Source organism: Pseudomonas sp. Pdm06 (assembly GCF_014851795.1).
Classification (GTDB): domain Bacteria; phylum Pseudomonadota; class Gammaproteobacteria; order Pseudomonadales; family Pseudomonadaceae; genus Aquipseudomonas; species Aquipseudomonas fluorescens_AA.
In genome coordinates, this window is sequence record NZ_JACVAH010000005.1 from 1 (window position 1) to 57,671 (window position 57,671).

Annotated in this window: 48 protein-coding genes and 2 pseudogenes (1 of these 50 running past the window's edge); 25 read left to right on the forward strand and 25 right to left on the reverse strand. The window is 61.2% G+C overall.

The genetic code is table 11. The features are described from left to right. Window positions 1-907: 907 nt before the first annotated feature. A complete protein-coding gene (locus IB266_RS09995; protein ID WP_192261097.1) occupies window positions 908-1,414 on the reverse strand; it encodes a L,D-transpeptidase family protein in 507 nt (168 codons plus the stop codon). A 47-nt stretch (window positions 1,415-1,461) separates the two neighbouring features. Further along, window positions 1,462-2,013, reverse strand: a complete 552-nt coding sequence (locus tag IB266_RS10000) for an NUDIX hydrolase (protein WP_092166299.1) — start codon at window positions 2,011-2,013, stop codon at window positions 1,462-1,464. 145 nt (window positions 2,014-2,158) lie between these two features. Between IB266_RS10000 and IB266_RS10005 the strand changes: the two genes are divergently transcribed. From IB266_RS10005 to IB266_RS10015, 3 genes are read left to right on the forward strand one after another with little or no spacing between them, the layout of a single operon-like run. After that, window positions 2,159-2,758 carry a CoA pyrophosphatase gene (locus IB266_RS10005; protein ID WP_060740824.1) on the forward strand — a complete coding sequence of 200 codons (600 nt, stop codon included), beginning with the start codon at window positions 2,159-2,161 and terminating at the stop codon, window positions 2,756-2,758. 16 nt (window positions 2,759-2,774) lie between these two features. Continuing rightward, the gene (locus IB266_RS10010; RefSeq protein WP_060740825.1) at window positions 2,775-3,299 is read left to right on the forward strand and encodes a gamma carbonic anhydrase family protein; all 525 of its coding nucleotides are present in this window, start codon (window positions 2,775-2,777) and stop codon (window positions 3,297-3,299) included. Further along, on the forward strand, window positions 3,296-3,505 hold the full coding sequence (locus tag IB266_RS10015; RefSeq protein WP_024619283.1) for a DUF1289 domain-containing protein: 210 nt from the start codon (window positions 3,296-3,298) through the stop codon (window positions 3,503-3,505). Before IB266_RS10010 ends, IB266_RS10015 begins: the two co-directional genes overlap by 4 nt. Window positions 3,506-3,623: 118 nt before the next feature. On the opposite strand, the gene IB266_RS10020 is transcribed toward IB266_RS10015, so the two are convergent. Both IB266_RS10020 and IB266_RS10025 read right to left on the reverse strand, forming a co-directional pair. Beyond that, window positions 3,624-4,280, reverse strand: coding sequence for a Pr6Pr family membrane protein (locus tag IB266_RS10020; protein ID WP_412548305.1), 657 nt, complete (start codon window positions 4,278-4,280; stop codon window positions 3,624-3,626). Window positions 4,281-4,292: 12 nt separating this feature from the next. After that, the gene (locus IB266_RS10025) at window positions 4,293-4,523 is read right to left on the reverse strand and encodes a VF530 family DNA-binding protein (protein WP_003205228.1); all 231 of its coding nucleotides are present in this window, start codon (window positions 4,521-4,523) and stop codon (window positions 4,293-4,295) included. A 497-nt stretch (window positions 4,524-5,020) separates the two neighbouring features. Between IB266_RS10025 and IB266_RS10030 the strand changes: the two genes are divergently transcribed. Continuing rightward, window positions 5,021-7,435 (forward strand): glucose/quinate/shikimate family membrane-bound PQQ-dependent dehydrogenase, encoded by a 2,415-nt coding sequence (locus IB266_RS10030; RefSeq protein WP_192261099.1) that lies wholly within the window; start codon window positions 5,021-5,023, stop codon window positions 7,433-7,435. Window positions 7,436-7,698: 263 nt separating this feature from the next. Here IB266_RS10030 and purT read toward each other — a convergent pair whose 3' ends face one another. The 4 genes from purT to IB266_RS10050 all read right to left on the reverse strand — a co-directional run bounded on the left by purT (window position 7,699) and on the right by IB266_RS10050 (window position 11,072). After that, window positions 7,699-8,880, reverse strand: a complete 1,182-nt coding sequence (purT, locus tag IB266_RS10035) for a formate-dependent phosphoribosylglycinamide formyltransferase (RefSeq protein ID WP_192261100.1) — start codon at window positions 8,878-8,880, stop codon at window positions 7,699-7,701. A 102-nt stretch (window positions 8,881-8,982) separates the two neighbouring features. Further along, window positions 8,983-9,450: a preQ0 transporter gene (locus IB266_RS10040; RefSeq protein ID WP_192261101.1), complete on the reverse strand. Its 468-nt coding sequence runs from the start codon at window positions 9,448-9,450 to the stop codon at window positions 8,983-8,985. A 262-nt stretch (window positions 9,451-9,712) separates the two neighbouring features. Continuing rightward, complete coding sequence (locus IB266_RS10045; RefSeq protein WP_192261102.1) at window positions 9,713-10,498, reverse strand: siderophore-interacting protein; 786 nt, start codon at window positions 10,496-10,498, stop codon at window positions 9,713-9,715. Continuing rightward, on the reverse strand, window positions 10,491-11,072 hold the full coding sequence (locus IB266_RS10050; RefSeq protein ID WP_192261103.1) for a PadR family transcriptional regulator: 582 nt from the start codon (window positions 11,070-11,072) through the stop codon (window positions 10,491-10,493). Before IB266_RS10050 ends, IB266_RS10045 begins: the two co-directional genes overlap by 8 nt. Window positions 11,073-11,494: 422 nt before the next feature. Between IB266_RS10050 and IB266_RS10055 the strand changes: the two genes are divergently transcribed. The 8 genes from IB266_RS10055 to IB266_RS10090 all read left to right on the forward strand — a co-directional run bounded on the left by IB266_RS10055 (window position 11,495) and on the right by IB266_RS10090 (window position 19,982). After that, complete coding sequence (locus IB266_RS10055) at window positions 11,495-11,980, forward strand: CS1 type fimbrial major subunit (RefSeq protein WP_192261104.1); 486 nt, start codon at window positions 11,495-11,497, stop codon at window positions 11,978-11,980. 125 nt (window positions 11,981-12,105) lie between these two features. Further along, window positions 12,106-14,640 carry a CS1-pili formation C-terminal domain-containing protein gene (locus IB266_RS10060; RefSeq protein ID WP_192261105.1) on the forward strand — a complete coding sequence of 845 codons (2,535 nt, stop codon included), beginning with the start codon at window positions 12,106-12,108 and terminating at the stop codon, window positions 14,638-14,640. A gap of 145 nt (window positions 14,641-14,785) precedes the next feature. Further along, window positions 14,786-16,033 carry a hypothetical protein gene (locus tag IB266_RS10065; RefSeq protein WP_192261106.1) on the forward strand — a complete coding sequence of 416 codons (1,248 nt, stop codon included), beginning with the start codon at window positions 14,786-14,788 and terminating at the stop codon, window positions 16,031-16,033. 60 nt (window positions 16,034-16,093) lie between these two features. Continuing rightward, window positions 16,094-17,326, forward strand: a complete 1,233-nt coding sequence (locus tag IB266_RS10070) for a hypothetical protein (protein ID WP_192261265.1) — start codon at window positions 16,094-16,096, stop codon at window positions 17,324-17,326. 60 nt (window positions 17,327-17,386) lie between these two features. Beyond that, window positions 17,387-18,130: a molecular chaperone gene (locus tag IB266_RS10075; RefSeq protein WP_192261107.1), complete on the forward strand. Its 744-nt coding sequence runs from the start codon at window positions 17,387-17,389 to the stop codon at window positions 18,128-18,130. Between the two features lie 45 nt (window positions 18,131-18,175). Continuing rightward, complete coding sequence (locus IB266_RS10080; protein WP_192261108.1) at window positions 18,176-18,658, forward strand: CS1 type fimbrial major subunit; 483 nt, start codon at window positions 18,176-18,178, stop codon at window positions 18,656-18,658. A gap of 242 nt (window positions 18,659-18,900) precedes the next feature. Then, window positions 18,901-19,410, forward strand: coding sequence for a CS1 type fimbrial major subunit (locus IB266_RS10085; protein ID WP_192261109.1), 510 nt, complete (start codon window positions 18,901-18,903; stop codon window positions 19,408-19,410). Between the two features lie 80 nt (window positions 19,411-19,490). Beyond that, the gene (locus IB266_RS10090) at window positions 19,491-19,982 is read left to right on the forward strand and encodes an adhesin (protein WP_192261110.1); all 492 of its coding nucleotides are present in this window, start codon (window positions 19,491-19,493) and stop codon (window positions 19,980-19,982) included. Window positions 19,983-20,160: 178 nt separating this feature from the next. On the opposite strand, the gene IB266_RS10095 is transcribed toward IB266_RS10090, so the two are convergent. Then, on the reverse strand, window positions 20,161-23,268 hold the full coding sequence (locus IB266_RS10095; RefSeq protein WP_192261111.1) for a transglycosylase domain-containing protein: 3,108 nt from the start codon (window positions 23,266-23,268) through the stop codon (window positions 20,161-20,163). Between the two features lie 233 nt (window positions 23,269-23,501). Between IB266_RS10095 and IB266_RS10100 the strand changes: the two genes are divergently transcribed. The 4 genes from IB266_RS10100 to IB266_RS10115 all read left to right on the forward strand — a co-directional run bounded on the left by IB266_RS10100 (window position 23,502) and on the right by IB266_RS10115 (window position 28,552). After that, entirely contained in the window at window positions 23,502-23,960 is a 459-nt protein-coding gene (locus IB266_RS10100) for an REP-associated tyrosine transposase (protein WP_192261112.1), read from the forward strand. Window positions 23,961-24,554: 594 nt separating this feature from the next. Continuing rightward, on the forward strand, window positions 24,555-25,976 hold the full coding sequence (locus IB266_RS10105) for an amino acid permease (protein WP_060740842.1): 1,422 nt from the start codon (window positions 24,555-24,557) through the stop codon (window positions 25,974-25,976). A 163-nt stretch (window positions 25,977-26,139) separates the two neighbouring features. Beyond that, window positions 26,140-26,514, forward strand: a complete 375-nt coding sequence (locus IB266_RS10110) for a GtrA family protein (protein WP_192261113.1) — start codon at window positions 26,140-26,142, stop codon at window positions 26,512-26,514. A 517-nt stretch (window positions 26,515-27,031) separates the two neighbouring features. Beyond that, window positions 27,032-28,552: a glucosyltransferase domain-containing protein gene (locus tag IB266_RS10115; RefSeq protein ID WP_412548304.1), complete on the forward strand. Its 1,521-nt coding sequence runs from the start codon at window positions 27,032-27,034 to the stop codon at window positions 28,550-28,552. Window positions 28,553-28,623: 71 nt separating this feature from the next. Here IB266_RS10115 and IB266_RS10120 read toward each other — a convergent pair whose 3' ends face one another. The 8 genes and pseudogenes from IB266_RS10120 to IB266_RS10145 form a co-directional block, all read right to left on the reverse strand. Then, window positions 28,624-30,243, reverse strand: a complete 1,620-nt coding sequence (locus tag IB266_RS10120; RefSeq protein ID WP_103308447.1) for an FMN-binding glutamate synthase family protein — start codon at window positions 30,241-30,243, stop codon at window positions 28,624-28,626. 225 nt (window positions 30,244-30,468) lie between these two features. After that, on the reverse strand, window positions 30,469-31,137 hold the full coding sequence (locus IB266_RS31145; RefSeq protein WP_412548306.1) for an ATP-binding protein: 669 nt from the start codon (window positions 31,135-31,137) through the stop codon (window positions 30,469-30,471). Between the two features lie 57 nt (window positions 31,138-31,194). Next, window positions 31,195-31,281 (reverse strand): annotated as a pseudogene (locus tag IB266_RS31150) (hypothetical protein); the annotation flags it as partial. Window positions 31,282-31,437: 156 nt separating this feature from the next. After that, window positions 31,438-31,875: pseudogene (locus IB266_RS31155) on the reverse strand (response regulator); the annotation flags it as partial. Beyond that, entirely contained in the window at window positions 31,872-33,674 is a 1,803-nt protein-coding gene (locus IB266_RS10130) for a DAHL domain-containing protein (protein WP_192261116.1), read from the reverse strand. The gene IB266_RS10130 and the pseudogene IB266_RS31155, both read right to left, overlap by 4 nt. Further along, window positions 33,671-34,630, reverse strand: a complete 960-nt coding sequence (locus tag IB266_RS10135) for a cytochrome-c peroxidase (protein ID WP_192261117.1) — start codon at window positions 34,628-34,630, stop codon at window positions 33,671-33,673. The genes IB266_RS10130 and IB266_RS10135 overlap by 4 nt, the downstream gene beginning before the upstream one ends. Before the next feature lie 42 nt (window positions 34,631-34,672). After that, on the reverse strand, window positions 34,673-36,547 hold the full coding sequence (locus tag IB266_RS10140) for an EAL domain-containing protein (protein WP_192261118.1): 1,875 nt from the start codon (window positions 36,545-36,547) through the stop codon (window positions 34,673-34,675). Beyond that, window positions 36,544-38,835, reverse strand: coding sequence for an EAL domain-containing protein (locus IB266_RS10145; protein ID WP_192261119.1), 2,292 nt, complete (start codon window positions 38,833-38,835; stop codon window positions 36,544-36,546). The genes IB266_RS10140 and IB266_RS10145 overlap by 4 nt, the downstream gene beginning before the upstream one ends. A 227-nt stretch (window positions 38,836-39,062) precedes the next feature. Here IB266_RS10145 and IB266_RS10150 point away from each other — a divergent pair, with 227 nt between their 5' ends. The 4 genes from IB266_RS10150 to IB266_RS10165 all read left to right on the forward strand — a co-directional run bounded on the left by IB266_RS10150 (window position 39,063) and on the right by IB266_RS10165 (window position 42,223). Next, a complete protein-coding gene (locus IB266_RS10150) occupies window positions 39,063-40,430 on the forward strand; it encodes an HD domain-containing phosphohydrolase (RefSeq protein ID WP_192261120.1) in 1,368 nt (455 codons plus the stop codon). A 219-nt stretch (window positions 40,431-40,649) separates the two neighbouring features. Then, a complete protein-coding gene (locus tag IB266_RS10155) occupies window positions 40,650-41,066 on the forward strand; it encodes an NUDIX hydrolase (protein WP_192261121.1) in 417 nt (138 codons plus the stop codon). 24 nt (window positions 41,067-41,090) lie between these two features. Then, entirely contained in the window at window positions 41,091-41,729 is a 639-nt protein-coding gene (locus tag IB266_RS10160; RefSeq protein ID WP_053124734.1) for a LysE family translocator, read from the forward strand. Beyond that, window positions 41,726-42,223, forward strand: coding sequence for a GNAT family N-acetyltransferase (locus IB266_RS10165; RefSeq protein WP_192261122.1), 498 nt, complete (start codon window positions 41,726-41,728; stop codon window positions 42,221-42,223). The genes IB266_RS10160 and IB266_RS10165 overlap by 4 nt, the downstream gene beginning before the upstream one ends. Window positions 42,224-42,330: 107 nt before the next feature. Here IB266_RS10165 and metR read toward each other — a convergent pair whose 3' ends face one another. Further along, the gene (gene metR / locus IB266_RS10170; RefSeq protein ID WP_060740854.1) at window positions 42,331-43,248 is read right to left on the reverse strand and encodes a transcriptional regulator MetR; all 918 of its coding nucleotides are present in this window, start codon (window positions 43,246-43,248) and stop codon (window positions 42,331-42,333) included. A 109-nt stretch (window positions 43,249-43,357) separates the two neighbouring features. Between metR and metE the strand changes: the two genes are divergently transcribed. Together metE and IB266_RS10180 are read left to right on the forward strand one after the other, a co-directional pair. Beyond that, on the forward strand, window positions 43,358-45,670 hold the full coding sequence (gene metE, locus IB266_RS10175) for a 5-methyltetrahydropteroyltriglutamate--homocysteine S-methyltransferase (protein ID WP_192261123.1): 2,313 nt from the start codon (window positions 43,358-43,360) through the stop codon (window positions 45,668-45,670). Window positions 45,671-45,968: 298 nt separating this feature from the next. Next, a complete protein-coding gene (locus IB266_RS10180) occupies window positions 45,969-46,988 on the forward strand; it encodes an alpha/beta fold hydrolase (protein ID WP_060740856.1) in 1,020 nt (339 codons plus the stop codon). 142 nt (window positions 46,989-47,130) lie between these two features. Here IB266_RS10180 and IB266_RS10185 read toward each other — a convergent pair whose 3' ends face one another. Continuing rightward, window positions 47,131-48,012 (reverse strand): LysR substrate-binding domain-containing protein, encoded by an 882-nt coding sequence (locus IB266_RS10185; RefSeq protein ID WP_192261124.1) that lies wholly within the window; start codon window positions 48,010-48,012, stop codon window positions 47,131-47,133. Window positions 48,013-48,169: 157 nt separating this feature from the next. On the opposite strand from IB266_RS10185, the gene IB266_RS10190 reads away from it, so the two are divergent. Then, window positions 48,170-49,801 (forward strand): 5-guanidino-2-oxopentanoate decarboxylase, encoded by a 1,632-nt coding sequence (locus tag IB266_RS10190; RefSeq protein ID WP_192261266.1) that lies wholly within the window; start codon window positions 48,170-48,172, stop codon window positions 49,799-49,801. A gap of 141 nt (window positions 49,802-49,942) precedes the next feature. On the opposite strand, the gene IB266_RS10195 is transcribed toward IB266_RS10190, so the two are convergent. After that, entirely contained in the window at window positions 49,943-50,872 is a 930-nt protein-coding gene (locus tag IB266_RS10195) for an AraC family transcriptional regulator (protein ID WP_192261125.1), read from the reverse strand. A gap of 327 nt (window positions 50,873-51,199) precedes the next feature. On the opposite strand from IB266_RS10195, the gene IB266_RS10200 reads away from it, so the two are divergent. Together IB266_RS10200 and IB266_RS10205 are read left to right on the forward strand one after the other, a co-directional pair. Next, complete coding sequence (locus tag IB266_RS10200; protein ID WP_122567112.1) at window positions 51,200-51,553, forward strand: putative quinol monooxygenase; 354 nt, start codon at window positions 51,200-51,202, stop codon at window positions 51,551-51,553. Window positions 51,554-51,596: 43 nt separating this feature from the next. Continuing rightward, entirely contained in the window at window positions 51,597-51,842 is a 246-nt protein-coding gene (locus IB266_RS10205) for a hypothetical protein (RefSeq protein ID WP_192261267.1), read from the forward strand. Window positions 51,843-52,063: 221 nt separating this feature from the next. Here the strand turns inward: IB266_RS10205 and IB266_RS10210 are convergent, their stop codons facing one another. The 5 genes from IB266_RS10210 to IB266_RS10230 all read right to left on the reverse strand — a co-directional run. Further along, on the reverse strand, window positions 52,064-52,684 hold the full coding sequence (locus IB266_RS10210) for a flavin reductase family protein (RefSeq protein ID WP_092205129.1): 621 nt from the start codon (window positions 52,682-52,684) through the stop codon (window positions 52,064-52,066). Between the two features lie 169 nt (window positions 52,685-52,853). Then, a complete protein-coding gene (locus IB266_RS10215; protein ID WP_192261126.1) occupies window positions 52,854-53,171 on the reverse strand; it encodes a hypothetical protein in 318 nt (105 codons plus the stop codon). 448 nt (window positions 53,172-53,619) lie between these two features. Continuing rightward, complete coding sequence (locus tag IB266_RS10220) at window positions 53,620-54,939, reverse strand: MFS transporter (RefSeq protein ID WP_060740863.1); 1,320 nt, start codon at window positions 54,937-54,939, stop codon at window positions 53,620-53,622. Between the two features lie 318 nt (window positions 54,940-55,257). Beyond that, window positions 55,258-56,583, reverse strand: a complete 1,326-nt coding sequence (locus IB266_RS10225) for a sigma-54-dependent transcriptional regulator (RefSeq protein WP_192261127.1) — start codon at window positions 56,581-56,583, stop codon at window positions 55,258-55,260. Continuing rightward, window positions 56,576-57,671 carry the 3' portion of a sensor histidine kinase gene (locus IB266_RS10230; RefSeq protein ID WP_192261268.1) on the reverse strand. Its footprint extends 671 nt past the window's final position, so only the last 1,096 of its 1,767 coding nucleotides appear in the window; the start codon falls outside the window, past its right edge; it ends in the stop codon at window positions 56,576-56,578. The genes IB266_RS10225 and IB266_RS10230 overlap by 8 nt, the downstream gene beginning before the upstream one ends.

Consider the following 57,671-nt stretch of genomic DNA (forward strand, 5'->3'; position numbering starts at 1 on the left):
GATAAGGCCAGATCATGCAACGAAGATTTGATGCCGGGTCAGAGGGCTTTTGTGGCGAGGGAGCTTGCTCCCGCTAGGGCGCGAAGCGGCCTCAAAACCTGACAACCCGGTGTGTCAGGCAAGTGGAGTTGTCTGCTTGGGTCTGCTTCGCAGCCCAGCGGGAGCAAGCTCCCTCGCCACAGAGGGCTACGCAGGTGATTGAGTGGGGGCATTGTTGGCGAACAAGGCCTTGGACCGGGTAGAGCTTCGGACTTGATGCAGTAAGTGCCGGCCTCATCGCGAGTTCGCTCACACAGGGGCTGGTGTCGATCCCAAGTTTTATGCACAACACAAAACTACTGTGGGAGCGAGCTTGCTCGCGATAAGGCCAGATCATGCAACGAAGATTTGATGCCGGGTCAGAGGGCTTTTGTGGCGAGGGAGCTTGCTCCCGCTAGGGCGCGAAGCGGCCTCAAAACCTGACAACCCGGTGTGTCAGGCAAGTGGAGTTGCCTGCTTGGGTCTGCTTCGCAGCCCAGCGGGAGCAAGCTCCCTCGCCACAGAGGGCTACGCAGGTGATTGAGTGGAGGCATTGTTGGCGAACAAGGCCTTGGACTGGGTAGAGCTTCGGACTTGATGCAGTAAGTGCCGGCCTCATCGCGAGTTCGCTCCCACAGGGGCGGGTGTCGATCCCAAGTTTTATGCACAACACAAAACTACTGTGGGAGCGAGCTTGCTCGCGATAAGGCCAGATCATGCAACGAAGATTTGATGCCGGGCCAGAGGGCTTTTGTGGCGAGGGAGCTTGCTCCCGCTAGGGCGCGAAGCGGTCTCAAAACCTGACAACCCGGTGTGTCAGGCAAGTGGAGTTGCCTGCTTGGGTCTGCTTCGCAGCCCAGCGGGAGCAAGCTCCCTTGCCACAGAGGGGCTACGGACGAATTTCGATCATCGTGCCATCCGGCACCAGGTTCCAGACTTCGCGCATGTCCACGTTGCGCATGGCAATGCAGCCATCGGTCCAGTCCAGCGTATGGAACAGCTGTTCAGGGTTTTCCTCGCTGTCCGGGGTGCCGTGGATCATGATCATGCCCCCCGGCTCCACGCCTTCACGGCGGGCGCGGGCGGCGTCGCTGATGTTGGGGTAGGAAATGTGCATCGACAGGTAGAACCGGTCACTGGTCTTGCGCCAGTCCAGCCAATAAAAACCTTCGGGGGTGCGTTTGTCGCCCTCGATCAGCTTGGGGCCTTTCTTGGCGCCCTTGCCCAGGGAAATGCGATAGGTCTTGAGCGGCTTGCCGTCGTTGATCAATTGCAATTGATGGGCGGACTTGAGCACCAGCACTTTTTCGATGACCTTGCCGTTGTAGGTTCCCACCGCGGCGGCCTGGGACACAACGGTGAACGACAAGCAGAACAGGACAAGCAACCAGCGCATTGAAACGATATCCCTAGAGGTGTCGCGGCTATATTCGATTGGTTTTTTCAGGTGTTGGCCGGCTGAGCCAGCGGCGGGATCGATTCGGATCGCACCGGGTAATCCTCCGCCCGGCGGTCGGCATAGAAATATTCCAGGGTGCGGCCCACCGTACGGAAAGCCAGTTCGTCCCAGGGAATGTCCGCTTCTTCGAACAACTTCACTTCCAGGCTCTCGGGCCCGGCGGCGAAATCCTCGTCCACCAGTTCGGCGCGGAAGAATACATGTACCTGGCTGATATGCGGTACGTCAATCAGCGTATAGATGCTCAAGTTTCGCACCCGGGCGCAAGCCTCTTCGGCGGTTTCCCGCACGGCGGCCTGTTCGATGGTCTCGCCGTTCTCCATGAAACCTGCAGGCAGCGTCCAGTAGCCGCGTCGCGGTTCGATGGCGCGTCGGCACAACAACACCTTGCTGCCCCAGGTCGGCACGCAACCGGCCACGATGTTGGGGTTCTGGTAGTGGATGGTGTGGCAGGTGTCGCAAACGAAGCGCAGGCGCGAGTCGCCTTCGGGTATGCGCTGGGTCACCGGGTTACCGCACTGGCTGCAGAATTTCATGCTTGGGTTCCTGAATGCTGCGCCTATCTTGGCGTGCGCGGCAGGTGTCGGCAAGTTGTCGTTTCGCGACACGACGCGGTGCGGGGGTTGGGCCGCTTGAATGATTGGTGCATGATGCAAGGTAGCGAATAAATCGAGAAGTCTCATGCTGGACGAGCTACTGCATCGAGTAAGCAACCACACCCCACACGACCTGCAGGCCGACCGACGTTTCCCTGAAGCCGCGGTGCTGGTGCCGATCACCCGCAGTGACGAACCGGAACTGGTACTGACCCTGCGCGCCAGCGGGCTATCGACCCATGGCGGCGAAGTGGCGTTCCCCGGCGGGCGTCGCGACCCGGAAGACCCGGACCTGATCTTCACCGCCCTGCGCGAAGCCGAAGAAGAAATCGGCCTGCCCCCTGGCCTGGTGGAAGTGATCGGCCCCCTCAGCCCGCTGATCTCGCTGCATGGCATCAAGGTCACGCCGTATGTCGGGGTGATTCCAGACTACGTCGAATACCAGGCCAACGATGCCGAGATCGCGGCGGTATTCAGCGTGCCGCTGGAGTTTTTCCGCAAGGATCCGCGCGAACACACGCACCGGATCGACTACCAGGGTCGCAGTTGGTATGTGCCCAGCTATCGGTTTGGCGAGTACAAGATCTGGGGGCTGACGGCGATCATGATCGTCGAACTGGTCAACCTGCTGTACGACGCCGAGATCGACCTGCACACCCCGCCAAAGAGTTTCATCAATACCTGATGCCCCGAGGATTCCCATGAAATACCGCCTGGGCGATGCCCGTGTCGAAACCCACCCACAGAGCTGGGTCGCACCCAACGCCACGCTGGTGGGCAAGGTCCGCCTCGAAGAGGGCGCCAATGTCTGGTTCAACGCCGTGCTGCGTGGCGACAACGAGCTGATCCTGATCGGCAAGGACAGCAACGTGCAGGACGGCACGGTGATGCACACCGACATGGGTTATCCACTGACCATCGGTACCGGCGTGACCATCGGCCACAATGCCATGCTCCATGGCTGTACGGTGGGCGACTACAGCCTCATCGGCATCAACGCAGTGATCCTCAACGGCGCGAAGATTGGCAAGCACTGCATCATCGGCGCCAATGCGCTGATCGGCGAAAACAAGGAGATTCCCGACGGCTCGCTGGTGATGGGCTCGCCCGGCAAGGTGGTGCGTGAATTGACCGAAGCCCAGAAGAACATGCTCGTGGCCAGCGCAGCGCACTATGTGCACAACTCGCAGCGCTATGCCCGCGACCTGGCCGAGCAGGAACCATGAGCGCCCCTGAACGCCCGGTGCCTTCGCCCTGCGTGAACATCTGCGCGCTGGACGATGACGACATCTGCACCGGCTGCCAGCGCACCGTGGCGGAAATTACCCGGTGGAGCCGGATGGACAACGACGAACGCCGCGGGGTCTTGGCGTTGTGTCATGAACGGGCCAAGGCCAGTGGGTTGGTGTGGATGTTGCCGGCGAGGCGGTGATGTCGGAGATGGAACACAACCCCTTGTGGGAGCGAGCTTGCTCGCGATGACGGAGGTACATTCAACAGTGTCTCGCGCTGACCACCGCTATCGCGAGCAAGCTCGCTCCCACAGGGGATCATGGTGTTTCCTTGAGTCCCGTCCACCGACCCAACCCCACCACCCCCAACGCAATCCCGACAAATCCCGCCAGTATCCCCCCGGCATTGATGAACACCTGTGGATAACCCAGATTCGCCACGTCGATGAAAGGGTAGGGGTAGGCCGCCAGTAAATCCCCCCGCAGCAGGACATAGGCGAAATAGACCAAGGGATAGATCATCCACAGCCCGATGTGGCCCAGGCGCAAGCTGCCTTTGGGCACCCACCGCCACCAATAGGCGATGTAGAGCAAGGGCACCACGTCATGCAGTAGTTCGTCGGCCACGAACTGCCAGCCTTCGGGTTGCCAGAGGTGGCGCAGCAGCAGGTTGTAGGCCAGGCTGACCAGGGCGATGCTCACGGCGACGCCGCTGCGTACGCTGGGCTGCAGGAACCAGCGGCGGGCCGGGGCTGGGCGAGGGGTCAGCTCCCAGGTCAGGACCACCGCCACCCACAGGTTGGTCAGTACTGTGAAGAAACTGAAGAAACTCACCAACCCGCCCAGCAGGCTCGCCCCCAGTTCCCAGCGACCCAGCAGGATCAGATACAACTGGATGCTCAACCCCGACCAGGCCAGCAGCGCCGTGACCGACACGAAGCGCTGGCGCAGGGTGAGGCGAGGACCTCTATCAATCTCCACGGCGGCTCAGACCGGCCGTTTGGTGCGCATCAACTTGATGTACAAGCGCTCGACTTTCTCCCGCGCCCAGGGGGTCTTGCGCAAGAAGGTCAGGCTCGACTTGATGCTCGGGTCGCTTTTGAAGCAGCGGATATCGATGCGTTCAGCCAGGCCCGACCATTCGTAGTGCTGCACGAGGGCGTTGAGGATCTGCTCCAGCGTCACGCCGTGCAGCGGGTTGTTGTTGGGTTCGGTCATGGGAGGCCTTCGCGCAAAAAAGGGTAAAGCCGCGCACCTTAGCCGAGGTGCCCTTGTGGTGGAAGCATAGCCTTCATCGTGGGGCTCCCGGGCCAGGCGCACTGTTACCAAATCCGAGATGATCCATGTCAACAAAAGCCCTTTCTCTATCGAGAACAGGACATTATCCTTGCGCCGCCTGCTGAAACGCTTCTTCTGTTGTGCCGAAGCCTCTGCGTCCAGCTCATTCCTGCTGAAAGATCTGATGAATGCCCAATGTCCCGATCCTGAAAGACAGCGCTGTCTTGGTGAATTCCTGCGGGAGCGAGCTTGCTCGCGATAACGCTTGCACATCCAACATTGAAGCCGACTGACACGCCGCCATCGCGAGCAAGCTCGCTCCCACAGGGATCGCGGCAGCCAATTTGCTTTTTTCAACTGAACCATGCCCCCTCAAGATCGTCATCTACAGTGACTACTTGCGCGGGCCTCCTTAAAACATCACGGAGAATCACACTATGAGCACTGAGGGTGCTTTGAGTCGAAGCCGTCTGCTACCGAGCCTGCTCGGCATTCTGCTTCTATTGATGGGCCTGGCCCTGCTGGCTGGGGGAGTCAAGCTGAGCACGCTGGGCGGCTCGTGGTATTACCTGCTGGCCGGGATCGGCCTGGCGCTGACCGGCGTGCTGCTGATCATGGCCCGTCGCGCGGCCCTGGGCCTGTACGCACTGGTGCTGTTCGCCAGCACCGTATGGGCGCTGTGGGAAGTGGGCCTGGATTGGTGGCAACTGGTGCCGCGCCTGGCGCTGCTGTTTGCCCTGGGCATCGTCATGTTGCTGCCGTGGTTCCGTCGCCCGTTGTTGACTGCCGATGCCTCGGCCATGGGCACCCGTGCATTGGGCGCCGCCGTAGTCATCGCTGGTGTCGCGGCGCTCGCCAGCCAGTTCACCAACCCGGGTGAAATCAAAGGTCAATTGGACCGTGACGCCGTGCCGGGCATGACCAACACCGCTCCGGCCATGCCGGACGGCGACTGGAACTCCTACGGGCGCAGCGCCCACGGCGACCGCTATTCGCCGCTGGTGCAGATCACCCCCGAGAACGTCAGCAAGCTGAAAGAAGCCTGGAGCTACCGCACTGGCGACCTGCCAGGGCCGAACGATCCGGGTGAAACCACCGCCGAAAACACTCCGCTGAAGGTCAACGGCATGCTCTACGTGTGCACGCCTCACAGCCAGGTGATTGCCCTGGAGCCTGAAACCGGCAAGGAAATCTGGCGTTTCGATCCGAAGCTTTCCACGCAAAAAGCGGAAAACTTCAAGGGTTGGGCCCACATGACCTGCCGTGGCGTGACCTACCACGATGACGCTGCTTACGCTTCCGCCGAGCAGAGTCCCACCGGCAGCGCCAGCACCACGCCGGCCAGCACCGTGTGCCCGCGGCGGATCTTCCTGCCGACCGCCGACACCCGCCTGATTGCCCTCAACGCCGACACTGGCAAGATGTGTGAAGACTTCGGCGACAAAGGCCAGGTCGACCTCACCGCCAACATCGGCGGCTTCACGGCCGGCGGTTACTACTCCACCTCGCCACCGGCGGTCACCCAGAACCTGGTAGTGATCGGCGGCCACGTCACCGACAACGTCTCCACCGACGAGCCGAGTGGTGTGATCCGCGCCTACGACGTACACACCGGCAAGTTGGTGTGGAACTGGGACAGCGGCAACCCGGACGACACCACGCCGATTGCCGAAGGCCAGACCTACACCCGCAACTCGCCGAACATGTGGTCCATGTTCAGCGTCGATGAAAAACTCGGCATGCTCTACCTGCCGATGGGCAACCAGACCCCCGACCAGTTCGGTGGCATGCGTACCCCGGAATCGGAAAAATACGCCGCCGGCCTGACCGCCCTGGACATCGCCACCGGCAAGGTGCGCTGGTACTTCCAGTTCACCCACCACGACCTGTGGGACATGGACGTCGGCGGTCAACCGACGCTGATGGACATGAAGACCGCCGATGGCGTGAAACCCGCCGTCCTGGCGTCGACCAAGCAGGGCAGCATCTACGTGCTGGACCGCAGCAATGGCCAGCCGATCGTGCCGATCAAGGAAATCCCGGTGCCGCAAGGCGCGGTAGAGGGCGACCACACCTCGCCGACCCAACCGATGTCCGACCTGAACTTCGTGCCGCCGGTCCTCAAGGAACGCGACATGTGGGGCGTGACCCCGTTCGACCAGATGTTGTGCCGGATCGACTTCAAGTCGCTGCGCTATGACGGCATGTTCACCCCGCCGTCGCTGCAAGGCTCGATCGTCTACCCGGGCAACTTCGGCGTATTCGACTGGGGCGGCATTTCGGTGGACCCGGTGCGCCAGATCGCCTTCGTCAACCCGAGCTACATGGCGTTCAAGTCGAAGCTGGTGCCAGCGGCGGAAGTGGCCGGTGGTCCGGGTCGCAAGAGCGAAACCGAAGGCGTGCAGCCGAACAAAGGCGCACCGTATGGCGTGATCCTCGAAGCGCTGCTCTCGCCGATGGGCCTGCCTTGCCAGGCGCCGGCGTGGGGTTATGTCGCGGCGGTGGACCTGACCAACAACAAGACCCTGTGGAAACACAAGAACGGCACCGTGCGCGACAGCTCGCCGGTACCGATTCCGCTGAGCATGGGGGTTCCGAGCCTGGGTGGCACGTTCACCACTGGCAGCGGCCTGGCGTTCCTCAGTGGTACGCTGGACCAGTACCTGCGTGCCTATGACGTGAAAAACGGCAAGCAGCTGTGGGAAGGCCGCCTGCCCGCCGGTGCCCAGACCACGCCGATGACCTACACCGGTAAAGACGGCAAGCAATACGTGCTGGTCGTTGCGGGTGGTCATGGCTCCCTGGGGACCAAGCAGGGTGATTATGTGATTGCCTACAAACTGCCGGATTAAGCAAAACCGGCGCCCATGAAAAAGGCGACACCCTTGCGGGTGTCGCCTTTTTATTTATCCAGCAATGTAGAAAGGCTTGGTGTGGCAAAGCTTGTGGGAGTAGTTCAGCCTGTAGGGAGCAAAGCTTGCTGTGGGGAGCAAGGTCTGTGGGAGCAAGGCTTGCCCGCGATGAACACAACACGGTCTTTGAAACCGAGTCGCCTGTATCGCGAGCAAGCTTTGCTCCCACAGGCTTGCACCCATAGGCCTTGTTCCTGCAAGCCTTACAGTTCGATCTTCACCGCTTGCGAAGCCCGGGTCGCCTTGGCACGGGCCGCTTCGATGGATTCGTCGCGGGCCAGGGCCACGCCCAGGCGGCGCTGGCCGTTGACTTCCGGTTTGCCGAACAGGCGCAGGGCGGTGTCCGGTTCGCTCAGGGCCACGCCCAGGTTGGCGAACGCGGTCTGGGTCGATTGGCCTTCCACCAGGATCACCGACGACGCCGAGGGGCCGAACTGGCGGATCAGCGGGATCGGCAGGCCGAGAATGGCGCGGGCGTGCAAGGCGAACTGCGACAGGTCCTGGGAAATCAGCGTCACCAGACCCGTGTCATGCGGGCGTGGCGAGACTTCGCTGAACCACACCTGGTCGCCCTTGATGAACAGCTCGACGCCAAACAGGCCACGACCGCCCAGGGCCTCGGTCACGGCCTTGGCCACGCGCTCGGATTCGGCCAGGGCCGCCGGGCTCATGGCCTGGGGCTGCCAGGATTCCTGGTAGTCGCCTTTCTCCTGACGGTGGCCGACCGGTGCGCAGAAGGTAGTGCCGCCCACGTGACGTACGGTAAGCAAGGTGATTTCGTAGTCGAAATCGATAAAGCCTTCGATGATCACCCGGCCCTTGCCGGCACGGCCGCCTTCCTGGGCGTAGTCCCAGGCTTTTTGCACGTCATCGGCGCTGCGCAACAGGCTCTGGCCCTTGCCCGAGGAACTCATCACCGGCTTGACCACGCAGGGGAAGCCCAGGGTTTCCACGGCCTTGCGGTAGCCTTCGACGGTGTCGGCGAAGAAATACGGCGACGTCGGCAGGCCCAGCTCTTCGGCGGCCAGGCGACGGATGCCTTCACGGTTCATGGTCAACTGCGCGGCGCGGGCGGTGGGGATCACGGTAAAGCCTTCGGCTTCCAGTTCCACCAGGGTGGCGGTGGCGATGGCTTCGATTTCCGGCACGATGAAGTGCGGTTTCTCGGCCTCGATCACCGCACGCAGGGCGGCGCCGTCGAGCATGTTGATCACATGGCTGCGGTGGGCCACTTGCATGGCCGGCGCGTTGGCGTAGCGATCCACGGCAATCACCTCGACGCCCAGGCGCTGCAGCTCGATTACCACTTCCTTGCCCAGCTCACCGCTGCCACACAACAAAACGCGGGTCGCGGTGGGCGACAATGGAGTTCCGATACGGGTCATCTGAAGGTCCTCAAACAGGAGCGGATCATCGCGGGTTGCGCGCCGGGCGAGCTTCCCATGGGGAGAAAGCGCGGCATTTTACATGAACAGCGGGGTTTGGCTTCAGGTGGCGACGGTTTGCTTGCGCAAACGCCAGGCCATGATCAGCCAGACGACCGTGACCCCGGCGAATTTCGAGGCCAGGGCGGTGATCACCACGCCTGGCGTCAGGGCATCGATCAGGCCGAAGAAAATGAAGGTGTCGAGGGGAATGCTCAGGGCCGAACTGATCCACAGCCGATCATGGAGCGGGCGCTTGGTGATCGTGAACACCAGCCAGTCGATGCACTCGGACACGGCGAATGCCGTGGCGCTGGCCAGGGCGATGGTCGGATCCGAAGTGACGTAGGACAACACCAGCGCCACCAGCATCGCCACGATGGCGCCATGGCCGAAACGGGTCTGGACCATGTCCCGCAGGATGAACACCAGCCCGCCCCAGGCCGACCAGATGATGTCCAGGTGCGGCGCGGCGGAAAACGCGAAGTTGATCAGCACGACGCTGGCGATGTAAGCGATCAGGAAGAGCATGGGGTACCTGGTGAAATGTCTTGCGAATCATTAAGAACAGCGATATCCCCGTGGCGAGGGAGCTTGCTCCCGCTGGGCTCTGTAGGAGCTGCCGAAGGCTGCGATCTTTTGATCTTTCGCTTGGGACTCAAGTGTTTGGGGAAAGATCGCAGCCTCGTTGCACTCGACAGCTCCTACAATGCATTCCAGCGGGAGCAAGCTCCCTCGCCACGGGGTTCTGTGTTGTGCAGAGGGACAGGGTAGTTCAGCCGCCGCCAGTACCTCAATCTTCCTCACTACCCTCCGCCTTCCAATACCCCACGGCCTTGACCAAATCCTGGTCCAACCCTTTCTCCTCCAGCAACACCTTGCGAATCTGCCGCGACACCTTGCTCTCGGTCGCGACCCAGGCGTACAGCTTGCCGCCGGGCATTTCCAGCTGTTGCACGGTTCGCAGCAGGTTGTCCTGGCGGCCTTCGCGCAATACCCAGATCACCTGGACCTGCGCCGGGCTCTGGAGGATCTGCTGTTCGGCGCCGTTTTCCACTTCAACCACCACCAGGGCCCGTCGGTTCGGCGCCAGGCCTTCGAGGCGGCGGGCGATGGCGGGCAGGGCGGTTTCGTCGCCGACCAGCAGGTAGCTGTCGAAGATGTCCGGCACGATCATCGAGCCCCGGGGCCCGGCGATATTGAGGTATTGCCCGGGTTCGGCCTGGGCCGCCCAGGTCGAGGCCGGGCCGTCGCCGTGGAGCACGAAATCGATGTCCAGCTCCAAGGTGTCCAGGTCATAGCGGCGTGGCGTGTAGTCGCGCATCTCGGGCATCGGGCCCTGGGCCTTGCCCGCGCTGGGGTTGAAGTTATCCAGGGCGGCCTGTTCCTCGGCGTTCTGCGGGAACAGCAATTTCACATGGTCATCCGTGCCCAGGCTGGCGAACCCGGCCAGTTCCGGCCCGCCGAGGGTGATGCGGCGCATGCGTGGGGTCAGGTCCACCACCCGCAACACTTGCAGGCGGCGACGCTTGATCTCGTGGCTGACGCGGTGAATGGTGTTTGGATCGTATTCAGTCATTGCTTGACTCCGAAACTGAGGGACGGGCAGGGCCGTCGACGATGGCTTTGACGGTGTCGTTAAGCAGGCCGCTTACCCGCAGGATTTCTTCCGGGCTCCAGCGGCCTTGATGCATCTGTAGCGCATCACGCAGGTGACCCACCGCTTCGTGGATCTCGGCAGGCCGATCCTGGTCACGCAGGGTGCGCTTGCTGGTTTCGATGCGCATCCGCACGCCGTCCAGCGCTTCGGCCTGGTCTTGAAGGAATAGACGTCCGGCATCGGTCGCGCTGTAACACTTTTTTCCACCCTCGGCGTCGCCGCTGATCATCTTACCCATTTCAAGGTGGGTCAGGGTCGGGTAGATCACGCCGGGGCTGGGGCTGTAGGCACCGTCGAACATGGACTCGATCTGCCGGATCAGCTCGTAGCCGTGGCAAGGTTTCTCGGCAATCAGGGCCAGCAACAGCAATTTCAAGTCACCGGCGACGAAAACCCGTGGGCCGCGACTGCCGCGCTCGCGACCGGGCGAACGTCGTTCGAAGCCATCCTGACGACCCTGTTCATGAGTGGAAGGGGAATAAAGGACTGTCATGTTTTTGCTCTCTGTTGCGCATAAATAGAACCGAGATATATCTTTGACTTCAGATATATCTTCGCTTATATAGATATATCTTGAAATGAAGATATATCTTGGTTTGGTCCTACAAGAAGTGAAGTATGACCTTACCTGAATCCCTTAAGTTTGCGGGACGAAACTGGGTGGGTATCAGGAAGTATTAACCGTAACTAGTGGGAATGTGGGAATGCTCTTACATTAAAAGTTACGTTTTATCGAAAATTGCGTATTTTTCTCTGTGTTGTATGTTCGCTTTACTACAAGCCTATGCGAACTTTCCTGCTTATTTTTAATTAAAGAGCGACGATCATGCACCGGCGTTGAAAGGGGCACGCCAAGCTGTATTTGGCCTGCAACTTCAGCCCTTCCCTCTTTATTGCTATGAACAGGTGTCAACAATGCTCATGAAAATCGTAACCGCAGCTTCCCTGACCGCCGCGGCCCTGAGTTCTTCGCTGGCTTTCGCTGCTGACGACGCACGTTCGTCCATCCATATCACCGCAAATATCCCGACCGATCAGTTCCACGTGCAGCCAACTGACGCGAATTGGGGTAAGAACGAGACCATGACGTACAACACGGTCAACGGCACCCTGACTTCGCTGCGCCAGACCTACAACGTGAAAAACACCGTCGGTTCGGTCAATGCCTACATCGAAAACGGCCCGGCTGCGCTGTACAACGGCAGGGATGCCATCGACCTGACCACCACTTTCAACGGCGTCACCCTGACCGCCATGTCCCAGGAAGTGGTTGACGATGCAACCTCCACCCCAGGGACCCAGGCCGAGATGGTCATCCTCCCGGCCAAGCCTCTCAACACCCAGAATGGTGTGTACACCGCCGACATGACCGTCATCTTCGACGCCGTGCCACGCCCGTAATGCCATTCGCTGCCCGGTGAGTCTCACCTTCCCCCCGGGTCTGGCAGCAGGCCGACCGGTTCTCCCCGACCGGTCGGCCCGCATCTGAAATACCCCCATAGCTCGCTGATTATGAGAGTCCGTTGATGTTACCGATGACACCCATCGCGGGTGCGCTCGCGCTGTTGCTGTGCGCCAGCGCATTGGCCGCGCCGACTGCCCCCGGTACAACGCCGAAGAGCCTGCTGTCCCAGGCCAAGGGGCTGCCGGCGGAGTTTGAGTCCCACTTCTTCGATGTGCCCATCGCCGTTCGTATTGAACTCAATCAACAGTATCTCGGTGAAGCCATGGTGGTCCTGACGCGCGATGATCGCATTACCTTGCTTGAATTCACCGACACCCAAGAGAGTTCGATCAAGGCTGTCGAACGCGAGCAATGGGAACAACGCCTCAAGCAGGGCATCACGCTCGGCGCCTGTGAAACCAATTGTTCGGCGGGGTTGTTGGCCGTGCATTACAGCCTCGAGAATTCCTTGGTGTCGATCCTGACCCAAGACGTCGAGCGCTCGACCGAGCCCCGGCGTTTTTACGACCAGCCCAAAGAGGGCAGCTTCGGTCTTATCTTCAATAACCAACTCAATCTCAATGGTGGCCAGGAACAGGACACGGGGGGGCGCTATGGCCTCAACGCCAGTTCCAGCGTGGGCAACTGGAGCCAGTCCCTGGACCTTCAGCTCTCGCGTCTTGGCGGGCCGGACGACAAGATTTACCACGCCGTCCACGAGCTCTATACCCAACGAGAGTTGGAAGGACAATTTTTCCGCCTGGGTTATTTCACGCCCAGCTCCGATGGCCTGAACCGTCAGATCCGTTCGTTCGGCGCCAACCCGGACACTGCGCTGGGGGTGATGTTCGGCAGTTCCGACAGCCTGGTCGTCGACAATCCCAAGCCCAGCGTCTATCCCATTTATGTCACCGCCAGCCGCCAGGCGTCGGTGGAGATTTATCGCAGCGGCCTGTTGATCAACACCCAGGCCGTCAGCGCCGGCTTGCAGAGCCTGGACACCCGACCATTGCCTGGCGGTATCTACGAAGTGGAAGTCCGGCTGATCGAGGACGGGCAAACCACCGCCACCAGCCAGGAACTGGTCTACAAACCCAGCAATTGGAGCAGCACGGAAGATCGCTGGCGCTACAACCTGTTCGCTGGGCGCGAAACCCGGTTGTGGAGCAACTGGGACGACCAGCCCTCGGGTTTCACCACGGCGGGCCTCGGCGTCAATTACCTGCTGCACCCACGGGTGATCCTGGGGGGCTCTATGCGCCAGGTGCAGGACAAACTGCAAGTGGGCACTTCGGTGGACTGGACGCTGGCCAGCAGTACCAGCTTGTACGCCAATGTCTACCAGACCGAACAGTACGGCAATGGCATGGACTTGCAGGGCATGTACAGCTACGGCAGTGGCAGCGTCGTGGCCAGCCACAACCGCAGCTGGCTGGACACCCGCAACACCTACGAGACCCTGCCGGACGGCACCCGTATCCGCCAGCGCAACGTGTACGTCGGCCACACCAGCAACTCGTCGCTGTCGGTCAATCATCGCTTGAGCAACAAGACCTCCATCAACGGGCGGCTGGCCTACAGCGAAGGCAATATCCAGGGCACGGGCCTGGACCTGGGCTGGACCCAGCGCGCCAAGCTGCGTGGCAGCGATGCCAACTGGCGGTTGTCGGTGTTCGACCGCCCCGGCTCTTCGAGCACCAACGACCGGCGTAATCGCGGTGTGGACCTGAGCCTCAGCGTGGCCTTGGGTGGCCCGGGCGAATACTGGTCGGGCAGCATTGGCACCCGCACCTCCCGCGAAGGCGACCGGGACAACAATGCCTCGCTGACCTATCGCCGCGACCTCCAGGACCACGTGTTGCAAAGCGTCTCCGCCACGGCGCTGGCCGATACCTATGGCGTGGGCCTGTCCGGCCTCGCCAGCTTCAGTACCGACTCGCTCTACGGCGATGGTTTCATCCAGCGCTCGTCCTACAACGACAACCTCACCGGCGGCCTGAACCTGAGCAGCACGGTGGCCGTGGGCGGCCGCAAAGCCGCCTTCACCGGGGTGCCGCAAGGTCGCGGCGCAGGGATGATCGTCGACGTGGAGACCGACCTGGACAACATCGTCCTGCGCGCCGACGACCTGACTGGCGGCAGCACCACGTTGCATCCGGGCCGTAACTTCGTGCCGATCACCGCTTATAAAAACAGCATGGTCACCTTCGACTTCGAGGGCGTCCATCCGCCAGCGGCGAGCATCGAGCCGGCCCGCACCCGCTATCACTTGAACAAGGGCGGCGTGGACTACCGCAAGGTCAGCGTGATGAAAACCGTGACCGTGCTCGGCCGCCTGCTGGACGAACAGGGCCAGCCGCTCAAGGGCCATCACGTGATCAACCACGCCAGCCGCGGCGTCAGCGAGGTGGACGGGTTCTTCTCCATGGAGATGAATGCCGCGTCCCCGACCCTGGAAGTGCGCTACGGCAACGAGTTGTTCTGCCGCTTCCGCCTCGACCCGGAAACCGCCAGTGAGGAAGGCGACGTGTTGATGATCGGCGACCTGCGCTGCACCCCGGACAGCCTGGCCGATAGCACGTTGGCCGCGGCTGACCCGGCGAAGCAGCGTTCATGAGCTGTAGGAGCAAGGCTTGCCCGCGATGAACGATAACACCAACTCACCAGGAGAGCGGGGTGCCTGCATCGCGGGCAAGCCTTGCTCCCACGGTGAAGTTTTCCCCAACTTGCAAGGATTCGCATTGATGTATGAGGTTGTATAGATGAAACCTTTTTCGGTAGCCGTGCGCAGCGTGGTTTCGGTGTTGTTGTTTGCCTGCGTGCCGGTGGCCAATGCTGTGAGTCGGGATATCAGCGCGATATTCAGGCCTGATGCTTCGAAGCCCCAGGAGAATACGTTCCTCAATACCACGCCGGTCAGTGGTTATTGCGCAACGCGTCCGGATGACTGCCTGAAGTCCAAGATGTTCAGTCTTCGACTACCCGTTACTTCTAGTTCGGCTGCCCCTATTCAAGCCAGTCATGGTGACGTCCGGCAAGGTGCAATGTTCAAGGTGCCTGTTGACTGGCGCCCAGTACAGGTCACTCATAGCGTAACGGGTGAAACTGAAGTGGTTGAAATGCGCTTTTCCGGAATCGGCTCCAGGTACCGGATTCCAGGTGGGGCGGTCAATCTGGTAGGTGGCGGGGTGAACCCTCTTACCGCCCACCAGCGGTTATGGCGAGGCTCCTCTTGGGTGAATGCCCCCTCGCCATGTGGAAACACTGGTGTTGGCCTCGTCAGCGATCCGGATTACGAATTTTTTTGGAAAACTCCGCGCGAAGGGATCTGTGCCAAGCAGGCCCTTTATTCGATTCCTGACATGCGTTACACCCACCTGGATTTCGCCTACGAGCTGCGAACTCCTAATCCATTGAAAATGTCGTCTGGTCAATACACCGGGTCGCTGACGTATGGCATCGGGCCGGGCCAGGATCTCGACCTGGGCGATGTCATGATCCCTAATGATTCAGTGATTACCTTCAACTTCAAACTCGACGTCGAGCACACCCTCAAGGTTGAAGTCCCTCCCGGCGGCAACCGCGTGGAACTGGTCCCCCAGGACGGTTGGCAAGCATGGCTAAACAGCGGGCGCAAGCCGACACGGCTGTTCCGCGACCAGCGCTTCCATATCTCCGCCTCTTCCCGTTTCAAGATGGGGCTGGAATGCCAGCACATCAGCGGCAATACCTGCGCGATTACCGAGACCGGCACCGGCCATGCCGTACCGGTGGACGTCAGCGTGACGCTACCGGATGGCTTGACGGACGCCAGCGGGCAACCGGTCAACCGTCGCCGGCTGTTGCGCGACGGCAGTGGCACCGAGTTGTTCCAGCCCGGCTTATATGTCGACCGCAGGCCGGGAATGCTGCACTTCGAGGTCGGCCGTAGCAGCGTCGAAGAGATGCTGGACGGCGGCGCCACGCGCTATAGCGGCGACGTCACGGTGATCTGGGATTCGGAAGTTTAAGGGCATGGATTGTCCAGCCTGAGGCGAAAGGACGGTGAGGTATCGATGAAACATTTACCGATGGCAGTGCGGAGTGTGGTTTCAGGGGTGTTGTTGGCGTGCGCCTCGACGGCCAGTGCCGCGAGCAAGGATATCACTGCAGTCTACAGGCCGGATCCTTCGAAGCCCAATGACAACACCTTCCTCAACACTACGCCACCCTCGGGGTATTGCCAGCTTTATGCAGCGCTCTGTGAAAGGGAGAAAATCTACAGTGTGCAATTCCTGCTCAAGGCCCACTCGAACGCACCCATCCAGCCGGGACACAGCGATTCCCGGCAGGGGGCGATGTTCCACGTGCCTGCCACCTGGCGTCCGGCGCAGGTGATCAATATGGGGACCGGTGAAACGGAAATCGTCCAAGTACGCATAGCCGGCATAGGCTCGTACTACCAGCTCCCTATCAGCGTAATCGACCTGGTCGGTGGGGGTGTGGATATGGGAACCGCCCATTCGAAGCTTTGGGGCGGTTCTCCCTGGAAGTATGCCCCTTCGCCCTGTCAATCCTCGGGCCACTCGGGTCTGAATACCCTCGTCTACATATTCTTCTGGAAGACTCCGGTCGAAGGGGTGTGTACCAAAAGGGCCAGTTACCTGATTCCCAGCATGACTTACCACGGCTTGAACTTTGCCTATGAGCTGCGCACACCCAATCCATTGAAAATGTCGTCCGGTCAATACATCGGTTCTGTGTCCTATGGCGTTGGCCCGGGGCAAGACCTGGACATGGGCGACGTCATGATCCCCGATGACTCGGTGCTCACACTCAATTTCAAACTGGATGTGGAGCATGCCCTCAAGGTGGAAGTACCCCCTGGCGGTAACCGGGTCGAGCTGGTGCCCCCGGAAGGCTGGCAGGCCTGGCTGAACAGCGGGAGCAAACCGACGCGGCTGTTTCGTGACCAGAGGTTCCATATCTCAACGTCCTCGCGTTTCAAGATGGCAATCGAATGCCAGGCTGTCAGCGGCAATACCTGTGCGATTTCTGAAGCCGGCACCGGCCACGCTGTCCCGGTGAACGTCAGCGTCACCCTGCCCGAGGGGCTGACGGATGCCGGCGGACAACCTGTCAACCGTCGCCCATTGTTGCGCGATGGCAGCGGCACCGAGCTGTTCCAACCGGGTTTTTACCTCGACCGCAAAGCCGGAACGCTGCACTTCGAGGTCGGCCGGAGCAGCGTCGAGGAGATGCTGGATTCGGGTGCAAAAGCCTACAGCGGCAACGTCACGGTGGTCTGGGATTCGGAAGTTTAAACGGCCTGTCGGCCAGGATTTTTTAGTGAGTTGCGTGAAATGCATGAGGTTGGAAAAGCGATGAAACATCTATTGGCATGGGTTGGACTCTATCTGTTTTGCGGCGTGGCCCAGGCCGGTCCGCAGATCGGCGTCGGGGTGGTCTACGACTACCTGGACGGCAACAAGACCACCTACATGAAGCGGATATTCAACGGCGGCACGTCCACGGCGTTCGTCAAGGTCAACATCCTGGAGATTATCTATAACGAGGACGGCAGCTACCAGGAAGTGCCGTTGCAGAACCAGACCAGTGCCCAAGCCAAGGACGGGTTGATGGCCAGCCCGGCGCGGCTGATCGTGCCGGCCAACGGGGTGCAGGGCACGCGCTTGCTGTTCATGGGCAACCGCGACAAGGAACGGTACTTCCGCGTGCGTTTCGTGCCGGTGGTGCCGGAGGCCGAAGACGAGTTCGCCATCAGCAAGGAGGAGCGCGAGGAGTACAAGAAGGAGCGCGTCGGGGCGGGGGTCAAGGTACTGGCGGGCTACGGCACGGTGTTCTTCGTACGGCCCAAGGACACCCGCTTCGAGACCGTGATCGATGACAGCGCCAATCGCTACCAGATACGCAATAACGGCAACAGCGTGCTGGTGATCGATGAGTTCAAGGACTGCGAAGCGAAGAAAGAGAACGAGTGCCGGCCCACCACCAAGCACCACATCATGGCCGGCCGGACGTTCTCGTTCGACAAGGAGGCGGGGCGCGAATATCGCTTCACGCTGATCGAAGGCAGCGAGCAGAAAAACGTCGAGATCAAAGGTTGACGGTCGCCGTCGCCGAACCGTCGTTGACGCCACAGGTAATCAAATATGTTCAAGACACTGGTACGCCCCCTCGCACTGAGCGCCCTTATGTTGCCCTGGGTCCAGGCCTGGGGCGCGGTCGAACGGGAAACCTTCGAGGTCTACGTGACCATCCCCACCGCCGACTTTCATGTGGTGCCCCTCGACCCGCAACTGGTCCAGCGCGAACAGCGCCTGCCCTTCAGCACCATCACCGGCGAGCTCAGCCCGTTGCGGGCCACCTACGAGGTGAAGAACAGCAACGGTGCCATCGGTGCCCGCCTGGGGGAAGAAGCGTACCTGTCCAATGGACGTGAGCGCATCGATCTGCGGGTGACCTTCAACGGTGTCGCACTGACCCTGGATTCGGCCCCGGTGGTCACGGCCACCGAAGCCCGGCCCGGACGCCAGGTGCCGCTGGAAATTGCCGCCATCAGGCCCGATGACGATTACAAGCCGGGGGATTACTACGGCACGGTGCACATGGTGTTCGACGCCACCGCGCCGTAGCAATCGCGAACCCTGCGGCAAAGATCATTTGAACCAGCACTCCTGTGGCGAGGGAGCTTGCTCCCGCTCGGCTGCGCAGCAGACGCAACCAATCCAGAGGCCGACAGTGTTTCAGGGAAGAGCGGGGGCGGCTGCGCCACCCAGCGGGAGCAAGCTCCCTCGCCACGGGGGGGGTGTTGGGTCAGTGACGGTGGGGGCAAGTTTGCTCCTGCGCTTTTTATTACTACAAAAAGGTATCAAGCATGTTCAAGAAAGTTTTATCCGTTATTGCTCTAGGGGCGGCAGCTCTGAATTCTTCACTGGTGTTCGGGGCCGATGACGCACGTTCATCGATCCATATCGAGGCGAACATTCCGACCCAGCAGTTCCACGTGCAGCCACGGGATCCGGAGTTTGGCAAGGATGAATACATGTATTACAACCCGGTGACCTACCAGCTCACCTCTTTGCGCCATACCTATGATGTGAAGAACACCGACGGTTCGGTCCACGCCTACCTCGAGAATGCCAACCAGACAGGTGCCATCCATCTGAGCAACGGTGTGGATCATGTGACCCTGAGGGCGATATTCAACGGCGTGCCTCTGGACAGCCGACCCCAGGAAGTCGTGGACGATGCCACGTCCACACCGGGTACCCAGGCTGAGATGCGTGTCGTCGTTGCGAGCCAGCCCACTCGCCCACTCTCTCCAGGCGTGTACAACGCTGACTTCACCGTGATTTTTGACGCGGTGCCTCGGGTCAACCCCTGATTTTGTGGTGTGTGTTGCCTGTAACAGCGGGACGCAGGCAGCACTCCCGCATTTCCATAACCATAAAAAGAATTTCAACCATGTTCGAAAAAATTGTATCCATCGCTGCCCTGGGCATTGTAGCCCTGGGTTCTTCGCTGGCGTGGGCTGGCGATGACGCGCGTTCATCGATCCATATCAGCGCGAACATCCCGAACAAGCAGTTTCATGTACAGCCACGCAATCCAGACTTCGGTAAGGACGAAGTCATGCATTTCAATCCTGTGAACAGAAAGTTGTCCCCAGTCCGCCAGATCTTCGATGTGAAGAACACCGACGGTTCGGTCCATGCCTACCTTGAAGGGAATTCCTGGTTATTCAACGGTACTTATGGGATCAACACTGTCGTCATGTTCAATAACGTTCACTTGGAAAAAGTGCCTAAGGAAGTGGTGGATGACGCTACATCCACGCCAGGCATGACGGCTGAGATGCTCATCTTCGTCCCCATGCCGGTTTCTTCCATGTTGTCCGGTTTGTTCACGGGGCATATCACCGTGATCTTCGACGCGGTGCCTCGGGTCAATCTCTGACCTGAGGGCAACCCCTGATCTTTGTGGCGAGGGGATTTATCCCCGTTGGGCTGCGCAGCAGCCCTGAAAGCCGACACCACGGTGGATCAGGTTAATGGCGTGCTTTTTTAGGGGCTGCTGCGCAGCCCAGCGGGGATAAATCCCCTCGCCACAGGTACCTGCCCCTTGTTGTCGTGACTCATTGGCGCGCCACCAACGGTTTGCACTGGGTATGGCTCCCCGGCTGCAGGTAGGGCGAGAGAAACGGCGCCATGCCCTTGAGTACTTGTACCGGCAAGGCCGAGGTGAACTTGAAGTTCTGCGCCGACGCGCCCGGTACATAGGCGGTGAGGGTGCCGAAATGACTGTCGCCGATGTAGAACACGAAGGTGGCGGTGCGGTTGATCGATTTGGAACTGATTACTCGTCCGCCGGAGCCGACCGCTTCGATGCGGTTGTCGCCGGTGCCGGTCTTGCCGCCCATGGCCAGCGGCGTGCCGTCGGCCAGTTTGAAACTGCCGGCCACGCGTTTCGCGGTGCCGGCATCCACCACCTGGGACAGCGCACCGCGCAAGGCCTGGGCCACTTCTACCGGCATCACGCGCTTGCCGTTGTCCGGGTCGTTCAGCAGCCGTGTCTCGTAAGGCGTGCCGACGGCAAAGTCGAGGCTGTCCACCCGCAGCGCCGGTTGGCGGATGCCATCGTTGAGGATAGTGCCCACCAGTTCGGCAAGCGCAGCCGGGCGGTCACCGGAGCTGCCAATGGCGGTTGCCAGCGACGGTACCAGGTGATCGAACGGGTAGCCGACTTTCTGCCAGCGCTGGTGGATATCCAAAAAGGCCTCGATCTCCAGCATGGTACGGATGCGACTGTCGCGGGCACTCTTGTGCCGGCTCTTGAACAGCCAGCTGTAGACTTCCTGGCGCTCGAACTGGCTGGCCTTGACGATCTGGCTGAACTTGGCGTCGGGGTTGTTCAGCAGGTAACCCATCAACCACAGGTCCAATGGGTGGACCTTGGCGATGAAGCCCTGGTCCGGCAGGTCATAGGCACCGGGGCCATAGCTTTGGTAGAGCCGTTCGAGGCGTTCGTCGGTGAGTTTTTCGGCGCTCTTGGCCGACTTCAAGTGGGCGCGCACGAAGCGGTTGAAGCTCTCCTGGCTGTCGTTGGGAAAGAAATAGCGGTGCACGGCGGCCAGGCGGATAGCGGTAGGGCGCATGCCGTCGAGGAACGTTTCCAGGCGCTGGCCGGTGTCCTTTTTCTGGTATTTCTTCCAGAACCTGAGCAGGAACGAGGTGCCTTCGCGGTCGGCGAATTGGGCCAGGTATTCCTGGCGGCGCGGGTCCTTGTCGTCCTTGAGCAGTTCGGAACTGTTGTTGGGCCCGGCATAGGTGGCGTAGCGCACCAGGTCGCGCATCAGGCGGATGAACGGCAGGTTGATCGACTCCCGCAGGGCGTCGCGCAACGTCGGGTTGCGACCGTCGTCTTCCCTGCGGAAGTTGTGGAAGGTGTGCAGCCCGCCGCCGGTAAAAAAGGCTTCGCCGGGGCTGGCTGAATAGGTCCGGTCCAGCGCGGCCTCGAGCATCTTCGGCAGGCTGCGGTCGGTGTTCTGGATCAGGTAGTCGACGGCCCAGCGGGAGAGGCGGTCCTGCTCGGCGATTTCGGTTTTCTTCAACGCCGCCGGGGTCTGCTGGGCATAACGCTCGTGCAGCTCGGCGATGATCTGCAGGTAGGTGGTGAGCACCCGCAACTTGGCGGTGGAGCCCAGTTCCAGCTTGCTGCCTTCGTTGATGTCGAAAGGCTGGTCGGTGCTGTCGGTCTGCACCCGCACGCGCGAGCCATCGGGGGTCAGTTCCAGCAGGGTGAAGCTGTAGCGCACCTGGGTGGTGCTGGTGGGGGTCAGCAGGCGTTCTCCCATCAGGCCGATCTCGGTGGCGAAGGCCGGGTCGGCCAAGCGCTTGAGGTAGTCGGTGGCCTGGGCCTGCAAATCGCTTTGCAAGGTGCTGGTGGCGGACAGGTCGAGGCGATCGAGGTCGTACAGCGGGCGGTTGAGCAGCGCGGCGAGGCGACTGCGGGCGGCGCTGATGCCTTTGTTGGTTTCGTTGGGCTGGACAGTCGGGTCCTGGACCCAGTCGCGATAGCTGACCTTGCTCGCCAGGGCTGCGTCGGCCAGGGCCGTGTCGATCACGCCGTTCTGTGCCAGCAGGCGGATGTGGCTGTCGGTCAGGCGCGCCAGTTCATCATGACCCTTGGACAGGTAATGGGACGGCCGGCGCTGGGCGATCATCAACGACAGCATTTCCCGCAGGGCCAGGCCTTTTTCCGCCAGGCTCTGGGGATCGGTCGCGGTGCTGGCCAAGCGTTCATTGGCCCGATTGAAGTCGGCGCCGTACCAGACTCGCAAGCCTTCGGCCATGCCGTGGACTTCACCATGCCCCGGCACGGCGGAGAGCGGCACGCTGTTGAGGTAGTCGCGGATGATCCGCTGCCGCGCCTCGAGGGTTTGCGGGCCGCCCTGGTAAGCGCGCACGCTGGCGGAAATCATCTGGCGGATTTTCTCCGCGCCGGACACAGTCAGGCCCTCAGGCGAGTGACGGTACTTCTCCAGTTGTGTGGCCAAGGTGCTGCCCCCGGCGGATTGCCCCGGCAGGCTCAACAGCTTGGCGACTTGCGACCAGGCCGCCATGCCGAAGCGCGGCCAGTCCACGGCCGGGTTGGCCAAGGGTTGCTTGGGGTCGAGCAGAAAACGGTTCTCGATGAACAACAGGCTCTGCACCACCACGGGCGGGATCGCTTCGAAGTTCGCATACAGCTGCTGCGGGTACTTGAACTGATAGACCGGTGCGGCGCGGCAGTCGGTGATGGTCAATCCAGCCTGGATCTTTTCCGCGTAGGGCACGAACAGGCCTTTTTCGACGTAGCCCATCAACGCCGGCGAAAACCGCGCCTGGGCCTGGATCACATAGTCACGCTTGAGCAGGCGTGGCAGGAATTCCCCCAGCGCGCTGTAGCCCAAGCGCCGGTCGAACGGGCCTGCGCCAGGGTAGACGATGGCATCGCTGGGCCCCGGCTGCACCGAGTAGCTCAGGGACTCGGCATACTTGCTGAGCTCCCGGGCCTGAAACCGCGACGTGCGCATTTCCTTGGCCACCGCCAGGCCGACCACCACGACGATAATCAGCAGCAACAACCAGAATGCCCGCCAGCCATGCCGTGCGCGGCGTTTTTTTTGAGGTAAAGGCGCTTCTTCCATACGTTCAGTCGGGACCACAGGTTCATTCGAATCGGTTTGCCACAAAGCGCCCATAGTCGACTGATCCATTAAGCAGATTGATCGGACTTGCTTGAAGCTTAGACGGTGGTTGGCGTGGGGGGAGGGGAAATTGTGGGTACCGGTCTGTCATGACTCCCACTAGCCACAGATAAGTCCCTACATCACAAGTACTACATAAGCTTCGGAGTATTCGCTCGACCTTCTCAGCGTCGATCAAACAACAGCATGGCTACGCTGCATCCAAACCCTCTCAAAGGAAGCAAGGAATGCATCCACGCCCCAACTCACATCGCTTGCGTCGAGGACGTTATTCGGAGCAAGGACGCGCCTACCTGGTGACGGCCGTTACTCATCAGCGCCGTCCTGTTTTTGCCAACTGGAAGGTTGGAAGATTGTTGGTTGCAGAATTCAAATGCGCCCATGATTCTGGCCTGGTGAACTCTTTAGCCTGGGTGGTGATGCCGGATCATTTTCACTGGTTGCTGCAACTCCACGACGGCCATCTGAGTCGTGTCATCGGTGCCACCAAAGCTCGATGCACCCATCACGTCAATAACATGACCAAAACCTCTGGCCCGCTTTGGCAAAGCGGCTTCCATGATCGCGCGATTCGTGACAACGAGGAGCTGCGGCCCTCCGCCGACTACATCATTGATAATCCGCTGCGGGCTGGGCTGGTGGAATGTATCGGCGATTACCCTCTCTGGGATACTGCATGGCTTTGAAGTGACTCATGCTCCCTGTCTGGCCCGAGGAACATGGATTCCCTGTAGTGAGGAGATTTATCTGCGGTTGGATTTCTCTGTGGCGAGGGGATTTATCCCCGCTGGGCTGCGAAGCAGCCCCAATACAGGCAACTCGATTGTCCAGAAATACCCGGGCTGCGGTTGAGGGGCTGCTGCGCAGCCCAACGGGGATAAATCCCCTCGCCACAAATAAATCCCCTGCCACAGATAATCCCCATCATAACGGGCAGTGGTGTCCGGAAAACCCTGCGCTAGAGCCATCGCCCCATGCCAAAACATGACGCTGCACCATCACTGTGCAATACTCCGCGGTGTTTCCGAATGACCTGAATCCCAGACAACACCTCTCTAAAAGCTGATTCTGGCGCAGGCTTATCCCTGAAATTTCCAGGTTTTACAGTGAATCTCTCTATCCCTGGCTTTTTATACTGCACGACCCGCTGATCCTGAGGTTGTCGTTCCACAGGACGGTCTGCCCACAAGACAGACCCGGTTTCGGCAAGGCGGCAGGCTTACCGGCCTGTGGCTTTGGACACTCGGTGGCTAATCCAATAACAAGACGAGGTTACCCCTATGCCTGTCGGCAATCATCTGCCCCATGGCGAGACCGCCCAGGGCGGTCCGCTCAAACGTGAACTCGGCGAGCGACATATCCGCCTGATGGCGCTTGGCGCCTGCATCGGTGTCGGGCTGTTCCTCGGTTCGGCCAAGGCCATCGAAATGGCCGGCCCGGCGATCATGCTGTCCTACATCATTGGCGGCCTGGCGATCCTGGTGATCATGCGCGCCCTCGGTGAGATGGCCGTGCACAACCCGGTGGCCGGTTCGTTCAGCCGCTATGCCCAGGATTACCTCGGCCCACTGGCAGGTTTCCTGACCGGTTGGAACTACTGGTTCCTGTGGCTGGTGACCTGCGTGGCGGAGATCACCGCCGTGGCGGTGTACATGGGCATCTGGTTCCCCGACGTGCCCCGCTGGATCTGGGCCTTGGCGGCACTGGTCAGCATGGGCTCGATCAACCTGATCGCGGTCAAGGCCTTCGGCGAATTCGAATTCTGGTTCGCCCTGATCAAGATCGTCACCATCATCGCCATGGTCATCGGCGGCGTCGGCATCATCGCCTTTGGCTTCGGCAACGACGGTGTGGCCCTGGGCATTTCCAACCTCTGGGCCCACGGCGGCTTCATGCCCAACGGCGTGTCCGGCGTGTTGATGTCCCTGCAAATGGTCATGTTCGCCTACCTGGGCGTGGAGATGATCGGCCTGACCGCCGGTGAAGCGAAGAACCCACAGAAAACCATCCCCAACGCCATCGGGTCGGTGTTCTGGCGGATCCTGCTGTTCTATGTCGGCGCGCTGTTTGTGATCCTGTCGATCTACCCGTGGAACGAGATCGGCACCCAGGGCAGCCCGTTCGTGATGACCTTCGAGCGCCTGGGCATCAAGACCGCCGCCGGCATCATCAACTTCGTGGTGATCACCGCCGCACTCTCGTCCTGCAACGGCGGCATCTTCAGCACCGGGCGGATGCTCTACAGCCTGGCGCAGAACGGCCAGGCCCCGGCTGGTTTCGCCAAGACCTCGACCAACGGCGTGCCGCGTCGCGCATTGCTGCTGTCCATCGCCGCGCTGCTGCTGGGCGTGTTGCTCAATTACCTGGTGCCGGAGAAGGTCTTCGTCTGGGTGACCTCCATCGCCACCTTCGGCGCGATCTGGACCTGGGTGATGATCCTGCTGGCCCAGCTCAAATTCCGTAAAAGCCTGAGCGCTTCGGAACGCGCGGCCCTCAAGTACCGCATGTGGCTGTACCCGGTCAGTTCCTACCTGGCACTGGCGTTCCTGGTGCTGGTGGTGGGCCTGATGGCGTACTTCCCCGATACGCGCGTGGCCTTGTACGTTGGTCCGGCGTTCCTGGTACTGCTGACGGTGTTGTTTTACACCTTCAAGTTGCAACCGACCGGTGATGTGCAGAGGGCGGTGCGTTCAGCTTCGTAAGTTGACGGCGATGTAGAAGAGAGCCCCGGTCGGATGATCGGGGCTTTTTTTGTGCGCCACAGCCAGCTGAACTACAGGACACCTGTTAGTTCTTACAGTAGACCGAGTATCGACAGAACCCTAGATTGAATAGCCTTACGAACCGTCCCGGTCGGGGGCATCCATGAAAACGTTATGGAAAGGCTTTTTCAGTTACGCCCTGATTGGGCTGGCCAATACGCTGATCCATTGGCAAGTGTTTTTCGTGCTGCGGGTGGCGTTCGGCCTCAATCAAGCGTTGAGTAACTTCACTGCCTTTTGCGTGGCGGCCTCGTTCTCTTTTTATGTCAATGCGCTCTACACATTCGAGGCCAAGACCTCAGTGTTGGGCTATGTTCTTTTCTTATGTGTCATGGGGACCCTCAGTTTCATCGTGGGTTACTTGGGTGATCGCTGGCATGTCCATGGCCTGCTGACTGTCGCGGTATTTTCGCTGTTGAGCCTGGTGATCGGTTTCCTGTTGTCCCGATTTGTGGTGTTTCGTGGACATCGCCAATGAACGTTTCGTTGATCGTTCAGCTTTGGCGGCTGTGCTAGCTCTTGCGCTCGTGGTACGTTTTCACGGAATCACGGCTCCCGCTATCTGGTATGACGAGGCTTTCAGGGTGCTGCTTACCAGGCACGAGCCTTGGCAGATTTGGTCCATTACGGCACGAGACGTTCATCCACCACCGTATTACCTCATGTCAGGCCTCTATTTGATAAAAATTGGAAACCAATCCTTGTCTTGACCAAGGGGAAGATGACTGCTTCCCTGTTCATTCCTAAAGCGACACCCGCGTCAACTGAGGCAGGCGATCAAGTCACTATTACGCGGCTACCCGCTCCTGCGGTTCAAAACTGTCCGCCCGCGCCATCGGCTGCATCCGCGACGCTGTTTCTAGGCAGGATGCAATGGGTCGGCGCTGGAGTACTGGGTGAGTACGTCGGACGGATCTGAAGACCAGGCACCGACTCCGATATGTCATCAAGGAAATGATCCGGAAAAGCAGGCTGAGATCCCTGGATGAATCATGATGAGCGACTTTTTCTATCGTGAGCTCAATCGTCGTCAGGTCGCGCTGTTTTTTTTAACGGCGACCTTGTTTTACGCCCTGCCGTTGATCCTCGTTGATTTTCGCTATATCGACGATAACGGGCGGGCGCTGGAAGCTGGAATGGCCTGGACTGGCCAAGGGCGCTGGTTCTCTGACCTGATGTATCAAGTGCTGTCGTTCACCCGCGCTGCGCCGGATATTTTCCCGCTGCCGTTGTTGCTCGCCGCATTGGCCATGTCCCTGGCTTTGACTCGCCTGATCTTTCATTACTTCCCTCAGCCGACCCTGCTCTGTTGTTTGGTCCCGTTGCCCCTCTGGTACAACCCCTTCCTGCTGCAGAACCTGTCGTATCAATACGACGGCCCCGCTATGGCACTGAGTCTGGTCGCTGTCATTTACGCAATGACCTTTCAGGGGACTTCGCGAATACGTCAGTGGTGGGTGCCAGCCGGTTTGTTGGTGCTGGCATTCGGGCTCTATCAAGTCAGCTTCAATGTGTTCCTGGGCCTGTGTTGCTTGGAGTTGCTCACAGCGGCATACAAACGTGAACCGTACTCACAGTGGCTGGAAATGTTGGGTTGGAAGCTGGCTCAACTGGGCTTGGCCGTTCTGATTTATTCTGCCTGCGCCGTCTTGCTCATGGGAACGGAGCGGACGGCATTGCTGAATTGGAAAGCCGATCCGCTGCTGCAGATCGGCATCAATATTGAACGAGTGGCGGAGAAGGTTGCGCTACTGTTTCACGGTGGATACGCCTGGCTATTGGCCGCGCTGATCTTGTGCGCATTTATTGGTGTCATGCGGTTGGGCTGCCGAATCCTGGACCGTGAAGAACAACGTTGGAAAACTGTCGTGACGATCCTGGGGTGTTTGCTGACCTTGCCCTTGTTGATTCTGCTGGTACCTGGCATCACGCTGTTTTTTCGTGATTTCAACGAAGGCGCTCGCACCTTGATGGGCTTCGGTGTGTTGCTGATGGTGTTGTTTTATCTCGCTTATCTGGCCCTTGCACCGATCCACCCTCGTCTGCCGCTGCTGCTGATCATTCCGCTTTTGGCAACGCTTTCACTGTCCTTCGCTTATGGCCGGGTGCTGACCTCCCAAAAAATCTTCAGCAACGGTGCGCTTTACAATCTGGGGTATGACATCACTTCGCACCGGGAACTGTACGAAGCCAAGCGGATTTATCTATCGGTCACTTATTCTGACTACTGGCTGGTAAGCGCTTGCGGTTCGTTCCAACAGCTGCCCGTTTTGCCTTATCTGCTAAACATCGATTACTTCGTGCTCTCGAAAAACTTGCCATCAATGGGCATCACCAACGTGGCGGTGGAACGTGAGCGGCGCAATGCGACCCATGTGGGCTATCTAGGTTATGTGCCTGTCGTGGACAACCAGTATTACCGGATTTATCTGTTGGGTGACTACGGTTTCATCGTTATGAAAGAGCCTGCGCGGATCGATCGCCGTGTTGTTGACTGCGGTGACTTGGCTCGATAGCCATGTGACCGCCTGTCCTTACGGTTGCTTTGAAATTGCGCAGCGTCGAAACGGTTCGCTGCGCGATTGGTTCACGCCGCCACCACCTCCATCGGCTCAAAACTGTCCGCCCGCGCCATCTGCCACATCCGCGAATAAAACGCCCCATTGACCTCGCCGGTCAGCAATTCCCCCGGCTTCAGAAACACATGCAACTGGGAGAACAACTTGACCTCGGTGGCCGACATCCGCCGCACCAGGTGCTTGGGCTGCAATTGCGACGGGTGCTCGAGCCCGGCGGCGGCGAGCATTTCGGCCAGGGCCTTGAGGGTGTTGCGGTGGAAGTTGTAGACCCGCTGGGCCTTGTCCGGGACGACCAGGGCGCGCTGGCGCAGGGTGTCCTGGGTGGCGACGCCGGTGGGGCATTTGTTGGTGTGGCAGCTTTGGGACTGGATGCAGCCGATGGCGAACATGAAGCCGCGCGCGGCGTTGGCCCAGTCGGCGCCGATGGCCAGGACGCTGGCGATGTCGAAGGCGCTGACGATCTTGCCACTGGCGCCGAGCTTGATCTTGTCCCGCAGGTTCAGGCCCACCAGGGTGTTGTGCACGAACAGCAGGCCCTCGCGCAGCGGCACGCCGATGTGATCGGTGAACTCCACTGGCGCCGCGCCCGTACCGCCTTCCTTGCCGTCCACCACGATGAAGTCGGGCAGGATCCCGGTTTCCAGCATGGCCTTGGCGATGCCCATGAATTCCCAGGGATGGCCCAGGCAGAATTTGAAGCCCACCGGTTTGCCGCCGGACAGCTCACGCAGTTGCTGGACGAATTGCATCAGTTCGATGGGGGTGGAAAACGCGCTGTGGCATGACGGCGAAATACAATCCTCGCCCATGAGGATGCCACGGGTCTCGGCGATTTCCCGGGTGACCTTGTGCTTGGGCAGGATCCCGCCGTGGCCGGGTTTGGCGCCCTGGCTCATCTTGATTTCGATCATCCGCACCTGCGGGTTCTGTGCCTGGGCGGCGAAGCGCTCGGGGTCGAAGCGTCCGTCGCTGGTGCGACAGCCAAAATAGCCGCTGCCCAGTTCCCAGGTCAGGTCGCCACCGTGTTCGCGGTGGTAGGGGCTGATACTGCCTTCACCGGTGTCATGGGCGAAGTTGCCCAGCTTCGCGCCTTGGTTCAACGCCCGGATGGCGTTGGCGCTCAGGGAGCCGAAGCTCATGGCCGAGATGTTGAACACCGATGCTGAGTACGGCTGCGTGCACTGCGGGCCGCCGACGGTCACGCGAAAACCGCTGGGGTCGCTCAGCGGGGCCGGGCGCATGGAATGGCCGATGAATTCGAAGCCGGTCTGGTACACATCGATCAAGGTGCCGAACGGTTTGTCGGCGCTTTCGTTCTTGGCCCGGGAGTACACCAGCGAGCGTTGGGCCCGGGAGAAGGGCAGGGCATCGCTGTCGGATTCGAGCAGGTACTGACGGATCTCCGGGCGGATGCCTTCGACCAGATAGCGGATATTGCCCAGGATCGGGTAGTTGCGCCGTACGGCATGACGGCTTTGCAGCAGGTCGAACACCCCCAACAGGCTCAACAGCCCGGTCACCAGCGCAATGGGCCAGAGCCAGTCGTGTTGCAGGAATGGCAGGCTGGCGAGGGTGAAAATGACACAGCCAGCAAAGAAGGCGTAACGACTCAGCAGAGACAGGCTCATACGGTTTCCTTGGGGGGGGCGATTGGCGAGACATTAGCTTGGAATTCAGCTTGTGGCGAGGGAGCTTGCTCGCGCTGGGCTGCGCCCTGTAGCAACTGTGTAGGAGCTGTGTAGGAGCTGTCGAGTGCAACGAGGCTGCGATCTTTCCCCAGACACTTGAATCTCAAGCGAAAGAAAGCGAAAGATCAAAAGATCGCAGCCTTCGGCAGCTCCTACAGGGGTGGCTCAGCTCGCCTGTTTCATCTGCCGCAGCGGTAATTCCACACGGAAGGTGGTGCCCACGCCGACTTCGCTGCGTACGGTGATCTCGCCGTTGTGTTTTTTCACGATGCCGTAGGACAACGACAGCCCGAGCCCTGTGCCCTGGCCGATGGGTTTGGTGGTGAAGAACGGGTCGAAGATTTTCTGCAGGGTCTCGGGGGGAATGCCCGAGCCGTTGTCCGCCACTTCGATCCAGACGGTTTCGTCACCGACCCCGTTGCGCAGGGTGATGGTGCCGCGTTCGGGGCCGATGGCCTGGGCGGCGTTGACGATCAGGTTCATGATCACCTGGTTGATCTGCGATGGCAGGCATTCCACCTCAGGCAATGGTGTGTATTCCTTGACCACATCGGCCTTGTACTTGATTTCATTGGCGACGATGTTCAACGTCGAATCCATGCCCTGCTGCAAATTGGCCATCTGCCATTCCTGGCTGGAATCAACGCGGGAGAAGTCTTTCAGGTCCTTGACGATCTGCCCGACCCGGCCAATGCCATCCTTGGATTCCTTGATCAGCAGGGGGATGTCCTCGACCAGGAAATCCAGCTCCACCTGTTCGCGCAGCTTTCTCAAGTTCACCACCAGCTCCGGCGAGGCGATGGCCTCCTCGGCGCTGCCGTAGGCGGTGAGCATTTCCTGGAGTTTGCCGAAGTAGCCGTCCAGCGCCCCCAGGTTGGAAGAAATGAAGCCGATCGGGTTGTTGATCTCGTGGGCCACCCCGGCCGCCAACTGGCCCAGCGAGGCGAGCTTTTCCGATTGCACCAACTGGGTTTCCAACATCTTGCGTTCGTCGATCTCCATCTGCAGCAGTTCGCTGGCCTGTCGGAAGGCCTGGGTGCGTTGTTCTACCAGGTCTTCGAGCTTGTTCATTTTCAATTGCGCGCGAGAGGTCATTTCCCATTTGGTGGTCAGGGTGTTGGCCATCTGCTGGACTTCGATGTTGTCGAACGGCTTCTTCAGGATCAGCAAGCGGTCGTGGCCGTTCAGACGGTCGAGCAATTCATCCCAGGAATAATCCGAATAGGCGGTGCAAACCACCACTTGCAACTGCGGGTCGCGCTTCCAGAGTTCTTCGATGGTCTTGGCGCCGTCCCAGCCTTCGGGCATGCGCATGTCGACAAAGGCCAGGGCATAGGGACGCTCCTTGGCCATGGCCTCCAGCAATTTGTTCAGGCCTTCCTGCCCACCGTAGGCCGAGTCGAGTTCGAACACGGTGGCGGCAGGTTTCGGCGCTTCGCCAAACAGCGCGCTTTCCATGTCCTGCAAATCCGTGTTGCTTTCATCTTCCGGGGTGAGGATCTTGCGGAAATCTTCATGAATGGCGGGTGTATCGTCGATCAACAGGATGCGGCGGTTACTCATGCTGTTCATGGTTCACCTTCTGCAAGTTTCAGGGGCACTTGCAATTGGAATGTCGCCCCTTTGCCTGGCCCCTCACTGTGGGCGGTGAGGTGGCCGTTCATTTCGATGGCGGCCAATGCGCAGCTGTGCAGGCCAAAGCCGTGGCCTTCCTTACGCGTGGTAAAACCATGGGCGAAGATGCGCGTCATGTTTTCCTCCGGGATGCCTTCGCCTTCGTCCTTGACGCTGATTTGCAGGGTCTGGCCATCGACGACGGCGGCCTTGAGGGTCATGTTCCGCGCATCGTTGGACACCCCGGCCATGGCGTACTTGGCATTGCTGATCAGGTTGATCAGGATCAGCAGCAAGCGGTGCTTGTCGCCCATGATCCGCGGCACGTCGCCGTATTCCTTGATCACCGTAACATGATGGCGGGTCAGGGCGCCGGAGTTCATGCGCAAAGCGTCTTCGAGCAGTTCGCTGACCACCAAAGGTTCCAGCAGGCTGCTGGCCCCGGCATAGGATTGCTGGGTGGAGACGATATCCTTGATGTGGTCCACGCTCTTGCTCAACTGGGCCAGTTCTTCGGTCAGGCTCTGCTGCTCCGATGCGATGGCCTCGACCAGTTGGTTGAGGTAGCCGGGCAGCAGCTTGCCCTTGGCGTCCTCGGTGAGGAAGTGCCCGAGGTCATCGGTGTGTTCGTTGATCAGTTGCATCGCCTTGCCCAGCCCCAGGGCCTTGCTGCTGCGCAGTTTGCGACTGACCAGGTCGGCGGAGATGTTCACGCTGTTGAGGACGTTGCCGACATTGTGCAGCACGTTGGTGGCGATTTCCGCCATACCGGCCTGGCGGGCGGTGTCCATCAACTCGCTCTGGGTGTCCTTGAGCTGGCGGGTACGCTCCTCGACCCGTTGTTCCAGCTCATCGTTGGCGGTTTGCAGGGCGTTGTTGACCCGATTGATTTCGGCGAAGCTGCGTATCAACCGGACCGCCAGCCAGACCAGTATCAAGACCAGGAACGTGGCGAACACCAGCAGGTAAATGTGGTTGCGCTGGTATTTGGCAGCGGCTTTTTCCTGGTCCTTCTCGAGCAGATGGCTGATGGTGTCCAGGCGATCGGCCACGGGGATCGCTCCGATTCCCAGCAGTAACTCATTCACCTTGGGTTGTTCGCGCAGGATCACCCCGATGTGCCGGCGCAGGACTTCAATGGAGTTGAGCAACCCCTCAGGCAGACGCTCCTTGTTGACATCCAACTGGTTCAAGCCCAGCAGCACCTCGGCTGCGATCTCCGAGGAACTGACCTGGGCGAACTCCATGCTGCTGAGCAACAGGTCGTAAGTGTCGATGGCAACGTTCTGCAACTCCAGTTTGTAGGTGTCGGGCAGCCGGGCGAACTGGCCCTGGATGTCGTCCTCGCCGGTGGGCAGGAAGGCCAGGGAGTTGCGCAACACCGCGTTATGGGATTTGAACTGTTCCACCAGACGGGTCTTTTCCTTGACCAGCTTGAGGTATTCGTCGCGCTGGGCCTCCCAGAGCGACGGCCCGTGGCGCCCCGGTTCCGATTCGATGGCGTCCAGACGCTGCCACAGGCGTGCCATTTCGTGCAGGGGAGAGACCAGCGGGTCGTAGTTGTGGGTCAGGGCGATCCGTGACTTGAGGACTTCGTTGTCCCAGATGGCGTCCTGTTGCTTGAGCAGGCGAATCAGGTCACGGGATTCAATGTACGAGGCGGCCTGCTGGGCCCCCGAATTGACGTACATGAACAGCAGGATCGAAGCCAGCAGCAGGCCGATGAAGGCAAGACCGAGGCGGCGCAGAGCGGTCATAGGGGCTTGCCCTCCGATTCACCCGTCAGGGTCTTGAGGAACTCGACGATCAGTGTCGTATCGTTCTTGAGGGGCTCACGACCCAGTTGGTACTTGAACATCACCTCCACCGCGTGCTCCAGTGTCGTCGCCGACCCGTCATGGAAATACGGCGCGGTGACGGCCACATTGCGCAGGCTGGGTACCTTGAAGACCTGGCGGTCCGCTTCATCGCCGGTGATGTTGAAACGTCCTTCGTCGGCCCGGGTCGGGTTGCCCCGGTCGCCGACGTAGTCACCCATGACGCCGAATTTCTGGAACATGTTGCCGCCGATGTTCACGCCCTGGTGGCAAGCGATGCAGCCGTACTCCTTGAACCGCTGGTAACCGAACTTTTCCCGGGGCGTGAGGGCGTCGGTATTGCCCAGCAGGTACTGGTCGAAACGCGAATTGGGTGTTTGCAAAGTGCGTTCGTAGTCGGCCAGGGCGCTCTGGATATTGGGCTTGGTCACGCCGTCGGAGTAGGCGTCCTTGAAGTCCTTGGCGTAGCCGGGATCATCGGCGATACGCTTGACCACCGACTCCCAGGTGCTGCCCATTTCCACCGGGCTGGTCACGACCTCGTGGACCTGTTCTTCCAGTGTATCGACGCGGCCATCCCAGAACTGGTGGAAGTTCAGGCCGGCGTTGAACACCGTAGGCGTATTGACCTCCACCGGCTTGCCATCGAAGCCCAGGGAAAACGGCTTGTCGTCGGCGCCGCCCTTGTCCAGGCGATGGCAACTGGCGCAGGACAGGGTGTTGTTGACCGACAGCCGTGGGTCATTGAACAGCCGCAGCCCCAGCCGGACGCGCTTGGGGTCCAGGGCCGGCACCGGTGGCAGGGGCTTGAGGGGTTCGTCCAAAGGCGCGGCGTGAGCGGTTACGCTTGCTCCCACGAGCAGGCCGAGCGCCAGAATCAGTCCATGTAACGCCATGGGATGCTTTCCTTGAAACTTTGGTTGAGGACACTCAGGTGTTCACGAAAACGGGTTCTGGCGTTTTTCCCACTCGGTCATCCAATCGGCAAAGGCCTGCGGTTCGACGGCCTTGCTGAAGTAATAACCCTGGACTTCCTCGCAGTGGTGCTTCTTGAGAAATTCAAGCTGCTCAAGGGTTTCCACCCCCTCGGCGATGATGTGCAGGTTCAGGCTCTTGCCCAGGCTGATGATGGTGCTCACCAGCTTGGCGTCATTGCTGTCGATGCTCAGGTCACCGACGAACGACTGGTCGATCTTCAACACATCCACCGGAAATTTCTGCAAGTAGCTCAGGCTCGAATAGCCGGTGCCGAAATCATCGATGGCCAGGCGTATCCCCTGTTGCTTGATGGCCTTGAGGATGGCGACCGTGGTATCGATGTTCTGCATCAGTACGCTTTCGGTGATCTCCAGTTCTAACTGTGTCGGGTCCAGGCCGGTTTCCTTGAGGGTGCGGGTGATGCCTTCGACGAAGCCGCGCTGGCGAAAATCGATGGCCGAGATGTTCACCGACAGGCACAGCGGCCGCATGCCCTGGGCTTGCCAGCGGCAGGCCTGCTGGCAGGCTTCCTGAAGCACCCATTGGCTCAGCGGAACGATCAAGCCGCTGTCCTCGGCCACCGGAATGAAATCCCCCGGGTAGACCAGGCCATGTTCCGGCCTGTTCCAGCGTACCAACGCCTCGACCCCGACCACCTTGCCGCTCCCGAGGTCGAGCTTGGGTTGGTAATGCAGCACGAATTCCTTGCGTTGCAGGGCCAGGCGCAGGCCCGATTCGATGGTCTGCTGTTGCCGTGCCCGGCGGTTCATGTCTTCGGTGAAGAAACGGTAGTCGTTGGGGCCGGTCTCCTTGACGTTGCGCATCGCCGTCTCGGCTTTCTTGATCAGCGCCACGGCGTCGAAACCGTCGGTCGGGTACACGCTGATGCCCAAACTCGCGGTGACGCTCAGGTCATGGCCGTCGATGGGTTGCGGGGAGCTGATGGCCGCCAGCAGTTTTTCGGCCACGCCTTTGGTTTGCTGCGCCTCGGCGATGTCCCCCGCTATCACCACGAATTCATCGGAACCGTAGCGGAACACCGAATCGGACTCACGCACCACGGTGGCCAGCGCCCTGGCCACGCGCTTGAGCATTTCGTCGCCCACCGGATGGCCCAGCGCGTTGTTGATGCGCTTGAAGCGGTCCAGGCCGATGAACATCACCGCCAGTTGCCGGTCGTGCCGACGGCACTGCGCCATGGCCTGGGTCAGGCGATCGCCGAGCAACATGCTATTGGGCAGCTCGGTGAGCACGTCGTATTGCAACAGGTGGGACACCTTGAGCAATTCCTGGACGCGCTCTTCGATCGTACGTTCCAGGCTGCGCATTTTTCTCGCCGCGTCCTGGGCCAGCTGCCATTTCCAGGTCATGGCGCTGGCCATCTGGCGGATTTCCAAGGTGTCGAACGGTTTCTTGAGAATCAGCAACTGATCGTCGAACTCGATCCGTTCGGACATGGTTTCCCAGGAGTAATCCGAGAAGGCCGTGCACAGGGCGATTTGCAGGCGCGGGTCGGCTTTCCACAGTTGTTCGATGGTTTGCAGGCCATCCCAGCCCGGTGGCATGCGCATGTCGGCGAACACCAGCGCATAGGGCTGGCCTTCGGCCTGGGCGCGCTTGACCAGTTCCAGCGCCTCCTCGCCCTGGTAGGCCGAGTCGATCTGGAATTGCAGCCGGCTGACCTGCGGGGTGCCGAACAGCAGGCTTTCGGTGTCGTCCAGCGAGTCATCGCTGCCGCCGCTGGGGCTGAGGATCTTGCGAAAGTCCTGGTGGATCGCCGGCGTGTCGTCCACCACCAGGATCCGCCGGTTGGCAGGCACCGACATGGGGTTCATGGATTGCTCTCCGATAGCTGGCTCGCTGGTCGGGTCCAGTGGTCTGTCGCGGGAATGATGGTGCCGGCCTTGAGCAGTTCGGCGGCCTGGCCGCTGTCGACCACGGTGCTGAAGTAATGCCCCTGGGCCTGCATCGCGCCGCCGCTGGACATCAGTGTGGTGCGTTGTTCCTGGGTCTCGACGCCCTCGGCAATGATCCCGATGCCCACGTCCCGGGCGAAGTTGATGATCGCCCGTAACGTCGTGGCGTTCTCGGGGTCGGCGTTGGCGCTGTCGAGAAAGCGCTGGGCGAGCTTGAGGTGATTGACCCGGTAGGTCTTGAGGTAATCGAACGAGGAATATTCGGTGCCGAAGTCATCGATGGCGATCTGCACGCCCAATTCGCAGAGGCGCGGCAGCACGTCGTTGTGGGTCCACTTGGTCTGGGCCAGGGTGGCTTCGGTGACGTCGAAACGCAGGTCCCAGGGTGCCAGTTCCCAGCGCGCGGTGGTGCGCAGCACGTCGTAGATCAGTTCCGGGCCGGTCTTGAGCTGGGTCAGGGACAGGTCGATGGCGATTACCGGCGGCGCCATGCCCTGGTCGCGCCATTGGCGCATCTGTTGGCAGGCCTGGTCCAGCACCCAATGCCCCAGGCCAATGATGATCCCGGTCTTCTCGGCCGCTGGCATGAAGGCCGCGGGCTCCAGCCAGCCCCGTTGGGGGTGGTTCCAGCGCACCTGCACGCCCATGCCGAGGATCTTGCCGGTGCCGAGGTCGACTTCGGGCAGATAGTGCAGGTGCAGTTCCTGGTTTTCGATGGCTTGGCGCAGATCGTTGGCCAGGGCGACCCGGTCGGTGACTTCCTGGTTAATTTCCTCGTTGTGGAAGTGATACTGGTTGCGTCCCTTTTCCTTGGAGCGGTACAGGGCCATGTCGGATTGCGCCATCAGGCTGTCGGCACTCAGGCTTTGCGGGGTGTACAGGGCGATGCCGATGCTCACCGAGATCCGCACGTCGTTGCCGTCCAGGGAATACGGTGCCACCAGCGCATCACGGATCTTGCCCGCCAGCGCGGCGCAGTGGGTCGCTTCATGGACGTCCAGTTGCAGCAGGGCGAATTCGTCGCCGCCCAGGCGCGCCACCACATCGTTTTCCCGGGTACAGGACTTGATGCGGGCGGCGACTTCCTGCAACAGCAGGTCACCGATGGGATGGCCCAAGGTGTCGTTGATGCGTTTGAAGTGGTCCAGGTCCAGGTAGAACATGGCGAACGGCGCCGCTCCCCGACGAGCGGCGGCGAAAGCCTGGTGCAGGCGCTCGATCATGGTGGCGCGGTTGGCCAGCCCGGTCAGGCCGTCGGTGCGGGCGAGCAGGGCGATCTTCTCTTCGGCCAGCTTGCGCTCGGTGATGTCGAGGATGATGCCTTCCACTTCCAGCAACAGGCCCTGGTCGTTGCGCACCGGGATGTAGCGGTTCTCCACCCAACGGAACGTGTCGTCGCCAGTGCGCATGCGAAACTCGATGGAGGCCCCGGCAGTGTCACGGTCGAGGACGCGGACCATGGCCTCCTGGACTTTGTCCTGGTCGTCGGGGTGGATCAGGGTTTGCGCCCAGTCCGGCGCGTTGATCAGTTGCGCCGCGGAATGACCGAACTTGGTGATGTTATGGGAGATGTACATCAACGCGAACGGCGGCTCACCCCGCAGGCGATAGAGAATGGTCGGGCTGTTCTGCACGATGATGTTGGCATCGGCCAACTCGCGGGTGCGTTCCTCGACCGCCCGTTCGAGCATGTCCATTTTCAGCGCCGCGTCTTCGGTCATCTGCCATTTGACGGTCAAGGCGCTGGCCATCTGGCGGATCTCGATGGCGTCGAAGGGTTTTTTCAGGATGAGCAGGCGGTCGCCCAGTTCGAGGCGCTCGGAAATATCTTCCCAGGAATAATCCGAGTAAGCGGTGCACAGGGCCACTTGCAGCTTGGGGTCGGCACGCCACAGCCGTTCGATGGTTTCCAGGCCGTCCCAGCCCGGCGGCATGCGCATGTCGATGAACGCCATGGCGAAGGGCTGCCCTTGGGCCAGCGCCTTCTCGACCTTGTTCAAGGCTTCCATGCCCTGGAACGCCGAATCGAGCACGAAACTCATGGCGGCAACGGCCACCGGCGCGCCGAACAAAGCCTCTTCGGCGCTGCTCAGGTTGTCTTCGGCGTTCATCTGGGGGCTGAGGATCTTGCGAAAATCCTCATGGATGGTCGGGGTGTCGTCGACGATCAGGATCCGCCGATTGGTTTTATCCAAAGGCAGGCTCATGGCCGTGCACCACTTTGATGCTGACTATAGAACCCTGGAAACATCTGATATCCCTTTCGCTGGCATGAGTATTCGGCCTGTACATGGCCCTTCATGGGGTAGAGCATAGTCGCCTCATCGCGATGCGCTCGGCCACTGATGGCAAATGTGTCTAAATTTTCGCAATCTACTAGCCTGTATTTTGGGGCTAAGGTAGAACGGTTGCCGTGAACAGGAGGGGGTTTCAAATGGAAGATCAATCGCCGGACGTTCCGGTAAAGAAGCCGGTGGTGCTGCTGGTCGATGACGAAGAGTCGATTCTCAATAGCCTGCGTCGGCTATTGCGCAGCCAGCCGTACGAGATCCTGCTGGCCGACAGTGGCGCCAAGGCCCTGGAGATTCTCAAGGAGCGGCCGGTCGACCTGGTGATGACCGACGCGCGCATGCCGAACATGGATGGCGCCACGCTGTTGGCCGAGATCCGCAAGCTGTACCCATCGACGTTGCGCATCCTGCTCACCGGTTATGCCGATGTGGACATGATGACCAAGGCCATCAACGAGGGGCAGCTCTATCGCTACCTCAGCAAACCCTGGAACGATGACGAACTGGTGCAGGCCTTGCGCCAGGCCCTGGCCCACCAGCATTCCGAAAGCGAGCGCCAGCGTCTCGAAGCACTGAACCGCGAGCAGAACCAGCAACTCAAGACCCTGAACGCCACCCTGGAAAAACGCGTGGCGTCGCGCACCTCCGAGCTGCAGCAGACCGCCGACATGCTTGACCTGGCCTATGACGAGCTCAAGCGCAGTTATGTGACCAGCACCGAGGTGTTTTCGCTGATCGCCAACCTGCGCCTGCCCAAGGCCAAGCAGACCAACCGGCAGATCATCGAGTTGATCAGGGTCTACAGCCGACTGCATTTCCTCGATGAGTCCACCGACCGCGACCTGACCATGGCCGCGGCGCTCTACAACATCGGCAAGCTGAGCTGGACCGACAATATGATGGTCACGCCCGCCGACTTGCTGCACCACAATGAACTCGATCTCTATCGGGCCTATCCGAAGCAGAGCGAATCGCTGCTGATGACCCTGGACCCGATGAAGGACGCGGCACGGATCATCCGTCATCACCAGGAGCGTTGGGACGGCAGCGGTTTCCCCGAGCACCTCAAGGGCGAGGCCATTCCCTTCGGCTCGCGGCTGTTGAAACTGGCGGTGGATTTCATCGAACTGCAGCGCGGGTTGATCCTCGAACGACAGATGAACAGTGACGAAGCGCTGGTCTACATCCGCAAGTACGCTGGCAAGCTCTACGACCCGGACATGATCGAGGACTTCATCAAGGCCTGCGGCGAGTACCTGGACGACGTGACCCTGTCCGACCCGACGGTCAAGGTCATGAACACCCGCGAACTGGTGGCCGGCATGATCCTGGCGCGCAACCTCAACGCCGACAACGGCATGCTGCTGCTCAACGCCGGCAAGGTCCTGAGCGGCCCGCTGGTGGAAAAGCTCATCGCCTTCGAGTCGATGGAAGGGGCCCGGTACAGCGTGTTCGTCAAGATCCCCGAAGAACTGGCCGACCCTTTGGCGCCGAAGCCGATTTTGGGGTGATGTGGATCGGACAGACGGCGCAGTTCAACCTGTGGGAGCGGGCTTGCTCGCGAAAGCGATGTATCAGGCGACATTGGCTGTGACTGATACGCCGCCTTCGCGAGCAAGCCCGCTCCCACATGGGTATGTCTGGATTCTGAAACCAGCGCCAGGCTTTGCTCCCTGCGGCTGTGGTCTGTAATCTCCCCAGCATTTTTCTGCCCAAGGCTTTGACTCATCATGACCACCTGCCTCATCCGCATCGCCGCCGCCCTCTTGATCGGGCCGGACGGGCGAACCCTGCTGGTGCGCAAGCGCGGCACCCGGGCCTTCATGCAGCCGGGGGGCAAGATCGAGGCCCATGAACAACCGGTGCAGGCGCTGGCCCGGGAGCTGGAAGAAGAGCTTGGGTTGCGGATCGACCCGGCCCAGGCCTGCCACCTGGGTGTGTTCAGCGCGCCGGCGGCCAACGAACCGGGGTTTATCGTGCAGGCCGAGGTGTTTTTGCTGAACATCGACGCCCCGGTTTCGCCAGCCGCCGAAATCGAAGAGGTGTGCTGGATCGACCCGGCCGGCGACAGCGATCTTGTGCTCGCACCGTTGACAGGCGAGGTGATCCTGCCGTTTTATCGAGCGACACACCTCGCTACTTGCTGATTCATGCCTCAAGGACTGACGCCCATGATTCCATTGCCGGACCTGTTGATTTTCGCCGCCGCCGCGTTACTGATGGTACTGACGCCCGGCCCGAACATGATCTACCTGATCTCCCGTTCGATCTGCCAGGGCCGCAAGGCCGGCGTCACGTCGCTGTTGGGCGTGGTGGCGGGGTTCTTCGTGCACATGTTCGCCGCCGCCGCGGGGCTGACGGCGGTGTTCCTGGCGGTGCCCATGGCCTATGAAGTGTTGAAGTGGGCCGGCGCGCTGTACCTTTTGTGGCTGGCCTGGCAGGCGGTGAAACCGGGCGCGCGTTCGCCCTTCGAGGCCCAGCAGTTGCCGGCGGACTCGACACGCAAGCTGATCACCATGGGTTTTCTCACCAGTGCGTTGAACCCCAAGATCGCGGTGTTCTATCTGTCGGTGTTCCCGCAGTTCATCAGCCCGGAACACGGTTCGCTGTTCACCCAGAGCATCATCCTCGGGCTGACCCAGATCAGCGTCAGTTTCAGCGTCAACCTGCTGATCGCCCTGTTCGCCGCCGGCATTGCCTCCTGGTTTGTCCACAACCCGAGCTGGCTGGCAGTGCAGCGCTACTTCATGGGGTTTGTCCTCGGTGCCCTGGCGCTGCGCCTGATGCTCGAGCAACGGCGTTCGGCGTGAACATTCGACGCCTGCGGGCCGGCGATGCCCTGGTGTATCGCGAGCTGATGCTCCAGGCGTATGCCTTGCACCCCCAGGCCTTCACCTCCAGCGTCGGCGAGCGGGCGAAGTTGCCCATCACCTGGTGGGAGTCACGCCTGGGCAGCCGGCTCGATGTGCTGTTGGGGGCGTTTGTCGAGCAAGAACTGGTCGGCATCGTCGGCCTGGCCCTGGAACCCCGGGAAAAAGCCCGGCACAAGGCGCTGCTGTTCGGCATGTACGTCGCCGCCGCACATCGCCATCGGGGCCTCGGCTACCAACTGGTACAGGCGGCCCTCGACGAAGCCCGGCGCCACACCTTCCTGCGCCTGGTGCAACTGACCGTCACCGCGGGCAACGACCCGGCGCTCAAGCTCTACCAGCGCTGCGGCTTCGTCCTGTATGGCCTTGAACCGATGGCGATCCGTGTGGGCGACGAGTACCTCGACAAAATCCACATGTGGCTCGAGCTCTAAAACCACCACCATTCCCTGCTGTGTGTGTTTTTTGTGGGAGCAAGGCTTGCCCGCGATGGCGTTTTCGCAATCGCCATCGCGGGCAAGCCTTGCTCCCACAGAAGCTATCACCGAACGGCACTGACACCGTCGAGTGTGGAAAACGACGTGTCCTTGGCCGTCAGCAAAAAATCGCGCATGTACGGCGCGTCGAGCATGTCGGTGCGCACCGCCGCGTACAGCGTGGCGAACAAACCTTTCTCCCCCAGCCGCTTGGCCTTCACGTAGCCCCGCGAGCTGTATTCATGCAGCGCCCAGTGCGGCATGCCGCAGACGCCACGGCCGCTGGCCACCAGTTGCATCATCATCACTGTCAGCTCGGATGTGCGCACTTGGGCCGGTTCGATGTCGGCCGGTTCCAGGAAACGGGTGAAGATGTCCAGCCGGTCTCGCTCCACCGGGTAGGTGATCAGGGTTTCGCTGATCAGGTCCTCGGGCACGATGTAGGGCTTGCCCGCCAACCGATGTTGGTTGGCGACGGCGAGCATCGCTTCGTAGGTGAACAGCGGCACGTACGTGATGCCGGCCAGTTCCAGCGGGTCGGAGGTCACCACCAAATCGAGATCGCCCCGGGCCAGGGCCGGCAAGGGGGCGAAGGCGAAACCCGAGGCCAGGTCCAGCTCGACTTCCGGCCAGGCATCGCGGAACTGGTCGATGGTCGGCATCAGCCACTGGAAGCAGCTGTGGCACTCGATGGCCATGTGCAGGCGCCCGGCGGTGCCGCCCGCCAAGCGGGCGATGTCCCGTTCAGCACTGCGCAGTAGCGGCAGGGCGGCATCGGCCAGTTGCAACAGGCGCAGGCCGGCGCTGGTGAAGCGTACGGGCTTGGTCTTGCGCACGAACAACTGCATGCCCAGGCGCTCTTCCAGTTCCTTGAACTGGTGGGAGAGGGCGGACTGGGTCAAGTGCAGGCGTTCGGCGGCTTCGACCAGGCTGTCGGCTTCACGCAGGGCGTGCAGGGTCTTGAGGTGACGGAGTTCAAGCACCGGAGTGGCTCCATGAGTAAAACTTGTGATCAACACGAAAAGGTTGAGTTTGTCTCATGTGGGTCGAGCTGTCGACAATGGCGCCATCTTTTACAGGAGGACGCACACCATGGCCCTGGCCCACACCCTCGGTTTTCCCCGCATCGGCGCCGACCGCGAACTGAAGAAAGCCCTCGAAGCCTATTGGAAGGGCGACCTGGCCCCGGCTGCGTTGCAAGCCGTGGGTCGTGAACTGCGGGCCCGGCACTGGCAACTGCAGAAAGACGCCGGCATCGACCTGCTGCCCGTCGGCGACTTTGCCTGGTACGACCAGGTGCTCAGCCACACCTTGACCCTGGGCGCCGTCCCGCAACGTTTCCACGGTACCTTGAATGCCCAGGGCCGACCGACCCTCGACACCCTGTTCGCCATGGCCCGTGGCGCCACGGCCAGTTGCTGCGGTGCCGAGCACGGCCAGGCGCAATACGCCCAGGAACTGACCAAGTGGTTTGACACCAACTACCACTACCTGGTCCCGGAGTTTTCCGCCGACCAGACCTTCGCCCTGAGCTGGGAACAATTGTTCGACGAAGTGGACGAGGCCCATGCCTTGGGCCATCAGGTCAAACCGGTGATCATCGGCCCGTTGACCTACTTGTGGCTGGGCAAGGCCAAGGGCGAGGCGTTCGACAAGCTCGGCCTGCTGGAGCGCCTGCTGCCGGTCTACGGTGAAATCCTCAACCGCCTCAAGGCCCAGGGCGTGGAATGGGTGCAGATCGACGAGCCGATCCTCACCCTGGACCTGCCCCTGGCCTGGAGGAGCGCCTTTGAGCGGGCTTATCACATCCTCCAGTACTCGCCGTTGAAAAAACTCGTGGCCACCTATTTCAGTGGCCTGCAAGACAACCTCGGCCTGGCGGTGAGCCTGCCGGTGGACGGCTTGCACATCGACGCGGTACGTGACCCGGAACAACTGGGCCAGGTGCTGGACCGCCTGCCGACCTACAAGATTCTCTCGGTGGGCCTGGTCAACGGTCGTAATGTCTGGCGCTGCGAACTTGAACAGGCGCTGGCGCAATTGCAAGCGGCCCAGGAGCGCTTTGGCGACAACCTTTGGGTCAGCACCTCGTGCTCGTTGTTGCACAGCCCGGTGGACCTGGAACGTGAAGACCGGCTCGATCCCGAACTCAAGAGCTGGCTCGCCTTCGCCGTGCAGAAGTGCGGTGAAGTCGCGGTGTTGCGTGATGCGCTGAACGATCCGCAGGCCCCCGCCGTGCAGCAGGCGTTGAGCGACAGCCGCGAGGTGCAGGCCCGTCGCGCCGGCTCGGCGCGCATTCACAAAGCCGAAGTCCAGGCGCGTCTGGCGGCGATCGGGCCACAGGATAGCCAGCGGCATTCACCGTTTGCCCGGCGCATCGAACGCCAGCGCGCACGTTTGGCGTTGCCGGCCTTTCCTACCACCACCATCGGCTCCTTCCCGCAGACCCCGGCCATACGCCTGGCCCGTCAGGCCTACAAGCAGGGCAAGTTGTCGGCCAACGACTATCAGGACGCCATGCACACCGAGATCCGCCATGCCGTACAGATCCAGGAGCGCCTGGGCCTGGACGTGTTGGTGCACGGTGAAGCCGAGCGCAACGACATGGTGGAGTACTTTGCCGAGCAACTGGACGGCTACGCCTTCACCCGTTTCGGCTGGGTACAGAGTTACGGTTCGCGTTGCGTGAAGCCGGCGATCATCTACGGCGACATCAGCCGCCCGAAAGCCATGACCGTCGACTGGATCCGTTACGCGCAAAGCCTGACCGACAAGGTCATGAAAGGCATGCTCACCGGCCCTGTGACCATGCTGATGTGGTCGTTCCCCCGCGAAGACGTGTCGCGCCAGGTCCAGGCCCGACAACTGGCCCTGGCCCTGCGCGACGAGGTGCTGGACCTGGAAAAGGCCGGGATCAGAATCGTGCAGATCGACGAGGCGGCGTTCCGCGAAGGGCTGCCACTGCGTCGCGGGCAATGGCAGCACTACCTGGACTGGGCCGTGGAGGCGTTCCGCTTGTGCGCATCGGGCGTGGGGGATGACACCCAGATCCATACCCACATGTGCTACAGCGAGTTCAATGACGTGATCAAGGCCATCGCCGACATGGACGCCGATGTCATCACTATCGAGACCTCCCGTTCGGACATGGAGTTGCTGGAAGCGTTCGAGGCGTTCGATTACCCGAACGACATCGGCCCGGGCGTCTACGACATCCACTCGCCACGGGTGCCGGACACGGCCGAGATGGTTGCGCTGATGAGCAAGGCAGTGAAACGCATCGCCGCCGAGCGGCTGTGGATCAACCCCGACTGCGGGCTGAAGACCCGGGGCTGGCCAGAAACGGAAGCGGCGCTGGTGAACATGGTGGCGGCGGCGCGGCAGTTGCGTAGCGAGTTGGCCTGAGGCCCGGATGTTGTGGGCGAGCCCCCTGGCTCTGGCAAGGGGAGCTTTTTTGTGGCGAGGGAGCTTGCTCCCGCTGGGCTGCACCCTGTAAGAGCTGTCGAGTGCAACGAGGCTGCGATCTTTCCCCAGACACTTGAGTCAAGAGTGCAAAAAAAACAGCAGATCAAGCTCAAAAGATCGCAGCCTTCGGCAGCTCCTACGCAATCTTCATCAAACTGTCACGCAACTGTGGCAGCGCGCTTGAACAAACTTCATCAGACTCGCGCTCTACTGGGGTTCTGCGTTTCGGTGTTTCTTCATGCGTGTACTTATTTTCCTGGCCGCGTTGTTTTTCGGCCTGCCGTCGATGGCGGCATCTCGTTGTGATGTCAATGTTGCGACCCAACGGGTCGATCTGGATCAGGTCAGCCTGGCCTACCAGAGCATTGGCCGTGCCTCGGATCCTGCATTGCTATTGGTGATGGGCCTGGGTGGGCAGTTGATCCATTGGCCGGACGAGGTGGTGGTCGCCCTGTGCGAGCAGGGTTTCCGGGTGATTCGCTACGATAACCGCGATGTCGGCCTGAGCACCTGGCGCCAGGCGCCCGGCAGCGCCAACCTGACCTTTGAAGCCCTGCGCTACAAACTCGGCTTGCCCGTGGCCGCGCCGTATACCCTTACCGATATGGCCGACGACGGGCTCGGGCTGATGGACGCGTTGCATGTGCAAAGCTTCCATGTACTGGGCGCGAGCATGGGCGGGATGATCGCCCAGCACATGGCGGCCATGGCGCCTGAGCGGGTTGAAAGCCTGACCCTGATCATGACCAGTTCCAGTGCCGCAGGCTTGCCCGCACCTAGCGAAAGGCTGGTGCAACTGTTGTCCCGGCGCGGTGCTCCGAATCGCGAAATGGCCCTTGAACAGCAGGCCGACCTGCTGGCCGCGTTGGGCAGCCCGATGGTGGTGGATGATCGCCAGGCCTTGCTGCATCAGGCGGCACTGGCCTATGACCGGGCCTTCAACCCCGAAGGCGTGAAGCGCCAGATCATGGCGATCATGGCCGAGCCGAGCCGGGTAGCCCTGCTCAATCAACTGCGGGTACCGACCCTGGTCGTCCACGGCACCGCCGACCCGTTGCTGCCGGTGATGCACGGCGTGCACCTGGCGGCGCACATCCAAGGCAGCCAACTGAAACTGATCCCGGGCCTGGCCCATCGCTTCCAGGATGCGTTCAAGGCGCCGTTGCTGGGGGCGGTGTTGCCGTACCTGCAGCAGCACCGCGAAGACACGTCCCATTGGGCGCAGATCGAACCGGTGCAGGCGCCGAATCTGCTCTGATAACCCTGATGGCTGGCTTTTGTGGCAATGGGATGTGTGGGAGCAAAGCTTGCTCGCGAAACAGCCACCTCAATCTCTGAGGGACCGCGTCGCCTTCATCGCGGGCAAGCCTTGCTCCCACAGGGGGCTCGCTGTGACGTTGCTACCGAACCTGCGCCTGCGCCACCAACCAGTCCATCAACTCCAGCAACGGCCCCGAAACCTGGGGCTTGCGTGGGTGCACCAGGTGATAGCCCAGCCCGGTCTTGACCTTCAGCTCGAACGGCATCACCAGCCGGCCGGCGCTCAGGTCGTCGCCGATCAGCGACCAGTCGCCAATCGCTACGCCGGTGCCCTGGGAGGCCATGGACATCGCCAGGTCCAGGGTTTCGAAATGCTGGCCCTTGCTGACGTGGTTCAAATGCACATCGGCCGCCGCCAGCCAGGCGTTCCAGTCGCGCTCGTCAAGGGCCGGGTGCAACAGCAAGTGGTGCTGCAGGTCGGCGGGTTCATGCAGCGGCACCGGTCCTTCCAGGATCGGGCGGGAGCAGACAGGCGTCAGCTGTTCATCGAACAGGTGCAGGCACGCCAGCGAGGCATCCGGTGGTGGGCCATAGACCACCGCGGCGTCGAAGGCTTCGCGCTGGAAATCCACGCCGTGCCTGACCGTCGTGGTCAGTTCCACCGGCACGTCCGGTCGTTCCTTCTGCCACTGCAACAGGCGCGGCAGCAACCAGCGCATCACACAGGTCGGGGCCTTGAGCTGTAGGGCCTGGCGTTTTTCGCCGATCTGCTGGACCGCATCGCCGATCAGGCTGAACACCTGCTGCACCCGTGGCAGCCACGCCTGGCCCTCGGCGGTCAGGCTCAGGCCGCGTGCCTGGCGCTGGAACAACGCATAACCCAAATGATCTTCCAGCCCGGCGATCTGCCGGCTCACCGCGCCCTGGGTGATGTGCAGTTGTTCGGCGGCCCGGGTGAAGTTGCAGCATTGGGCCGTGATCAGAAATGTGTGCAGCGCCGGCAACGGGGGGAGTCGTTTCATTTCGATCCAAGCCATGACGTGAGGACATGGCTAGTATGACTTTTTATCCATTGTTGTCGCCATGCCCCGCCCGTTCCAATAACGCCATTCCCAAGACAAAAGGGCCCCGCCGCATGCGCTGCGTGGCCCTTTACCCGACCAGAAAAAGGCAATGGCAATGGCGACGTGCGGCGAAGTATTGGTCAAGTTACTCGAAGGTTATGGCGTGGAGCAGGTGTTCGGCATTCCCGGCGTGCACACCGTCGAGTTGTACCGCGGGCTGGCCCGTTCCAGTATCCGCCATGTGACGCCGCGTCATGAACAGGGCGCAGGTTTCATGGCCGACGGTTACGCCCGGGTCAGCGGCAAGCCCGGCGTGTGTTTCATCATCACCGGTCCCGGCATGACCAACATCACCACCGCCATGGGCCAGGCCTACGCCGATTCGATCCCGATGCTGGTGATCTCCAGCGTGCAGTCGCGCAGTCAGTTGGGCGGTGGACGCGGCAAGCTGCATGAACTGCCGAACCAGTCTGCGTTGGTGGGCGGTGTCGCGGCGTTTTCCCACACGCTGATGTCCGCCGCCGAATTGCCCGGCGTGCTGGCCCGGGCGTTCGCGGTGTTCCAGGCCGGGCGCCCGCGGCCGGTGCACATTGAAATCCCGCTGGACGTTTTGGTCGAAGACGCCGACGCCTTGCTCGCCAGCGTGCCGGTGAACATCAGCCGCGCCGGTGCCGCACCGGGTGCGGTAAAACAAATGGCCGACCTGCTGGCGACGGCTCGGCGGCCTCTGATCCTGGTCGGTGGCGGGGCCATCGACGCGAGGGCCGAATTGACCGAACTGGCCGAACGTCTCGGCGCGCCAGTGGCGTTGACCATCAATGCCAAAGGCCTGCTGCCTGCGCGCCATCCGTTGCTGATCGGCTCCACCCAGAGCCTGGTGGCCACCCGTGCGTTGGTGGCCGAGGCGGACGTGGTGCTGGCCATCGGCACCGAACTGGCCGAGACCGATTACGACATTACCTTTGCCGGCGGCTTCGAGATTCCCGGCGCGCTGCTGCGCATCGACATCGACCCGGACCAGACCGTGCGCAACTACCCGCCGCACCTGGCGCTGGTGGCCGACGCCGGTGTCGCCGCCCGGGCCTTGCTCGACGAATTGGACCAGCGACCCTTGGCCGAACGCCAAGCCGATTGGGGACCGGCCCGTGCCGCCCGGTTGCGTGCGGAGCTTCAAGGCAGTTGGGACGCCGCGACCCGCGCCCAGACCGTGTTTCTCGACACGGTCTTGCAGACGCTACCGGAGGCGGTGTTCGTCGGTGACTCCACGCAACCGGTGTACACCGGCAACCTGACCTTCAACCCGGAGCAGCCGCGCCGCTGGTTCAATTCCTCCACCGGCTACGGCACCCTTGGCTACGCGTTGCCGGCGGCTATCGGCGCCTGGCTCGGCGGCAAGGACCTGGGCCATGGCCGCCCTGCGGTGGTGTGCCTGATCGGTGATGGCGGGTTGCAGTTCACCCTGCCGGAACTGGCCAGCGCCGTGGAAGCGCGCGCACCGGTGATCGTGCTGCTGTGGAATAACCAGGGCTACGAAGAGATCAAGAAATACATGCTCAACCGCGCCATCGAACCGGTGGGGGTGGACATCTACACCCCGGATTTCATCGGGGTCGCCAAGGCCTTGGGCTGCTTTGCCCAAGCCATCGACGATGTGCCGTCGCTGCGTGCCGCGTTGCTGGCGGCCCGTGAGCGGCAGGGGCCGACGTTGATTGAGATTGACCAGGGGGGTTGGGTATCGAAGTGTTGAGGTGTTTCTACTGGCCTCATCGCGAGCAAGCTCGCTCCCACAGGGGATTTTCATTGAACACAGATTCTCTGTTCACTACAGGCCCTATGTGGGAGCGAGCTTGCTCGCGATGAGGCCGGCCCAGCCAACACAAAACCCGGGTCAGACAGTCATCCGCAACCGCGCCAGATCCCGCAACGGCGGCGCGCCGAACAGTCGGCTGTACTCGCGGCTGAACTGCGAAGGGCTTTCATAACCCACCCGATACCCCGCCGCCGAAGCTTCCAGCCCTTCGGCAAGCATCAGCCGGCGGGCTTCCTGCAAGCGCAGTTGCTTCTGGTATTGCAGTGGGCTCATGGCCGTCATGGCCTTGAAGCGGTGATGCAGGGTCGAGACGCTGAGGTTCACTTCCCGGGCCAGGTCATCGATGCGCAGCGGCTGTTCGAAATGGCCGTTGAGCCATTTGATCGCCTGGCTGATGCGATGGCTCTGACTGTTGGCGATGGCGATTTCATACAACCGATAGCCCTGTGGACTGCGCAGCAGGCGATAGAGGATTTCCCGACGCACCAGGGGCGCGAGCATGGCGATGTCTTTCGGTGTGTCCAGCAGCCGTGCCAGGCGCAGCACAGCGTCGAGCATCGGCGTGTCCAGGCGTTCGACATACAGCCCGCGCCCGGCGGGGCGGGTCGGCACGCCCAAGGGGCCGGCGTCGGCGATCAACGCAGTGATTTCCGCCGGGTCGATGTCCAGGCGCAGGGCCAGGATCGGCTGCTCGGGCGAAACGTCGGCGACGCAACCGCTGAGCGGCATCGAGACCGAGACCACCAGGTAATGGAGCGGATCGTAGTTGAAGAGCTCGTCCGCCAGGCGCACCTGTTTGCTGCCCTGGGCCATGATGCACAGCGCCGGTTGCGCCAGCACCGGGGCGAATTTGTGCGGCTGGCTGTGCCGCGACAGGTTCAGCGAGCCGATGGCTGTGGCGTAGCTGCCGTCTTCGCCGGTGTTGCGGTCGATGATCGATGCCAGTTCGGCGCGCTGTTGTTCCAGGTACGTGTCCAGCGGGACGTGGGCGTGATCGAGTGGCGACATGCCGGGATCCTCAGGCGATAGGGAGCGATGAACAAAGCTTATGTTTGTGCAAGGCGCAGCGGTAGCAACATCCTGTTGAAAGCTTGCCTGATCCTGCACGGCGCAAGGGTCCGTGACGGGGCAACGCTCGCGAAACTTGCTTGAAACCTTTTGTTTCAACTTCTTGGGTGGCAACTGGATCGACGGCGAATTTTGTGCGGCCGATGCGCAGGATTGTGCAATGGGTCGGCAGGAATCGACTAACGAAGCTGGCGTCGTGACGCTTAACCTTTGATCCTGTCGCAGCCTGTCCCCGGCTGCACAACGGATTACCTGGGAGGGTTGAGCATGACTACACAGATCCCCGTCAGCCACATGGCTTTTGTCCGGGCCCGCGGTGGTTGCTCCAAGCAACTGGGTGCACGCCTGAGTACGCTGATCGCGCCCTCGCGCCAGGCGCCCGGTTGCCTGCACTTTGCCTTGCAGCAATCGCAATGCGACGCTGATTTGTGGCTGGTGTCCGGGCTCTGGGTCAATCAGCCGTCGATGGATGCCTACTTCAACTCACCGGCCATGGCGATTTTCGCCGAGCTGGTGCAGGACCTGGTGGTGAGCAGCCTGGATTTCCACACCTTCAGGGAAGTCTCCGCCGCCCAGGCGACCGAAGGGTGCCGGGCACAGGTACACAAACTGGCCGGTTGAAGGTTTAATGACCGTCATTTTCCACCGCCAGGATGCACAAGAGATGGCACGTAAAGCCTTTGAAACCTTTGAAGCTGTTTCCGCCGTTGTTCCCAAGGAGGGCGGCGGTTACCTCGCCGCCATTGCCACCAAGGCCATCGGCGGCTCAGGTGCGCCACGTTTCAACAAGGTGCTTGAAGACCAGAGCTTCAAGACCGCGACCGAAGCCGATGATGCCGCTGCCGTGCAGCTCACCCATCTTCAGGGTGTCGACGACGAGGGCGGGCTGGTCTGGCAATCAGCATTTTGATGATTGCTTTTGTGGCGAGGGAGCTTGCTCCCGCTGGGCTCTGTAGGAGCTGGCGAAGCCTGCGATCTTTTGATCTTTCGCTTGAGGCTCAAGTGTCTGGGGAGAGATCGCAGCCTCGCTCCGCTTGACAGCTCCTACCGTGCACCCAAGCGGGAGCAAGCTCCCTCGCCACACATACCTTCATTTTCAAGTGAGCAGTGTTGTTTACAGGACTTTATCGCTTACTTCGGGCGATGCATCTTGAACAACGCCTCAGGCCCCAGCTGGAAATAATCCGCCGGCCCACCCCCGCGCAAGATCGGCTCGGCGGCGGCGGTGTCGTACACCCCATCCTTCAACAGCCACTGGGCGATATGCACGGCGACCACTTCGCCGAGGATCAGCCAGCTCGGCACCAGACCTTTGTCCGCCCGCTGCAATTGAATGATCTGTGTGACCTTGCATTCGAAGGACACCGGGCTTTCGGCGACGCGCGGCACCTGGATCACCCGTGACGGGGCGGCCGTCAGGCCCGCCAGTTCGAACTCATTGACCTCTGGGCCGACCATCGCGCAGCTCTGGTTCATCTGCTCGGCGAGCGGGCGGGTGGCCAGGTTCCAGGCGAATTCACCGGTCTGTTCGATGTTGTTCAGGCTGTCTTTGCGCCCGACGCTGGAGAACCCAATGATCGGTGGAATGTAATTGAAGGCGTTGAAGAAACTGTAGGGCGCCAGGTTCAGGCGGCCTTCGCCATCCTGAGACGAAATCCAGCCGATGGGGCGCGGGCCGACGATGGCGTTGAATGGATCGTGTGGCAGGCCGTGACCGTTGGCGGGTTCGTAGTAATGGATGTCATCGGGCATGGCGGGCGTTTCCTGGGAAGGCATTCGTAGGCGGCCAATAGTGCAAGGCTGGGCCTTTTATTTCCAGATTGGGTGATGCAAAAAAAGATCGCAGCCTCCGGCAGCTCCTACAGGACCGTGTTCAATCCGTAGGAGCTGCCGAAGGCTGCGATCTTTTGACGCTCAATCATCAACCAATTGCTTCGGCGGTACCGGTCTTGTCGAAACCATCAGCGGCAATGGCGTCGGCGGTGCCGGTCTTGTCGAAACCATCAGCGGCAATGGCGTCGGCGGTGCCGGTCTTGTCGAAGCCGTCAGCGGCGATGGCGTCGGCGGTGCCGGTCTTGTCGAAGCCGTCGGCGGCGTAATGACCGGCAGGGCTGCGTTCGACGGCTGCGCTGGCGTTGGCACCGAAGGAGGCGGTACCGGTCTTGTCGAAACCGTCAGCGGCGAAGGTGTTGGCGGCCAACACGGACAGGGTCAGGGCGAGGATCAGTTTGGTTTTCATGGTTGTCACTCCGGGTTCGTGGGCGATGTGTGTCTTGCATGGGTTGAATGCTACGCCAACTAAATTGATTAAAAAGCGCAAAATAATGCTAAAAACAATCGATTAACTAGATATTAAGGGCGGCGTATTCAATCGCTTCCATCGTCGGAGCGAACGTCGCGCAGGTCATCGATTCAGTGAACCCAGGATGTGGCAAGTGCATTAACCGGCGATTAATCCCAGCTCAATGACAGATTTTTCATACCGACGATTCGGGCTTGGGCTTTGCTGCGGGCATATTGAGCAGGCGCGACCTATGGGCAGAAGCGTAATGGCAAGGGGCAGCCTGCGGCAGAGTTGACCTGATTGCCGCACCGCCGCTCCCACAGGTCCAGTGCAAATCCTGTGGGAGCGAGCTTGCTCGCGATGGGGTCATCACAGTCACCATTGCAGTGACTGTTGAACCCTGTCAGTCGGTCACGATCCGCGAATGCTTGCGGGTGTCTTTCATGGTGATGTACACCAGCAGCGACACGGCGATGCAGGCCGTCACGTACCAGTAGTAGCCAGTTTCCATACCGATGCTCTTGAACCACAGGGCGATGTATTCAGCGGTGCCGCCGAAGATCGACACGGTCAGTGCGTAGGGCAGGCCGACGCCCAGGGCGCGGATTTCGGTGGGGAACAGCTCGGCCTTCACCACGGCGTTGATCGAGGTGTAGCCGCTGACGATGATCAGCGCGGCCATGATCAGGAAGAACGCGCCCCACCAGGTCTGGATGGTGTGCAGGGTGGTGAGGATCGGCACGGTGAACAGGGTGCCGAGGATACCGAAGGCGATCAGGATCGGCCGGCGACCGATCTTGTCCGACAGCCCGCCGATCACCGGTTGCAGGCACATGAACAGGAACAGTGTGGCGGCGGAAATGGTGGTGGAGTCGGAGATGCTCATGCCGACGGTGTTCACCAGGTATTTCTGCATGTAGGTGGTGTAGGTGTAGAACGCCAGGGTACCGCCCATGGTCAGGCCGACCACGGTCATCAGTTCCTTGGGATGGCGCAGCAAGGTGCGCATCGCGCTTTCCTTGGACTTCTCTTTCTTGGTGAACGACTCGGTTTCTTCCATGCCGCGTCGCAGGTACAGCGCCACGACCGCACACAGTGCGCCGATGGCGAACGGGATGCGCCAGCCCCAGGCGTACAGCTGTTCGGTGGTGAGGAACTGTTGCAGCACGATCAATACGCCCAAGGCGATGAGCTGGCCGGAAATCAGGGTCACGTACTGGAAGCTGGAGAAGAAGCCGCGACGTTCCTTGGTCGCCATCTCGCTCAGGTAGGTTGCCGAGGTGCCGTACTCACCACCCACCGACAGGCCTTGGAGCAGACGGGCAAACACCAGCAGGATCGGCGCACCGACGCCGATGGTTTCGTAGCTCGGGCTCAAGGCGATGATCAGCGAGCCGAAGCACATCAGGTACACCGAGGCCATCAACGCACGTTTGCGCCCGGCGCGGTCAGCGTACAGGCCCATCAACCAGCCGCCGATCGGGCGCATCAGGAAACCCACGGCGAAGATCGCGGCGGTGTTGAGCAATTGGGCGGTGGTGTCGCCCTTGGGGAAGAAGACTTTGGCGAAGTACAACGAGAACGCGGCGTAGACGTACCAGTCATACCACTCGACCATGTTGCCGACCGAGCCGCTGAAGATCGATTTGATCCGACTGGCGGTGGTTCTTTCACGGGCGGGCACGGCAGCCGACCCAATGGGCAGGGCGTTGGAGTTGTCCATTGAAGGATCCTTCATTTAATTGTTTTTGTGGAGCGCGCGGGAACGCAGCCTGACAGGGCTATAGCAGGAGCTGTGCCAGCCGCTGGAGGGCCGGTCTAGAGGGGTTTGCAGCGTTGAGTGAGCGGAAATCCGCTTGTTTTCGTTTGCGGGTGAGCGGAAATCCGCTTATCTGTGGGGATACGTGCTGTCTGGGCTGGCCTCATCGCGAGCAAGCTCAGCTCCCACATTTTGACCTGCATATACATGACCCTGTGGACACAGGACAAAATGTGGGAGCCGAGCTTGCTCGCGATGGCGCCACTGCAGGCGCCACAGAAACTACAAGAACATCTCCCGGCTCAACCCATGCCGCTGCATCTTTTCATTGAAGGTGCGGCGTGGCAGTTGCAGTTCTTCGAGCACGGCTTTCACATCACCTTTGTGTCGCGCCAGGGCGGCGCGCAGGCATTGGGCTTCGAAGGCTTCCTGCTGGGCCGCCAGGGACTGGCCCGGCTCCGTCTCCAGGGCGGGCAGTTGATCCAGCCCCAACACCTGGCGCTCGGCGACGTTGGCCAGTTCCCGCACGTTGCCCGGCCAGTCGTGGCTGAGCAGATGGCTCAACTGCGGGCCGCTCAGGGGCACGGTGGGGCGGCCCAGGCGTTCGGTGGCGTTGTGGGTGAAGTGTTCGAACAGCAGGGGAATGTCCTCGCGCCGTTCTCGCAGCGGCGGCAGGCGCAGCTCGGCGATGTTCAAGCGATAGGCCAGGTCTTCGCGAAAACGCCCGGCCCGGGCTTCGTCCAACAGGTCGGGCTTGGTGGCGGCGATGATGCGCAGGTCCACGGCGATGCTCTGGTTGGAGCCCAGGCGTTCGAGCTTCTGTTCCTGCAACACCCGCAGCAACTTGACCTGCTGGGCCAGGGGCATGCTTTCGATTTCATCGAGAAACAGCGTGCCGCCGTCGGCGTATTCGAGCTTGCCGATGCGCTTGCCCTGGGCGCCGGTGAAGGCGCCGCTTTCATGGCCGAACAGCTCCGCCTCGAACAGCGCCTCGGGAATGGCCGCGCAGTTCAACGCGACGAAGGGCTTGCTCGCCCTCGGGCCGAAATCGTGCAGGCAGCGAGCGACCAATTCCTTGCCGCTGCCGGTTTCGCCGCGGATCAATACGTTGACCGGCAGTGCCGCCAGGTCCAGCACTTGGCGCCGCAGGTTTTGCAGCACACGGGAAACCCCTAGCAGTGTGCCATCGAGGCGGGCGCGGGCGTCGGCCTGCTCATGCAGGCGGCGGTTTTCCAGGACCAGAGTGCGCTTGTCCAGGGCCCGGCGCAGGCTGCCCAGCAGGGCTTCGGGGCTGAAGGGTTTTTCCAGGAAATCGTAAGCACCGTCGCGCATGGCCTCCACGGCCATGGGCACGTCACCGTGGCCGGTCAACAGAATCACCGGCAGGTCCGGGTCGCGGCGGCGGACTTCGGCCAGTAACTCCAGGCCGCTGAGGCCGGGCATGCGCACGTCGCTGAGGATCACTCCGGGAAAATGCTCCGGCAACCGGGCCAGGCATTCGTCGGCGCGACTGAACAGCTGCACTTGGAACCCCGACAGGCTCAACCATTGTTCGACGGCATTGCGGATGCTGCCTTCGTCATCCACGACCATGACTGAATCAAGCATGCAGTTGCGCCTCCTGATCGATGGGCAAGGTCACGCAGAATACCGCGCCGTTCTCGTGGTTGTCCGCGCTCAGGCGCCCGCCGGACTCATGGATGATTGCAAACGAAACCGCCAGCCCCAGGCCCAGGCCATCGCCTACGGGCTTGGTGGTGAAAAACGGATCGAACACCTGGCCCAAGTGTTCCTCGGCGATGCCGGTGCCGCTGTCGCTGACGGTCAGGCGCCACAATTGATCATCGGCCTCCAGGCGCACTTCCAGGCGCTTGAGAGGTTGGCCGGCCATGGCGTCGAGCGCGTTGCGCAGCAGGTTGATCAACACTTGTTCAAGGCGGATCGCGTCGCCGCGCACCCACGCTGGACGGGTCAAGTGCAACACGGTGCTGACCTGCTCGTCCCGCAGGCGCGTGTCCAGCAGTTGCAGCGCCTGGTCCACCACCGCCGCCAGGTCCAGGCGTTCGCGCAGGCCGCTGGGGCTTTTGCGGGCAAACGTCTTCAAGTGGCCAGTGAGGGCGGCCATGCGGGTCAGCATGTCGTCCACCGGCTTGAGGGCCTTGTAGGCGTCATCGACCCGACCGTGATCCAGCAGCAAGCGCAGGGTTGCCAATTGCATGCGCTGGGCGGTCAAGGGTTGGTTGATTTCATGGGCCAGGGCCGCCGACATCTGCCCCAGCGCCGCCAGCTTGGCCGATTGCACCAGCCCATCCTGGGCGGTGCGCAGGTCCCGGGTCCGTTCCTCCACCAGCCGTTCCAGCTCTTCGCGGCTGCGCTGGCGCAACTTTGCCAGGCGCCAGCGCTGGTTGAGAAACAGCAACAGGAACACCAGCGCCAGCCACAATCCGGCGGCGGCGAGCCCGGCGTTGCGCAGGTCCTCGAAGGCGATCTGCGGACGGCGCAGCAGGTGCAGGGTCCAGCCTTCGGCGGTCAGCGGCAAGGATTCCCACAGGTAATCCGCCGAGCCATCGGGGGCCTCGACCCGGGCCAGGTGGCTGTTGTCGTCGAAGCGTCGCAGCGGTTCATGGGCCAGGGCTTGCAACGGTTGTTTGTCGTATTGGCGGGTGGCCTTGAGTTCGGCGCGGTCGCTGTCGGCC

Bases quoted from the DNA above. Each gene is read 5' to 3' on its own strand.
- IB266_RS09995 (WP_192261097.1), bottom strand. From the start codon at position 1,414: ATGCGCTGGTTGCTTGTCCTGTTCTGCTTGTCGTTCACCGTTGTGTCC.
- IB266_RS10000 (WP_092166299.1), bottom strand. From the start codon at position 2,013: ATGAAATTCTGCAGCCAGTGCGGTAACCCGGTGACCCAGCGCATACCC.
- IB266_RS10005 (WP_060740824.1), top strand. From the start codon at position 2,159: ATGCTGGACGAGCTACTGCATCGAGTAAGCAACCACACCCCACACGAC.
- IB266_RS10010 (WP_060740825.1), top strand. From the start codon at position 2,775: ATGAAATACCGCCTGGGCGATGCCCGTGTCGAAACCCACCCACAGAGC.
- IB266_RS10015 (WP_024619283.1), top strand. From the start codon at position 3,296: ATGAGCGCCCCTGAACGCCCGGTGCCTTCGCCCTGCGTGAACATCTGC.
- IB266_RS10025 (WP_003205228.1), bottom strand. From the start codon at position 4,523: ATGACCGAACCCAACAACAACCCGCTGCACGGCGTGACGCTGGAGCAG.
- IB266_RS10030 (WP_192261099.1), top strand. From the start codon at position 5,021: ATGAGCACTGAGGGTGCTTTGAGTCGAAGCCGTCTGCTACCGAGCCTG.
- purT (WP_192261100.1), bottom strand. From the start codon at position 8,880: ATGACCCGTATCGGAACTCCATTGTCGCCCACCGCGACCCGCGTTTTG.
- IB266_RS10040 (WP_192261101.1), bottom strand. From the start codon at position 9,450: ATGCTCTTCCTGATCGCTTACATCGCCAGCGTCGTGCTGATCAACTTC.
- IB266_RS10045 (WP_192261102.1), bottom strand. From the start codon at position 10,498: ATGACTGAATACGATCCAAACACCATTCACCGCGTCAGCCACGAGATC.
- IB266_RS10050 (WP_192261103.1), bottom strand. From the start codon at position 11,072: ATGACAGTCCTTTATTCCCCTTCCACTCATGAACAGGGTCGTCAGGAT.
- IB266_RS10055 (WP_192261104.1), top strand. From the start codon at position 11,495: ATGCTCATGAAAATCGTAACCGCAGCTTCCCTGACCGCCGCGGCCCTG.
- IB266_RS10060 (WP_192261105.1), top strand. From the start codon at position 12,106: ATGTTACCGATGACACCCATCGCGGGTGCGCTCGCGCTGTTGCTGTGC.
- IB266_RS10065 (WP_192261106.1), top strand. From the start codon at position 14,786: ATGAAACCTTTTTCGGTAGCCGTGCGCAGCGTGGTTTCGGTGTTGTTG.
- IB266_RS10070 (WP_192261265.1), top strand. From the start codon at position 16,094: ATGGCAGTGCGGAGTGTGGTTTCAGGGGTGTTGTTGGCGTGCGCCTCG.
- IB266_RS10075 (WP_192261107.1), top strand. From the start codon at position 17,387: ATGAAACATCTATTGGCATGGGTTGGACTCTATCTGTTTTGCGGCGTG.
- IB266_RS10080 (WP_192261108.1), top strand. From the start codon at position 18,176: ATGTTCAAGACACTGGTACGCCCCCTCGCACTGAGCGCCCTTATGTTG.
- IB266_RS10085 (WP_192261109.1), top strand. From the start codon at position 18,901: ATGTTCAAGAAAGTTTTATCCGTTATTGCTCTAGGGGCGGCAGCTCTG.
- IB266_RS10090 (WP_192261110.1), top strand. From the start codon at position 19,491: ATGTTCGAAAAAATTGTATCCATCGCTGCCCTGGGCATTGTAGCCCTG.
- IB266_RS10095 (WP_192261111.1), bottom strand. From the start codon at position 23,268: ATGGGCGCTTTGTGGCAAACCGATTCGAATGAACCTGTGGTCCCGACT.
- IB266_RS10100 (WP_192261112.1), top strand. From the start codon at position 23,502: ATGCATCCACGCCCCAACTCACATCGCTTGCGTCGAGGACGTTATTCG.
- IB266_RS10105 (WP_060740842.1), top strand. From the start codon at position 24,555: ATGCCTGTCGGCAATCATCTGCCCCATGGCGAGACCGCCCAGGGCGGT.
- IB266_RS10110 (WP_192261113.1), top strand. From the start codon at position 26,140: ATGAAAACGTTATGGAAAGGCTTTTTCAGTTACGCCCTGATTGGGCTG.
- IB266_RS10115 (WP_412548304.1), top strand. From the start codon at position 27,032: ATGAGCGACTTTTTCTATCGTGAGCTCAATCGTCGTCAGGTCGCGCTG.
- IB266_RS10120 (WP_103308447.1), bottom strand. From the start codon at position 30,243: ATGAGCCTGTCTCTGCTGAGTCGTTACGCCTTCTTTGCTGGCTGTGTC.
- IB266_RS31145 (WP_412548306.1), bottom strand. From the start codon at position 31,137: ATGCTCACCGCCTACGGCAGCGCCGAGGAGGCCATCGCCTCGCCGGAG.
- IB266_RS10130 (WP_192261116.1), bottom strand. From the start codon at position 33,674: ATGACCGCTCTGCGCCGCCTCGGTCTTGCCTTCATCGGCCTGCTGCTG.
- IB266_RS10135 (WP_192261117.1), bottom strand. From the start codon at position 34,630: ATGGCGTTACATGGACTGATTCTGGCGCTCGGCCTGCTCGTGGGAGCA.
- IB266_RS10140 (WP_192261118.1), bottom strand. From the start codon at position 36,547: ATGAACCCCATGTCGGTGCCTGCCAACCGGCGGATCCTGGTGGTGGAC.
- IB266_RS10145 (WP_192261119.1), bottom strand. From the start codon at position 38,835: ATGAGCCTGCCTTTGGATAAAACCAATCGGCGGATCCTGATCGTCGAC.
- IB266_RS10150 (WP_192261120.1), top strand. From the start codon at position 39,063: ATGGAAGATCAATCGCCGGACGTTCCGGTAAAGAAGCCGGTGGTGCTG.
- IB266_RS10155 (WP_192261121.1), top strand. From the start codon at position 40,650: ATGACCACCTGCCTCATCCGCATCGCCGCCGCCCTCTTGATCGGGCCG.
- IB266_RS10160 (WP_053124734.1), top strand. From the start codon at position 41,091: ATGATTCCATTGCCGGACCTGTTGATTTTCGCCGCCGCCGCGTTACTG.
- metE (WP_192261123.1), top strand. From the start codon at position 43,358: ATGGCCCTGGCCCACACCCTCGGTTTTCCCCGCATCGGCGCCGACCGC.
- IB266_RS10180 (WP_060740856.1), top strand. From the start codon at position 45,969: ATGCGTGTACTTATTTTCCTGGCCGCGTTGTTTTTCGGCCTGCCGTCG.
- IB266_RS10185 (WP_192261124.1), bottom strand. From the start codon at position 48,012: ATGAAACGACTCCCCCCGTTGCCGGCGCTGCACACATTTCTGATCACG.
- IB266_RS10190 (WP_192261266.1), top strand. From the start codon at position 48,170: ATGGCGACGTGCGGCGAAGTATTGGTCAAGTTACTCGAAGGTTATGGC.
- IB266_RS10195 (WP_192261125.1), bottom strand. From the start codon at position 50,872: ATGTCGCCACTCGATCACGCCCACGTCCCGCTGGACACGTACCTGGAA.
- IB266_RS10200 (WP_122567112.1), top strand. From the start codon at position 51,200: ATGACTACACAGATCCCCGTCAGCCACATGGCTTTTGTCCGGGCCCGC.
- IB266_RS10205 (WP_192261267.1), top strand. From the start codon at position 51,597: ATGGCACGTAAAGCCTTTGAAACCTTTGAAGCTGTTTCCGCCGTTGTT.
- IB266_RS10210 (WP_092205129.1), bottom strand. From the start codon at position 52,684: ATGCCCGATGACATCCATTACTACGAACCCGCCAACGGTCACGGCCTG.
- IB266_RS10215 (WP_192261126.1), bottom strand. From the start codon at position 53,171: ATGAAAACCAAACTGATCCTCGCCCTGACCCTGTCCGTGTTGGCCGCC.
- IB266_RS10220 (WP_060740863.1), bottom strand. From the start codon at position 54,939: ATGGACAACTCCAACGCCCTGCCCATTGGGTCGGCTGCCGTGCCCGCC.
- IB266_RS10225 (WP_192261127.1), bottom strand. From the start codon at position 56,583: ATGCTTGATTCAGTCATGGTCGTGGATGACGAAGGCAGCATCCGCAAT.